The 56,685-nt window shown below is 66.1% G+C and carries 53 protein-coding genes (2 of these 53 cut by a window edge); 12 read left to right on the forward strand and 41 right to left on the reverse strand.

What is annotated here, in order from left to right:
• On the reverse strand, nt 1-448 hold the 5' end (the start) of the coding sequence (locus tag A9Z05_RS06690) for a branched-chain amino acid ABC transporter substrate-binding protein (protein ID WP_050012348.1). Its footprint begins 671 nt before the window's first position; the window shows 448 of its 1,119 coding nt (coding positions 1-448); it begins with the start codon at nt 446-448; the stop codon falls past the left edge of the window.
• 806 nt (nt 449-1,254) lie between these two features.
• Here A9Z05_RS06690 and A9Z05_RS34220 point away from each other — a divergent pair.
• Nucleotides 1,255-1,878 carry a hypothetical protein gene (locus tag A9Z05_RS34220; protein WP_084044147.1) on the forward strand — a complete coding sequence of 208 codons (624 nt, stop codon included), beginning with the start codon at nt 1,255-1,257 and terminating at the stop codon, nt 1,876-1,878.
• Nucleotides 1,879-1,936: 58 nt separating this feature from the next.
• Here A9Z05_RS34220 and A9Z05_RS06695 read toward each other — a convergent pair whose 3' ends face one another.
• The 12 genes from A9Z05_RS06695 to A9Z05_RS06730 form a co-directional block, all read right to left on the reverse strand.
• The gene (locus tag A9Z05_RS06695; RefSeq protein ID WP_069617391.1) at nt 1,937-2,158 is read right to left on the reverse strand and encodes a hypothetical protein; all 222 of its coding nucleotides are present in this window, start codon (nt 2,156-2,158) and stop codon (nt 1,937-1,939) included.
• A gap of 144 nt (nt 2,159-2,302) precedes the next feature.
• Nucleotides 2,303-2,593: a hypothetical protein gene (locus A9Z05_RS37240; protein WP_218077804.1), complete on the reverse strand. Its 291-nt coding sequence runs from the start codon at nt 2,591-2,593 to the stop codon at nt 2,303-2,305.
• Nucleotides 2,594-3,212: 619 nt separating this feature from the next.
• Entirely contained in the window at nt 3,213-3,656 is a 444-nt protein-coding gene (locus tag A9Z05_RS35965) for a hypothetical protein (protein ID WP_141723381.1), read from the reverse strand.
• 262 nt (nt 3,657-3,918) lie between these two features.
• The gene (locus A9Z05_RS35970; protein ID WP_256121872.1) at nt 3,919-4,068 is read right to left on the reverse strand and encodes a hypothetical protein; all 150 of its coding nucleotides are present in this window, start codon (nt 4,066-4,068) and stop codon (nt 3,919-3,921) included.
• An 80-nt stretch (nt 4,069-4,148) separates the two neighbouring features.
• On the reverse strand, nt 4,149-4,658 hold the full coding sequence (locus A9Z05_RS35975; protein ID WP_141723382.1) for an SMI1/KNR4 family protein: 510 nt from the start codon (nt 4,656-4,658) through the stop codon (nt 4,149-4,151).
• A complete protein-coding gene (locus A9Z05_RS06700) occupies nt 4,655-8,956 on the reverse strand; it encodes an RHS repeat-associated core domain-containing protein (RefSeq protein WP_256121873.1) in 4,302 nt (1,433 codons plus the stop codon). The genes A9Z05_RS35975 and A9Z05_RS06700 overlap by 4 nt, the downstream gene beginning before the upstream one ends.
• Entirely contained in the window at nt 8,953-9,417 is a 465-nt protein-coding gene (locus A9Z05_RS06705) for a DcrB-related protein (RefSeq protein ID WP_069617392.1), read from the reverse strand. Before A9Z05_RS06705 ends, A9Z05_RS06700 begins: the two co-directional genes overlap by 4 nt.
• 17 nt (nt 9,418-9,434) lie before the next feature.
• Nucleotides 9,435-11,573 carry a type VI secretion system Vgr family protein gene (locus A9Z05_RS06710; RefSeq protein WP_069617393.1) on the reverse strand — a complete coding sequence of 713 codons (2,139 nt, stop codon included), beginning with the start codon at nt 11,571-11,573 and terminating at the stop codon, nt 9,435-9,437.
• A gap of 133 nt (nt 11,574-11,706) precedes the next feature.
• On the reverse strand, nt 11,707-13,677 hold the full coding sequence (gene tssF, locus A9Z05_RS06715) for a type VI secretion system baseplate subunit TssF (protein ID WP_371090685.1): 1,971 nt from the start codon (nt 13,675-13,677) through the stop codon (nt 11,707-11,709).
• Between the two features lie 191 nt (nt 13,678-13,868).
• Nucleotides 13,869-14,378 carry an OmpA family protein gene (locus A9Z05_RS06720; protein WP_069617395.1) on the reverse strand — a complete coding sequence of 170 codons (510 nt, stop codon included), beginning with the start codon at nt 14,376-14,378 and terminating at the stop codon, nt 13,869-13,871.
• Between the two features lie 86 nt (nt 14,379-14,464).
• On the reverse strand, nt 14,465-15,733 hold the full coding sequence (locus A9Z05_RS06725) for a diguanylate cyclase domain-containing protein (protein ID WP_069617396.1): 1,269 nt from the start codon (nt 15,731-15,733) through the stop codon (nt 14,465-14,467).
• Nucleotides 15,730-16,437 carry a YfiR family protein gene (locus tag A9Z05_RS06730; RefSeq protein ID WP_069617397.1) on the reverse strand — a complete coding sequence of 236 codons (708 nt, stop codon included), beginning with the start codon at nt 16,435-16,437 and terminating at the stop codon, nt 15,730-15,732. The genes A9Z05_RS06725 and A9Z05_RS06730 overlap by 4 nt, the downstream gene beginning before the upstream one ends.
• Nucleotides 16,438-17,019: 582 nt before the next feature.
• Between A9Z05_RS06730 and A9Z05_RS06735 the strand changes: the two genes are divergently transcribed.
• Nucleotides 17,020-18,261: an FAD-binding oxidoreductase gene (locus A9Z05_RS06735; protein ID WP_069617398.1), complete on the forward strand. Its 1,242-nt coding sequence runs from the start codon at nt 17,020-17,022 to the stop codon at nt 18,259-18,261.
• 52 nt (nt 18,262-18,313) lie between these two features.
• Here A9Z05_RS06735 and A9Z05_RS06740 read toward each other — a convergent pair whose 3' ends face one another.
• The 10 genes from A9Z05_RS06740 to A9Z05_RS06785 all read right to left on the reverse strand — a co-directional run bounded on the left by A9Z05_RS06740 (nt 18,314) and on the right by A9Z05_RS06785 (nt 28,881).
• Nucleotides 18,314-19,459: an alpha-hydroxy acid oxidase gene (locus A9Z05_RS06740; protein ID WP_069617399.1), complete on the reverse strand. Its 1,146-nt coding sequence runs from the start codon at nt 19,457-19,459 to the stop codon at nt 18,314-18,316.
• 182 nt (nt 19,460-19,641) lie between these two features.
• Nucleotides 19,642-20,409, reverse strand: coding sequence for a FadR/GntR family transcriptional regulator (locus A9Z05_RS06745; protein WP_069617400.1), 768 nt, complete (start codon nt 20,407-20,409; stop codon nt 19,642-19,644).
• Nucleotides 20,410-20,476: 67 nt separating this feature from the next.
• Complete coding sequence (locus A9Z05_RS06750; protein ID WP_069617401.1) at nt 20,477-21,367, reverse strand: amidohydrolase; 891 nt, start codon at nt 21,365-21,367, stop codon at nt 20,477-20,479.
• Nucleotides 21,368-21,431: 64 nt separating this feature from the next.
• Nucleotides 21,432-22,373, reverse strand: coding sequence for an ABC transporter substrate-binding protein (locus A9Z05_RS06755; protein WP_050012448.1), 942 nt, complete (start codon nt 22,371-22,373; stop codon nt 21,432-21,434).
• A gap of 71 nt (nt 22,374-22,444) precedes the next feature.
• On the reverse strand, nt 22,445-23,482 hold the full coding sequence (locus tag A9Z05_RS06760; protein ID WP_069617402.1) for an ABC transporter permease: 1,038 nt from the start codon (nt 23,480-23,482) through the stop codon (nt 22,445-22,447).
• 27 nt (nt 23,483-23,509) lie between these two features.
• Entirely contained in the window at nt 23,510-25,048 is a 1,539-nt protein-coding gene (locus A9Z05_RS06765; protein ID WP_069617403.1) for a sugar ABC transporter ATP-binding protein, read from the reverse strand.
• 12 nt (nt 25,049-25,060) lie between these two features.
• Nucleotides 25,061-25,837, reverse strand: coding sequence for an SDR family oxidoreductase (locus A9Z05_RS06770; protein ID WP_069617404.1), 777 nt, complete (start codon nt 25,835-25,837; stop codon nt 25,061-25,063).
• Nucleotides 25,838-25,915: 78 nt separating this feature from the next.
• Nucleotides 25,916-27,193, reverse strand: coding sequence for an L-fuconate dehydratase (locus tag A9Z05_RS06775; protein ID WP_069617405.1), 1,278 nt, complete (start codon nt 27,191-27,193; stop codon nt 25,916-25,918).
• 23 nt (nt 27,194-27,216) lie between these two features.
• Nucleotides 27,217-28,059 (reverse strand): ureidoglycolate lyase, encoded by an 843-nt coding sequence (locus tag A9Z05_RS06780; protein ID WP_069617406.1) that lies wholly within the window; start codon nt 28,057-28,059, stop codon nt 27,217-27,219.
• A 57-nt stretch (nt 28,060-28,116) separates the two neighbouring features.
• Nucleotides 28,117-28,881, reverse strand: coding sequence for an SDR family oxidoreductase (locus tag A9Z05_RS06785; RefSeq protein WP_069617407.1), 765 nt, complete (start codon nt 28,879-28,881; stop codon nt 28,117-28,119).
• A 667-nt stretch (nt 28,882-29,548) separates the two neighbouring features.
• Between A9Z05_RS06785 and A9Z05_RS06790 the strand changes: the two genes are divergently transcribed.
• From A9Z05_RS06790 to A9Z05_RS06800, 3 genes are all read left to right on the forward strand, one after another.
• On the forward strand, nt 29,549-29,839 hold the full coding sequence (locus tag A9Z05_RS06790; RefSeq protein WP_006484717.1) for a DUF3331 domain-containing protein: 291 nt from the start codon (nt 29,549-29,551) through the stop codon (nt 29,837-29,839).
• A 169-nt stretch (nt 29,840-30,008) separates the two neighbouring features.
• Complete coding sequence (locus tag A9Z05_RS06795; protein WP_069617408.1) at nt 30,009-30,995, forward strand: oxidoreductase; 987 nt, start codon at nt 30,009-30,011, stop codon at nt 30,993-30,995.
• Nucleotides 30,996-31,209: 214 nt separating this feature from the next.
• The gene (locus A9Z05_RS06800) at nt 31,210-31,509 is read left to right on the forward strand and encodes a DUF4148 domain-containing protein (RefSeq protein WP_050012329.1); all 300 of its coding nucleotides are present in this window, start codon (nt 31,210-31,212) and stop codon (nt 31,507-31,509) included.
• A gap of 193 nt (nt 31,510-31,702) precedes the next feature.
• Here the strand turns inward: A9Z05_RS06800 and A9Z05_RS06805 are convergent, their stop codons facing one another.
• From A9Z05_RS06805 to A9Z05_RS06830, 6 genes are all read right to left on the reverse strand, one after another.
• Nucleotides 31,703-32,899 carry a TauD/TfdA family dioxygenase gene (locus A9Z05_RS06805; RefSeq protein WP_069617409.1) on the reverse strand — a complete coding sequence of 399 codons (1,197 nt, stop codon included), beginning with the start codon at nt 32,897-32,899 and terminating at the stop codon, nt 31,703-31,705.
• A 23-nt stretch (nt 32,900-32,922) separates the two neighbouring features.
• Nucleotides 32,923-33,879, reverse strand: coding sequence for an alpha/beta hydrolase (locus A9Z05_RS06810; RefSeq protein ID WP_069617410.1), 957 nt, complete (start codon nt 33,877-33,879; stop codon nt 32,923-32,925).
• A 57-nt stretch (nt 33,880-33,936) separates the two neighbouring features.
• Nucleotides 33,937-34,425 (reverse strand): thioesterase family protein, encoded by a 489-nt coding sequence (locus A9Z05_RS06815; RefSeq protein ID WP_048243371.1) that lies wholly within the window; start codon nt 34,423-34,425, stop codon nt 33,937-33,939.
• Nucleotides 34,426-34,435: 10 nt separating this feature from the next.
• On the reverse strand, nt 34,436-35,401 hold the full coding sequence (locus tag A9Z05_RS06820) for an L-carnitine dehydrogenase (protein WP_069617411.1): 966 nt from the start codon (nt 35,399-35,401) through the stop codon (nt 34,436-34,438).
• A 90-nt stretch (nt 35,402-35,491) separates the two neighbouring features.
• A complete protein-coding gene (locus A9Z05_RS06825; RefSeq protein WP_050012324.1) occupies nt 35,492-36,421 on the reverse strand; it encodes a 3-keto-5-aminohexanoate cleavage protein in 930 nt (309 codons plus the stop codon).
• A 60-nt stretch (nt 36,422-36,481) separates the two neighbouring features.
• On the reverse strand, nt 36,482-37,435 hold the full coding sequence (locus A9Z05_RS06830) for a choline ABC transporter substrate-binding protein (RefSeq protein ID WP_069617412.1): 954 nt from the start codon (nt 37,433-37,435) through the stop codon (nt 36,482-36,484).
• A 444-nt stretch (nt 37,436-37,879) separates the two neighbouring features.
• On the opposite strand from A9Z05_RS06830, the gene A9Z05_RS36835 reads away from it, so the two are divergent.
• Nucleotides 37,880-38,047 (forward strand): hypothetical protein, encoded by a 168-nt coding sequence (locus A9Z05_RS36835; RefSeq protein ID WP_176730163.1) that lies wholly within the window; start codon nt 37,880-37,882, stop codon nt 38,045-38,047.
• 62 nt (nt 38,048-38,109) lie between these two features.
• On the opposite strand, the gene A9Z05_RS06835 is transcribed toward A9Z05_RS36835, so the two are convergent.
• Nucleotides 38,110-38,991, reverse strand: a complete 882-nt coding sequence (locus A9Z05_RS06835; protein WP_069617413.1) for a LysR family transcriptional regulator — start codon at nt 38,989-38,991, stop codon at nt 38,110-38,112.
• Nucleotides 38,992-39,112: 121 nt separating this feature from the next.
• Here A9Z05_RS06835 and A9Z05_RS06840 point away from each other — a divergent pair, with 121 nt between their 5' ends.
• Nucleotides 39,113-39,556 (forward strand): DMT family transporter, encoded by a 444-nt coding sequence (locus A9Z05_RS06840; protein WP_069617414.1) that lies wholly within the window; start codon nt 39,113-39,115, stop codon nt 39,554-39,556.
• A 56-nt stretch (nt 39,557-39,612) separates the two neighbouring features.
• Here A9Z05_RS06840 and A9Z05_RS06845 read toward each other — a convergent pair whose 3' ends face one another.
• From A9Z05_RS06845 to A9Z05_RS06875, 7 genes are read right to left on the reverse strand one after another with little or no spacing between them, the layout of a single operon-like run.
• A complete protein-coding gene (locus A9Z05_RS06845; protein ID WP_069617415.1) occupies nt 39,613-41,118 on the reverse strand; it encodes an aldehyde dehydrogenase family protein in 1,506 nt (501 codons plus the stop codon).
• Between the two features lie 33 nt (nt 41,119-41,151).
• Entirely contained in the window at nt 41,152-41,688 is a 537-nt protein-coding gene (locus tag A9Z05_RS06850; RefSeq protein ID WP_069617416.1) for a cytochrome c, read from the reverse strand.
• On the reverse strand, nt 41,685-42,185 hold the full coding sequence (locus A9Z05_RS06855) for a cytochrome c (protein ID WP_069617417.1): 501 nt from the start codon (nt 42,183-42,185) through the stop codon (nt 41,685-41,687). Before A9Z05_RS06855 ends, A9Z05_RS06850 begins: the two co-directional genes overlap by 4 nt.
• Complete coding sequence (locus A9Z05_RS06860; protein ID WP_069617494.1) at nt 42,182-42,727, reverse strand: methylamine dehydrogenase light chain; 546 nt, start codon at nt 42,725-42,727, stop codon at nt 42,182-42,184. The genes A9Z05_RS06855 and A9Z05_RS06860 overlap by 4 nt, the downstream gene beginning before the upstream one ends.
• Nucleotides 42,728-42,766: 39 nt before the next feature.
• Nucleotides 42,767-43,402 (reverse strand): methylamine dehydrogenase accessory protein MauD, encoded by a 636-nt coding sequence (gene mauD / locus A9Z05_RS06865; RefSeq protein ID WP_069617418.1) that lies wholly within the window; start codon nt 43,400-43,402, stop codon nt 42,767-42,769.
• Nucleotides 43,399-43,953 carry a MauE/DoxX family redox-associated membrane protein gene (locus A9Z05_RS06870; RefSeq protein WP_069617419.1) on the reverse strand — a complete coding sequence of 185 codons (555 nt, stop codon included), beginning with the start codon at nt 43,951-43,953 and terminating at the stop codon, nt 43,399-43,401. Before A9Z05_RS06870 ends, mauD begins: the two co-directional genes overlap by 4 nt.
• Nucleotides 43,954-43,960: 7 nt before the next feature.
• Nucleotides 43,961-45,118: an amine dehydrogenase large subunit gene (locus A9Z05_RS06875; RefSeq protein ID WP_069617420.1), complete on the reverse strand. Its 1,158-nt coding sequence runs from the start codon at nt 45,116-45,118 to the stop codon at nt 43,961-43,963.
• 240 nt (nt 45,119-45,358) lie between these two features.
• Here A9Z05_RS06875 and A9Z05_RS06880 point away from each other — a divergent pair, with 240 nt between their 5' ends.
• From A9Z05_RS06880 to A9Z05_RS06900, 5 genes are all read left to right on the forward strand, one after another.
• The gene (locus A9Z05_RS06880) at nt 45,359-46,321 is read left to right on the forward strand and encodes a helix-turn-helix domain-containing protein (protein ID WP_069617421.1); all 963 of its coding nucleotides are present in this window, start codon (nt 45,359-45,361) and stop codon (nt 46,319-46,321) included.
• A gap of 76 nt (nt 46,322-46,397) precedes the next feature.
• Nucleotides 46,398-47,342 carry a GlxA family transcriptional regulator gene (locus tag A9Z05_RS06885; RefSeq protein ID WP_069617422.1) on the forward strand — a complete coding sequence of 315 codons (945 nt, stop codon included), beginning with the start codon at nt 46,398-46,400 and terminating at the stop codon, nt 47,340-47,342.
• Nucleotides 47,343-47,820: 478 nt separating this feature from the next.
• Nucleotides 47,821-49,533, forward strand: a complete 1,713-nt coding sequence (locus A9Z05_RS06890; RefSeq protein ID WP_069617423.1) for a M36 family metallopeptidase — start codon at nt 47,821-47,823, stop codon at nt 49,531-49,533.
• Between the two features lie 79 nt (nt 49,534-49,612).
• Nucleotides 49,613-50,866, forward strand: a complete 1,254-nt coding sequence (locus A9Z05_RS06895; protein WP_069617424.1) for a M20/M25/M40 family metallo-hydrolase — start codon at nt 49,613-49,615, stop codon at nt 50,864-50,866.
• 132 nt (nt 50,867-50,998) lie between these two features.
• Entirely contained in the window at nt 50,999-51,361 is a 363-nt protein-coding gene (locus A9Z05_RS06900) for a YbjQ family protein (protein ID WP_069617425.1), read from the forward strand.
• A gap of 13 nt (nt 51,362-51,374) precedes the next feature.
• Here A9Z05_RS06900 and A9Z05_RS06905 read toward each other — a convergent pair whose 3' ends face one another.
• From A9Z05_RS06905 to betC, 4 genes are all read right to left on the reverse strand, one after another.
• Nucleotides 51,375-52,850, reverse strand: a complete 1,476-nt coding sequence (locus tag A9Z05_RS06905; protein WP_371090693.1) for an MFS transporter — start codon at nt 52,848-52,850, stop codon at nt 51,375-51,377.
• Nucleotides 52,851-52,872: 22 nt separating this feature from the next.
• The gene (locus A9Z05_RS06910) at nt 52,873-54,012 is read right to left on the reverse strand and encodes a porin (RefSeq protein WP_069617427.1); all 1,140 of its coding nucleotides are present in this window, start codon (nt 54,010-54,012) and stop codon (nt 52,873-52,875) included.
• A 260-nt stretch (nt 54,013-54,272) separates the two neighbouring features.
• Nucleotides 54,273-55,238 (reverse strand): choline ABC transporter substrate-binding protein, encoded by a 966-nt coding sequence (gene choX, locus A9Z05_RS06915; RefSeq protein ID WP_069617428.1) that lies wholly within the window; start codon nt 55,236-55,238, stop codon nt 54,273-54,275.
• A 45-nt stretch (nt 55,239-55,283) separates the two neighbouring features.
• Nucleotides 55,284-56,685, reverse strand: the 3' portion of a protein-coding gene (gene betC / locus A9Z05_RS06920; protein ID WP_069617429.1) for a choline-sulfatase. Its footprint extends 134 nt past the window's final position; only the last 1,402 of its 1,536 coding nucleotides appear in the window; its start codon lies off the right edge, out of view — the gene reads right to left on this strand; its stop codon occupies nt 55,284-55,286.

Below are 56,685 nucleotides of genomic sequence, written 5' to 3' on the forward strand. Positions count from 1 at the left end.
GCTGGTCGTCGCGGCCGATCGTGCGGAAGATGAAGTGACGCTTCTTGCCTTCCGTCAGCTGCGGCGCGGTGGCCGACGGCGTGACCATCACGATGCCTTCGTTCTCGTAGATGTCGGACGCGGGAATCGTCGAACCCGAGCACACGTGGCCGATCACGTACTTGATCTTCTGGCTGACGATCTTGTTGGCGACGGCGACGGCCTGCTTCGGTTCGCACGCGTCGTCCATCAGCACGACTTCGAACTTGTTGCCGCCCGCACCGCCTGCCGCGTTGATCTGTTCGATCGCGGTCAGCGCGCCGGCCTTCACCATGTCGCCGTATTGGGCGACCGAGCCGCTCATCGGACCGGCGATGGCGATCTTCACGGTTTCCGCTTGCGCGGCGGCGGCGCCAGCGGCGAACAGCACGGCGGCGACGGAAATGGACGTAAGACGGGACAGCGTCATCTGGGAGCTCCTCGATGTTGTTTAGTCATACGGGCAAAGGCGGCATGACTTGCGCAATCGAACAGCACCCGGGGCGAGGACATGGGACACGCCCGAGACACATAGAAGACGGAACTCCAGCGGAATATTGCGTAGCGGGGCCCGGCTCTTGCAGTCCCCGAAGGGGACGTCTGGTTCGGAAAGACATCGTGATGCGTCTTGCATTGCGCAAGCGTTTCGCCTGCCCCGCTTGCCAAATCGCTCGTTCGGAGGGATGGTCCGACAGCTGTTGGCAAGGCAGCCGAAATTATATGGGCGTTTTTCAATCGTCTGTCAAAAATGCCTGTCGACTGAGGGAAAACACGTACGTTTTTGAGATGGGTGGGTGGCGATGGGGGCGCAACCTGTGGGAGGCTGGGACGGTTGATTTGGGTGCAATCGGGTTGCTCTTGGGCGCGGGGGTCGGGGTGGGTTCCTTTCTGAGCTTGGTGTTCGGCGAGAGACGGTTCTCGGTTTCGTATTTTTCAGGCTACCGAGTGCCCGGTCGCTGACTGATGATTGCGGGAGCACGCACCAGGACGGGGCGCTCGGCGAAGCGGTAAATCTTTCTGTTTATCTTCGATTTCTAAACATATTGAAAGCTTTTTGATATTTCCATGAAATAATACGAATTCGCTTCTGCAATCCAGCCAGCCTCCCCTGCAAGTCGCGTTCGCCGCGCCTCGCAGTCGCTTCAGGGCCGCTTCGACGCCCCGTCGTCGCCCAGCCGCCAGCCAGTGATCTGCCGTTTTGTTCAATGCACATCACCTGCTTCGGATCGCCCATCCATGAATTGCCCTATCCGCCTGTCTTCCGCCGCCGCGATCGCGTGCGCGCTTTCTGTTTCTGCCTCCCATGCTTCGGGACGCGATGCGCTGACCGATCGGTCGGCCGGTGCCAATGTGTTTCGCTCGGAGCGGCGTGCGGCTGCTCGGGATGATGGACGTGCGGCGCGTGTGGGCCGTCGACGGGTGCAGTTCGCTGCGCCCGACGAACGTAGCCCGTTCGATACGCCCGATACGCGGCCGTTGCGGGTGACGAGCGATGCGCTCGTGGCATCGCCGCCTTCTTTTAAACACGAACCCGATTTTGTCTCGGCTCCGAACCGCGTCGCGCTTGGCGCGGGCGGGAGCGATAGTTTGGGTCGCGCAGTGCCCGGGTATGAGCAGCGCGAGCAGAACTGGAATGAATACCTGCGCGCGAACGGCTCTCGGCCGGCCGGTAGTGGCGGCTCGTATGCGCCGCAGCGGCCGTACGATGCGCCGCGCGGTCCGCATGGGGCGCCGAATCCATTCGATCCGTCGGTACCGCAGCCGGAGACGCGGACGTTCTATGACAACGGATCGGGGACGAAGTGCACGGCTACCGGCGGCGCGGGGACGTCGCGGTCGTCTTGCGATATCGCTTGGTGATGCGCGGCTTTGGGCGGCTGCCGCTTGCGGCTGCTCTACCCTGTCCGGCGCGTTGCGCTTACAGCTGCGTAATGATCAGCCTCCCCGGCTCAATATCGATCCGCGCCCTGCGGCCCGGAACAAAACACGCATCGTTGATCAGCCACATTCCACCAATCTTCATGTACGGATAAAACGTCTCCGGCCTCGGATCCATGGTCTTCGGGGTACCCCACATCTCCTGGATCGTGACGAAACGTTCCGTCTTCAGTGGTCGTGCTTTATGATTCGGCTTAGCCATGGGCAACTCCTTGAAAGTTGGCTGTGGTTAGCGGGTCGTGAGTGTTGGTAGCACTTGCGGCCCGCGCTCGTTTACCGCGGCGTTTTTATGGTTCGGATTCCTCCTTTGTTGGTGAATCGATGGGAGCGATGCTTCGATTAAGGATCAGCGCATGTGGCACTTCCGCTCGCGCGCACTGCAGGCGACACGATCATCATCAGTTTGACATTGCACATTAAACCATCGTTTGCGCGCATTTAAGCGCACGTTAGCCATTGGGCATAGGTACGCGGCTTGGTCAGCTTTCTGGTTATTGCGCGTGTTGACACTAATCGCGAGCATGTCGACGCCTGTGCCATCTATTCGGAACACGATTGAGCCGAGCGTGACGATTTGAAACAGTTCTACGAGTTCGGACTCGACGATGTGTGCCGGGCTCGATACTTGTGTAGCCATTGCAAGGCTTTTGAGCGCGCGCGCTTATGGATGCAACTTGTGATGAACGTGCGAATCCAGCAACGTCACAACGCGCGGCCGATCATCTGTCGAAGTTGCACTTACGGTTTTCACGCAGGCCCTCAGATGGCCTACACACTCGAGGCGCTTCAGATCAGGGGTGCGGTGCGGAGTTCTCGCCGTGTAGGGTTGATTTACTCGAGGCCGCTCTGCTCGCTACGACTCAGGACCTCAGACCAATCCAAATCAGGATATATTTCGCGCAACCTCTCATGTCGATCAATTTTCGACCATACCGCATACTTCCATCTAACTTTACCGCACTTAAAAATTAATTTAAGTCTATCCTCAAATTCTCGATAAAAATTCGACGCAACATAAAAATCAACAACGTGATTGTCATCACTCAAAAAATCACCAAGGCGGTCAACCCTATCAACAATCTCGAGAAAAAAATTATCCCTTTCCCCTTCGCGATATAGCGCCCCTTTTGTCCACCACAACCAAACACGCATCAAATAGGGACCCAATCCTTCTAACTAACTCGATAAAATCTACATCTTCCAGAAGAACCACACTCAAGCACCGATCAGCCCCAGACACCAATTCACCCATAGATTTATATCGAATTCAGTTTATCTAGATAGAGATCTGATCCAGCAGAAACCCTCCCACCCCTACCTTTCAGGTCCTCAAAAAATTCGATTGCGAATCTCCTCATTTCAAAAACAAATTCAAAGCGATCCACAACCACCTTTACGGTTTCTCGAACGGTTACAGAAAAAACCACATTGGCGCCGTGCACCGCAAACTTTATTTCGATAGGCTGATCTGGAAAATAAGTCTTGAACCCCTCCCCGCGTGAAACACACACCAAACCTTCAGCCAAATACGCCCATAGTTGATCAACACAATCCCACATTGATTTATCAAGAAGAACGACCCCATCTACAGAGAGCTCAATAGCCCCTTCGATGTAATCTGGATCTTGTATTTTTCCATCGAAACTATGAAAATCTACAAGCCCATCCTCGGACTTGAGATATGTTATTACCTCTATCACCGCCTCACCTTGTTTGAAAGACTTCTTACCAAGGGGAGCAACAAACCCGCACTTTTTTTGCTATTTTTTCGCCAAATGAGCAAAATGGGATCGAACTCCCCATAGTACCGCCCCCTTACAACGCGCCTTTAACACCTTTTCACCAAAAACAGCAATAGACCAACCACTCCAGAATGAATAAACCCACAACTCATTGATCCACCCCAAGCGGAGACCGCTGCTTATCTCAGAACAATCCGAGATAACCATCTCGCGCGGCATATTACCCCTCAAGAAAATCAAATCCTAAATCGTCGTAGGTGTGTGCGAGCCAGCCGGTCGGCGTGTATTCCTCGACGACTTCTCCGCGCGCGTCGTATTTCAGGCTGACGCGATTCTTCAGCGATAGTCCGCGCGCGGCGAGCGTGTACAACTCGGCCGATGTGATCCGGCCCGCCTTGTCATACAGGCATGCAACGCTGGTGCATTACATGCGATATCGCCTCGCCCAAATTAGCGACTTCCCTTTGGCGGCTCCCAATATTTAGCCCCCTGCGAGTTCGTCAGCCTCTCCAAAAAATCCTCAAGAGAATCCGCCACTTTCGGCCAGTCGCCTCTATGATCCAAAGGTAAAGCGACGTAAACAGCACCAACGGAATCCATCAGAAGCAAATCGGAATCCCCATAAAAACGGGCGAACACAATATCACTATCCAGAAACTCTCGGCTCCTTATCTGCTTTTGCTTCGCCGTTTCTTCGACTGCCCCTTGAGGTGACAATATCTCAACACCCCATTGCCCATACTCATCATCCTTGAATAAATCTGCTCGCCCGGATATTTTCCAAAACTGCGTGAGCTCACACGCAGAATCCGGAATACCATCCATTGCCACATCACCAGCAACGCCATCAGAAAAATCGGATCTCAATAAAAACGGACACTCCTGACCAAAATGAACAGCCCTTCTCGAAACGGACCAATCCGATTTCATTTTCCCAACAAGAATACTCAATTTATTCATAATCCGTCAAAATCTCTCCAGAATGCATTGAACAATTCCTGATGGCTTTTCCGCTGAACCGGCACCAAATTCCAGAAATCATTGTTACCACCAAATTCCCTTGGTTGAATATGATGTATATCGTACTCAGCCCATCCCCCTCGGGGCGTTGAATATCCTCGGTCGTACCATTCCTTAATGAAATTTCCTCGCTCGGTCGCGCCCCACGAAACCCGATCTGCAACAGGAACTTTCCCTCCTATTCCACTGGGGAAAGGGATACTACGTCCAGTTCTCGGGTCCACTACCTCCGGATACAAATTGAGCATACCGCGAATACGACTAGCCAAACTCGAGTTTGACGGTTTGGCTCGAGGCGTTTCTCCACAGGAGAGTCCCAGCGGATCAACCCATCCAAGCGAGTTGGGTGCATACGCATAGAAGTTCACCCCTCCCATCAACCCGATCGGATCCGGGCTGATGAACCGCCCAATATCCGGATCGTAGAACCTGAAGGTGTTGTAGTGCAACCCAGTTTCACGATCCAGATACTGCCCCTGGAAACGCAGGTTCTGCGGTCGCCGTGCATGTATCGACGTCGGCGCGGCCACCGACACTTCACCCCAGGCGGCCGCCGACCGCTGCGGCGCTCGCGCAACCCACTCCTCCTGCACCGCATTGCCCCACACCTTATAGCGCGCCTGCCAAACCAGCTCGCCCCCAGCGTCAGTCAGTTCCTCCGGCAGCCCAGAAACATCGTTGTGGAAGTAATAAACCGCATCCCGTACATCCGCATCATTAGCCGCCGCCTTCCCCTGATCGATCCGAGCAAGCGGCACATAACTATTAGACTCGTACAAGTACGTCAGCGCTTCCTCGCCCTGGCGATCGTGATACGTCTCCTGCACCAACCGCATGCCGTCCCACAGGAAATCCGTACTCGCATAACTGCCGTTGAGCTTCCGAATCCGCCGGCCGAACGCGTCGTACTCGAAATGCGTTGTCGCGATGCCGAGCCGGTCCTTCGTCACGACGGTCTTGAGCTGGTTCCAATCGTCGTATTCAAGCACCAGTTCTTTAGCCGGCCCATGCCCACTCAGCTTGCGAACCAACCGCCCATACACGTCGTACTCGAAGCGCTTGTCCTCGAACACCTTGAGCCGATTGTGCTCGACGTAGCCGCCCGGGTGATCGCTCGACACCAGGTTGGCCGCCGCATCCCAGCGAAACACTTCCGACGGCAGTCCCGGCCCTGTCGCCTGTTCGATGCGCCCCGTCGGGTCATACCGATAGCTCGTCGTGCCGTAACGCTGATCGCGCTTCTGGATCACGTCACCTGCGGCATCGTATTGCCACTGCTTCGCAAGCAATTCGCCGCCCGCCGTACCTCGCTGCGCAGTTTGCCGCGCACGGCGCCCCACCGCGTCATACCCGAAGTGACTCGTCAGCTTGCCCTGCGTCCGTAGCACCTCGCGATGGAGATCGTCCCGTTCGATGTCCGCAACCGCGGCACCATCGAAACGAATCTGATGCACATGCCCCGAACCGTAATGCAGCCAATCGATCGTACGCTCGCCGGAAATCGTCGTGCTGACCCGATTGCCAAGCTCGTCGTAGGTGTGTGCGAGCCAGCCGGTCGGCGTGTATTCCTCGACGACCTCACCACGCTTGTCGTACTTCAGGCTGACGCGATTCTTCAGCGCTGGCCCGCGCGCGGCGAGCGTGTATAACTCGGCCGATGTGATCCGGCCCGCCTCGTCATACAGGTATTCGCAACGCTCGTGCGCGGCTTGCTTCGCCGTCAACCGCCCGACCGCATCGCGCTCGTATCGCGTCTCGATCTGCCCATCGCGCACGATCGTGCCTTGACCGCACACGTCGTACCCGTACGTACGCTTGTGGCCATCAAGACCGATCTGCGCGGAAACCAGATCGCGACGATCATACTGAAAGCGATACGTCTCACGGTTCTCGTTGGTCAAGCTCGCCAACCGGAACGCATCGTCATAACCGAACCGCACGATACGATCAGCCGCATCCGTGCGTGCCAGCAACAATCCACGCGGATTGAGCTCGTAACGCGTGCTGCGCTGATTCGCATCAATGACCTCAACGAGACGTCCCGCCGCGTCGTACCGAAACGTCTGACGCGCACCATCAGCCGTCCCGATCCCCGTGACCCGCCCCATCGCATCCGCTTCGTACACGGTGGCATGGCCGGCGGCATCCGTCACCCGAGCGAGCGCACCGCGTGCGTCATAGGCAAACCGCGTGACCTTGCCGGAACAATCGGTATACGACGTCAACTGCGCCCGGCCATTCCATTCGAGGAACTTATAGCCGCCACGCGCATCGCGAATCGTATGCACGAGCCCGCGCTCGTCCCGGTAATACTCGGTCGCGGAACCCACCGGATCGCGCGTCATCGTCAGGTTGCCGCGCGCGTCGTAACGATAAATCCATCGCGCGTTGGTCGGATCGATTTCCGCAACCGGCAGATCGTAGTGCCCGTTCCATTCGGTCCGCTCGACCTGGCCAAGCGCGTCGATCCGCTGCGTCTGCCGCCCGCGCTCGTCATATTCGAAGCGAGTGACATGGCCAGCCGGATCGGTCGTGCTGACCAACTGCCGCATCGCGTTCCATTCGAACTGCCATACGTTGCCCTCGGCATCCGTATGGCTCGTCGGCTGCCGATCCTCGTTCCACGTCCATTGCGTCACGCGCCCGATCTGGTCGGTGATCGTCACCGAACGCTGCGCAAGGTCCGCGTCGAACGTGTACGCTTCGCCGTCGTCGGTCCAGTGGCGCACGACACGCGCGTCGCGGCCGACGCCGTTCCACGCGTAAAAGCACTGTAGTCCGCCGGGCAGCGTATGCCGTGTCATCAGGCCGTGTTCGTAGCCGAAATGCCGCCCGGTATGGCCACTGCGATCGGTGACCGATGCGAGTTCGCCGGCGCGCGTATAGCCGTAACGAACCAGAATCTCGGGCAATTCGCCATCGACGCCGCGTGACAGTTCAATCGATGCGACGCGTCGCGGATGCTCCGGATCGTAATGCAGCGTCAGCACCCGGCCGGCGCTATCGTGAAGCCGAACCGGCCGCACCCGTTCGCCGACACTCGCACGCTCGACCTCGATCCAATTGCCGTTTCGGTCCTCGATCCGCCGAAGCTCCAGTGTTTCAGCATCCGACGCCGGTGCCCGGGCCGGGCCGAAATCGCGATACAAGCCATCGACCGTTTCGACCACATAGTGCCCGCCGGCGGTACAAATCAGGTAAATGCCTTCAGGCACGCTGAAATGACTTTCACCCGGCGGCACCGCCGGAAACTCGATGTCGCGCCCCTGTTCGTCCCAGTACGTGATCGACGTGACGACGCCGTTCTCCCGCGCCAACCGCAACTCGACACTGATCGGCACGCTCCAGCCAGCACCGAACAGGCCGTCGGCGCGATCGTCGTGGCTGCTGTAAAAACGCCGCCAGACGATTGGCAGCGGGCCCGGCAACACGAAGTCGGTATCGTCGCTGCCGTCGAGAATCTTGCCGCCGGTGATCACGTTGACGGGATGGCCGGCCGACGGCTGCATCTTGCTGCCGAGCCATGTGCCGAATATGCCGGCCGCGAAGTTCATCGCGAGACACGGCAGCTTGCCCTTGACGAAATCGCCCCAGCTTCCCTTGCCTCGACCGCAGAGCGCAAGCGCGATACCGATCGCCGCGCCGAGTCCGGCGACCCACGGCCGCGCTGCACTGATGTCGCGCACGGTCTTCGTGCCGCCGCCGAAGAAAACGTCCGGCGAGCCCTTCGAGATCGTGCCGTCACAGGTGGTCTTGTCGTCGACCCGCGCCGCGGGCAGATCGTTGATGAACACCACGTCGGACCCTTGCGCGACGAATTGCGGGCCGGGATGATCGCTGCACAGGACCGGATCCATGTCCGCGCCGTCGGCCGCGCGCGCGGCCGGCTTCCCGTTGATGAACACATCGGGCGAGCCGTTCTGGATCGTGCCTTTCTCCTCGGGCGGGGAAATGGCATTGCCGAGCCCCTTCGCGGCCTCGTCGATCTTGTCGTTGAGGCCCGAGCCCTGCATGTAGGCGGCCACGCCGACGCCGATCGCGAGCACGATCGGCGTCGCCAGCCCGCCCGTGCCGATTTCGAGCGCACCCAATGCACCGAACACGAGTCCTTCCGCTATCGTGGTCAGCGCCCATCCGATCCCCAAGCCACCCAGCAGCGACCCGCCCATGCCGAGCAGGTCGCCCGCGAGCGTCGTGTGGGTAAAGGGATCGTCCTTACGAGCGGCCGGCTGACTCATGGGCGGTCGGCATCCGAAACCAGCGTGGGCGCAACCGGGCGAAGCTGGAAGCTCTCCAGCATGCGCGCGGCCAGCGCACGTTGTTCGTCGTTGAGCGGCGCGGCATTGGTCAACGTCATCACGATGACCTGCCCGCCGGCATCGAGCCGAAACGCCGTCTGCATCTGATGAAACGTGCGGCCGTCCTGTTCATGCGTCGATTCCGTCTGCACGCCGGGGCATTCTGCCCGCCCGACCGTCACCGGGCGTCGCGACTGCACGTTCAGATTCTGCGCGGTGCGCGACGCCTGCGCCCATTCGCGCTCGACGAACGCGTCGATCGACTCCTGCTCGCGCAACCGGCCGCGGGACACGACGAGACTCAGCCCGCCCGGGCCGACGGGAAGAATCAGCATGTTGACGGTGCGATCAAGCGCCGCGTCCGGCAATTCGAAGGTGCCTTCATGGATTGCGTAGTGCATGGCTGGTTTCGTTCGAGTTATTTGTTGAGATCGATGCGCTTGCCGTTGACCATCACGCCGTCGTCGGTCATCAGGATCACGGAGCCGTTGTGCTCCAGGCGGATGCCTTCCGGCGCGAGCGAGATCGAGCTGTTCTGCACCTTCAGCAGGATGCCGCGCTCGGCCATGTAGACCTGCGTGCCGCCGCCTCCGTCCTTCGCCGGCGTCGTCACCTCGACGATAGTCGCCGTGGTGCTGCGCTTCTCGGCGATCGTCTCGGTCAGGTTGCCCTGCGGAATCTGCTTTTCTTCGCTGCCCGTCGCCACGAGGACGGTACGCATCGGCCCGAACACCTTGTGCGTCTCGTTGTTCTCGACGACGGTGTTCATGTCCTTCTGCGCATGCATGAAGAATTCCTGCATGCCGTTCGTGTCGGTCATGCGGATCTCGTTCGACCCCTGCCCCTTGTGCGTCTGGCTCTTGATCCCCATCGTCTGCCCGGCCGCGCCGTGATACGGATTACCCTGCTCGCCGTTGAACACGCGGCCGACGATCACCGGGTTATCCGGATCGCCCTGATTGAACGCCACCAGCACTTCCTGCTTGATCCGCGGGATCGCGGCCGCGCCCCAGCCGTCGCCCGCCCACGGTTGCGACACACGTACCCACATCGAATCGGAGCCGTCCTTCTTGCCGCGCCGGTCCCACGGGAAATGCACCTTCACCGCGCTGCCGTTCGTATAGATTTCCTCGCCCTTCGGCCCAACGACGATCGCCGATTGCGTGCCGTGAATCACCGGCTTCGGCGTCGCGCGCGGCGCACGGTACGGAATCTTCTTCGGCAGCAGCGCGAAGCTGTTGCGGTACGGCAGCTTCGCGCTGTGCTGCGTGTAGTCGTTCACGGCCTCGTGACGCACATGCAGGATCACGTATTCCTGGTTGTTTTCAAGCACGGGATGATTCGCGACGGTCACGGCGCCGGCCGTGGTCATGCGCCACGCGTAGCCGCCGCCGGTATAGCGATGGGCTTGCGCCTCCTCGGCCTCCATCGCGAAACGCGCATAGCGGTTGCCGTCGTCGCCATGGTCGTACAGCGACTGGTGCTCGAACCGCTCGGTCGCATCGAGCCGCGCGTGCTTGAGGTTTTGCGGGCCGGCCTCCACGAGCATCAGCGGCGAAGACGGATTCTGGTGATTGAAGTCGCGGAACGTGACCTTGCCGACGCCGAAACGCCGGCCTTCGTGCAACTGGTCGATGCCGCTATCCTCGCTCGCCTCGGTCGCGGCGAACGGCACGGTGGCGAGCCCGTCGATCGGGCGGAACAGCAGGTTTGTATCGCCGATCACGAGAAAGTGCTTGTCCTTCTCGTAACGATGCGTCCACACGAGCCCCTCCTGCTCCATCAGCCGCGCGCAGAAATTGTAGTAGCTCTCCTGGTACATCACGACGTACTCGAGCGGCTTCTGGCTCGTCCGGATGTCGAACGTGAAATCGGAAAAACCGTGTTCCTGGAAGATCTCGGTGAGGATGTCCTGCGCGGTCTTGTTCTGGAAGATCCGGCAGTCGGTCGAGCGCGTGAGGAACCAGAACCACGGCACGGCCGTCAGGTGGTATTGCGTGACGTTCCCGGGGTTGCCGGCCCGATCGAACGACGCCACGTAGCCGTCGAAGTAGCGATCGTTGTCGCCCGCGCCCGACGCCACGACGCGTTCGAGCGTCGACAGGCGCGCCTGCTGGTCGAAGCGGATCTTGACCTGCTGGCCGATCAGGTCCTCCGGGCGCAGGTCGTGGCGATGCGACAGCAGGTCGAGGTGGATTTCCGGCAAGCGGTTCACGTGCTCGTCGACGACGGCCGCGCTGACCAGCAGCACATCCGGGCCGAGCGGCGTGTCGAGCGTGACGTAGCGGTTGAGTTGGGTCAGGCGCGCGGGGTTGGCGGCGCCGTTGATCGCTTCGGCGATGGCGCCGGGTGTCTTCTCCATCAGCGAGAAGCCGGTCTGCGCGAGTTGCAGTGCGCGCTGGACGGTGTCGACGTGCCCGGCCAGCCCCGCGAGCGGCCCGAGGCTGCCGGCCACGCTCGACGCCACCGGGCCGGCGAGGCCCCCGAGCGCGCTCAACGAGCCGAGCGCACTGCCGCCCAATCCACTGGGAATACCCCCGTTCGGAGCGAAACTCATTCTTGTTCCTTGCGTGTGATCTCAGGTTCCATCGGCCGGCTCGCCGGTCCGCGGCCCCGATAATGTAGGGTAAAACCCGGGCGCTTGAAAGACGTGCGCAAACGTTTTCGTTCGAGCCCTGAAAATCGAGAAACTAAACCAGCGGCTGGGTACCCGGACGCGGCGTCCCACGCCGAAGCAGCGCGCCGGTAGCGGCCGAAAGCAGCACGACCTGCACGAAGCTCGTGACCGGCACATGTGGTGCGAAAAACCGGTCCATCACGTGCGCGAACCCGCTGAGGCTGAACCCGGCGAAACGCTGCTCGTCGACGACGAGCCGCACTTCCAGCCCGTGCACGAACGCCGATGCCGGCTTGCCGGGCAGCCAGCACCGCACGCGCGCCGTCGATAGCGACACGAGCGCATCGAAACGCCGGCCGGCGTCGACGGAATCCTCCGCCCAGCGCGCGCAAAGCCGCCTGAGCTGGGTCAGCCCGCCCTTGTCCAGCCGTGTCGCCTGCGGCACGAGGAGCGACAGCAGATCCCATAGCTCGCCGTAGCGGAAAGCGGGAGGCTGGCTCCGCGTCGGCCGGTTCAGCAGCGAAATCGTTCCCACCGGGTCGCCGCTGGGCAACGCCAGCTCGCGCTCACGCATCCCGGACAGATCGCCCTGCGTGCAGGACAGCCGGATCTCCAGCTTGCGATGGCCGGGATCGGCAGGTCGTCCGTCCTGATCGACCAGTGCCAGTTCGACGCCGCGGAGCGACTCGGCAGTGTCGGCCGGGGCTGGTGGCGGAGTCGTCTCCGCCTCCTTGGTTCGGGAATCGACAGGCTCCTTCGGCGCCCGCCGTGCCTCGTCGCGCAACACCGTCCAGAACAATCCGGGACGCATGCCCGTGCCATGCTGCAGCGACCGGAACGGTGCCAGTGTCGACGCGCCCGAGTCGGAAACATGGCGAACGGTGTCGATCGACCAGATGGCCGTGCGCGACACGCCGGCCTGCGCAAGCGCCTTCACCGCGTAATGGGCGCAACCGGCGCGCGTCTCGATCGGCTGGGCGTCGTCGGGAAACAGGTTGATGACCGGCGCACAAAACAGCCGGACGTGGTCGGCCGTTGCGGCGGCCAGGCGTTGGGCGCGATGCGAATCCGGATGCACGCCCGCGATCGCCAGATGGAGCACGACGCGACGGCTGACGCCGGCGCTTCGCTTGATCGCCCGCATGTCCAGATCGACGAAGTCGAAACGCTCCGGCACCGCGCAATACGCCATCAGCAAGTGGAGCGGCCAGAGCGCATCGTCGGGCCGCACGTCGAGCAGCGCATCGGCGGGATCGAAGCCGACAGCCGTGAAGGTCGCGTCCGGCAGACGCTTCCAGCGCGTTGCATCGCCTGCTTCGACGAAGCTCCGGCCGGCAAGAAGCAACGCGGCATCGGTGAGCGCCGCGACGATTTCCCGCGCGCCGGTGAAATGCACGCGCAATCTGTCCGGCACGATGGCGAACGTCTCATTCGGCGCGGTGAGTTCGAACGTGAAGGTCAGCAAACCGGTCGTTTCCGGGGGCAACGCGACGTCGCGCGGCGCGATCGCCGACGTCGTGTAACGCACCGCCGACACATTCAGCGGCGCGATCGCGACATCGTCCGCAATGCGAAATACTTCCTTGCCAATCGGCGCGATCAGCCGATCGCCGCGAGGAACGATGCGCGGCGCGGTCAGTTCGCTGCTGCCGTCGCCATGGAATTGCGCAATCGCGCACGATGGAAACGGGCGCAGGAAAGCGCCGTCGAGCGTATCGAGAAAACTGCCCGTGAACGCAGGCACGTCATCTTCGAGACGAATGTCGTGACACGCCGCCATCAACGCGAACGACTGCAACAGGCGTTCGACGTGCGGATCGTCCGAATGCTCGCCGGTGATCGCCAGCCGAGCGGCTATTTTGGGAAAGCGTTGAGCAAACGTCTGCATCGAATGGCGCAGCAGCGTCATCTCGCGTTCGAAGTGCGGCAACAGATCCTTGGGTTCGATGGCCATACTCGTTCCGTCCGTCGCTGCATGTGCGGATGGCGATGCAGCGTTCAATAAAAGGCGGAACGATTTTATTTGGATGACAGATTGTTTCATTCACAACGAATCGAAAGCGCGTCATTCCGGCGATGACGGACGCAGTCGATGCCCCTCCCGAATGCCGCGAACATCAAGGCTCGCCGCATGCGAACGGTCACTCGCAAATTTTCGCGCCAATGGTGGCGAACCGTTACAACAGGCGGCACAGCTCGCTTGTCAGCGCGTCCACCCACGCACAACGCGTCGCGTCACCTCGGCGAAACCACGATCGCCGCCCGCCGATTCTGCGCCCGCCCGCCTGGCGTCTTGTTATCCCCCACCGGATCGCGCTTCCCTTTCCCGACGATCGTGATCCGCTTCGCATCGAGTCCCACGTCGACCAACTCGACAGCCACGACTTCAGCCCGCCGCCTCGACAATTCGACGTCGTACTTCTCCGTCCCCTCGTTATCCGAATACCCATACACGCGCACGCCGTTGATCCCCGCCGACTGCAACGTCCGTCCGATCCGTTCGACGATCCGCCGGACATCCGGCTTGAGGTTGTACCGGTCGAAATCGAACAGGATCGGCCCGGTCGAGCCGAACTCGAACCCCTGCCCGGTCTCCTGGAACCCGGCCGACTTCAGCGCCGTGACCTGCGTCTGCGTCAGCCCGCGATGAAGCGGCGGCGTCTTGCAGCCCCCCAGCAGCATGCACAGCAGCAGCGCGCTCCCGACGCACATCCGCCCCGTGCTCACAGGAAACGAGTGGTTCATTTCGCATCCCCTTCCATCGCGCCCGCTCCGCAAGCGCTTCTTTTAACCGCCGCCGCGGCCTCGTCCGCGGCGCGAGTCGATCGACATCACACCGGCCCTGCCACGCTCTCCGCCAGTTGCCACGACCCCGGCCGCGCGCGCTTGGCGCGGTACATCGCGATATCCGCCGCGCGCAGCAGGCCGCTCGCGTCCGACGCGTGATCGGGATACAGCGCAACGCCGGCACTCATCATGGTGGCCACCACGCGGCCGTCGGACAGCTCGATCGACGGCGCCATGCCGGACAAAATCTCGTCGGCGATCCGGCACACGCTGCCTGCTTCGGGCACCGTCGCCAGCATCACCGCGAATTCGTCGCCGCCCAGGCGCGCGACGAGATCGGTCTCGCGCACCCGCGTGCGCAGCCGCGACGCGATGCCGATCAGCACCGCGTCGCCGGCGTCGTGGCCGAGACCATCGTTGATCTCCTTGAAGCGGTCGCAGTCGAGATAGAGCACCGCGACCCGCTGCCCGGTCAACGTGGCATCGCACAGCGCAAGCGCGAGGCGCGATTCGAACTGCATGCGGTTGGGCAACCCGGTGAGCGCATCGTGTGTCGCCTTGTGCTCGAGCGACGCGTTCTCGTCGCGCAGCGTGTTCTGCCAGTCTTCGAATTCGTCGAGCAACGCGTTGAAGTCGTCGCCGAGCTGGTTCAGTTCGGCGATCGCCGTCGGCTCGACGCGCCGCGCGAACGCCCGCTCGCGCCGCACCGCGTGCGCGACGCCGGCCAGCGCGCGCAGCGGCGACACGATGTTGCGCAGCAGGCGCTTCGAGCTGACGTACGCGCCGAACACGCTGACGGCGAGGCAGCCGAGAATGCCGCCGACGCCGCCGAGCAGGAAGCCGAAGAACTGGTGCCCGCGCCCGCGCACGACGACGTGGCCGACGATGATGCCGTCATGCATCACAGGCGCGGTGACCGGCCCGGGCAGCGCCACATCGGCGACGGCGCGCTCGAGCCGGGCGACCCCGTTTCCGGCCGGCAACTGCCACGTCGCGAACAGTTGGCCCCTGCTGTCGGTGACGACCACCTGCGCGACGTCCTCGTCGCCGGCGATCATCCCGATCGCCTCGTTCGCCGCGACGCGATCGCCGAACACGAGCGCCGCCTCGACCGTATAACCGAGCGAGCGCGCCAGCAGATTCAGGTTGTTGCCGGCATACGCGCGCAACGCAATCACGGCGACGACGATCAACGACACGGCGGCCATCGTCACGGCGACGAACGCGAGGCGCAGATGCGCGCGGCGCAGCACGCTTTGCAGCGTCGGGCGCGGTGGGCGCGAAGCGGGAACGGGGAGCGCGGATCGTGTCATGGCGCCACCGGCCGTCGTGCGAGATTGAGGACGTTCGGATGCACGCGCACGCCGCTGCGCGCGACCGCATCGAGATTGATGTCGAAGGTGACGCGTTCGCCTTCGACCGTGATGCAGAACATCGCGCCCGCGGTGCAGGACATATCGTGTTCGGCAACGGTCAGCACCGGGCGGCCGGACAGCACGGCCCTGACCCGTGCGCGCTCGTCGTTGCCGAGGGCGCCGAGATACACGACGTCGCACGCCATGCCGAGCGCGGGGTCGTCGAAGCGGATGCGCTGCACGTCGAGCACGGTCGAGCCGGCCTGCAGCGTGTCGGTGAGGCCACCCGCGTAGTCGGGCCTGCCCGTCACGCACAGATGCAGGCGCACGGGCGTCGTCGGCCAGCGCGTGAAGCTGATGATGCCGAGCACCACCTGACGCACGGCGGAGTCGTGTGACGAAAAGGCGGGACCCGTGGGACCGGTCGGCGTGGTGGTGGCGGCAAATTGCACCGTATCGACCGGACGCTCGGCAACCCCGGGCGCGCCGGCGAGGACGGCCGGTATCGCGCTCAGAACGCAAACGATTGCGACAAACGCATGGCGGAACGTGGCGACTCGGCCCTGCTGGCCGGACGCCTTTCGCGCGGCAATTGCCGCCGCACACGCTGGCGTCGATGCGACTGCAAGACTCGCAGCCGCCGCGCACACACTCGCATCCATGATGGAAACATCTGCCGCAGTCGTTCCCGGCCCCGCCTCCTGCCCGCCATGCGCGTGCAGGCACCGTATCACGCGCACGATTCCTTCCATCTTAGGTAAAAATTCGGTTCCCCAAGCAGTGGGAATCACCCGCGAAAACGTCGGAAAGTATGCGGATTCAGCGCGGCTGCCCGATGAGACGGACGCACGCGTCGGCCGACATCGATTCGATCTCGACGTCGGCGAATTGATCGGCTGATTGACCGTCCGCGCACGGCAAACTTCATATGTACTCGCGTGCTGCGCGATCGCGACACGCGCGGCTCCGATCGTCAGCGGCGCCCCGTATGCATGTGCGTGTGCGTGTGCGTGTGCGGACAATTCGATCGTCACGCGCCTCGGAATGCGCGTACCGGCGCAGCGTGCTGCCCACCTCGTCACGGCCAGCGGCGATCGTCGCGCACGGGCCAGCCGCCACGTATCGACCGCGTGCCCCTCTTGGCCCCCCACGCCGGCGCGAGTATGCTTGCGGTTCGAACGATTCCCAACCCGGGCGCGCACCGTACCGCGGGCAAGCGCCCCGCCAACCGTCACTCACCATCGATGGATTTCGACGTCATCGTTCTCGGCGCCGGCATCGTCGGCGTCTCCGCCGCGCTGCACCTGCAGGATCGCGGCCGCAAGGTCGCCCTCGTCGATCGCGGCGCGCCCGGCGAAGGCACGAGCTTCGGCAATGCCGGGCTGATCGAGCGCTCGTCGGTCGAACTGTACCCGTTCCCGCGCAGCCCGTTCACGCTGATGCGCTATGCGCTGAACCGCTCGACCGACCTCTACTGGCACAGCGCGTCGCTGCCCGCGTTCGCGCCGTGGCTCGCACGGTTCTGGTGGGAATCGGCGCCGCTGCGTCACGCGGCGGCGTCGCGCGACATGCTGCCGCTGATCGAGCGCTGCATCGTCGAACACGATGCGCTGATCGCGCGCGCCGGCGCCGGCGAACTGGTCCGCGCGAGTGGCTGGCTCGAAGCGTTCCGCACGCCGGCCGCATTCGAACGCGGCGTCGCGGAGGCCGGCCTCACCGCGCGCCGCCACGGGCTCGGCATCACGCCGCTCGACGCGGCCGCGCTGCGCGCGCAGGAACCGAGCCTCGCCCCGGGCTTCTGCGGTGCGCTGCACTGGCTCGACCCGAAGAGCGTCGTCGATCCGGCCGCGCTCGTCAAAGCGTATGCACACCTGTTCGTGCAGGGCGGCGGCACGCTGCTGACCGGCGACGCCGCGAGCCTGGACGCGCTGTCGCCCGGCTGGCAGGTCCAGACCGACGACGGCCCGGCGGCCGCGCCGGCCGTCGTGGTCGCGCTCGGCCCGTGGTCCGACACGGTGTTCGGCAAGTTCGGCTACACGATCCCGCTGCGCGAGAAACGCGGCTATCACATGCACTACGCGCCGTCCGCGCGCGGCGTGCCGTCGGCGCCGATCGTCGATCGCGAATACGGCTACGTGATCGCGCCGATGCGGCGCGGGCTGCGGCTGACGACCGGCGTCGAGATCGCGCGGCGCGGGCTGCCGCCAACGGGCGTGCAGCTCGAACGCGCGGAACGCGTCGCACGGCCGGTGTTCGGGTTCGGCGAGCGGCTCGACCCGCATCCGTGGCTCGGCTTCCGCCCGTGCACGCCCGACATGCGCCCGGTGATCGGCCCCGCGCCCGCGCATCGCGGGCTGTGGTTCGCGTTCGGACACAACCATCACGGGCTGACGCTCGGCCCCGTCACCGGCCGCCTGCTGGCCGAGATGATGACCGGCGAAGCGCCGTTCACCGATCCGGCGCCGTATCGCGCGGGTCGTTTCTGAGCGCGCGATACCGGCGCCGGCACGAAGGCCCGGCTGGCGCCGAAACCCGTCGTCAGCGAAAGCGAAGCTGATTTCGCCCGAGTTGCGAAACGGACGCGCAGCCCATCAGCCGCATGTCCCGTTCGACTTCCGTGCGCATCAGCTGCAGCGCACGCTCGACGCCGGGCTGCCCGGCGGCGGCGAGCGGAAACAGGTAATAGCGCCCCAGGCCAACCGCCTTCGCACCGAGCGCCAGCGCCTTGAGCACGTGCGAACCCCGTTGCACGCCGCCGTCCATCATCACGTCGATCCGGTCTCCCACCGCGTCGACCACCTCGGCAAGCTGGTCGAACGCGGCGCGCGAACCGTCGAGTTGCCGCCCGCCGTGATTCGACAGCACGATGCCGGTGCAACCGATGTCCACCGCCCGGCGCGCGTCGTCGACCGACATCACGCCTTTCAGGCAAAACTGCCCGTTCCACTCCCGCACCATCGCGGCGACGTCGTCCCACGACATCGACGGATCCAGCATGTCCGTGAAGTAGCGGCTGATCGACATCGCGCCGCCGCCCATGTCGACATGCCGGTCGAGTTGCGGCAAACGGAATCGCTCGTGGGTCAGGTAGTTGACCGCCCAGGCCGGCTTCAACGCGAATTCGGTCAGCCCCGCGAGCGTCAGCCGGAACGGAATCGAGAAGCCGGTTCGCTTGTCGCGCTCGCGATTGCCGCCGGTGATGCTGTCCACCGTCAGCATCATCACGTTCACGCCGGCCTGCCGCGAGCGGTTCATCATTTCGCGGTTGAGGCCGCGGTCCTTGTGGAAGTAGAACTGGTACACCTGCGGGCCCGGGCTGATCGCACGGGCTTCTTCGAGGCTCACGGTGCCGAGCGACGACACGCCGAACATCGTGTCGAATTTCGCGGCCGCGGCGGCGACGGCCCGCTCGCCGTCATGATGAAACAGGCGTTGCAGCGCGGTCGGCGAGCAGTAAACCGGCATGCCGAGCCTCTGCCCCATGACCGTCACCGACAGATCGACATCGCGCACGCCGCGCAGCACGTTCGGCACCAGATCGCAGCTTTCGAACGCGCTCGTGTTGCGTCGATACGTGGTTTCATCGTCGGCCGCACCGTCGATGTAATTGAAGATCGGCCCCGGCAACCGTCGTCGCGCCAGCTCGCGGAAGTCGTGGAAATTGTGGCAATCGTTCACGCGCATTCGTCACACTCCATTCGGCGCACGAGCGGCATGCCGGTGGGTCGGCGCGCGTCGCTCGCATCGCGGCGTTCGTTCGGTCCCGACGGCCGGTGTCCTCGCGCGGTACGGAGGGCGCGTCAGCAGCCGGGAAGCACCGCATCGCGTCCGCCGCTGGCGAACATGCAGAAAATCGACTCGCGCACTCAATCGAGCGCGCGGCCGAAAATGCGGATCACTTCGTCGAGATGCTCGGCCATCGCCCGGCGCGCGGCGTCGGGGTCGCGCGCGCGGATCGCATCGAGGATCGCGCGATGCTCGCGCTCCGACCGGTGCGGCATGTCGTTCGGCATGTACAGCGACTGCAGCCGCTGGAACATCGGGTCGTACTTGTGCGCGAGCAACTGCTTGATCATCAGCGCATACGCGGCGTTGTCGCTCGCTTCCGCGATGCGGATATGGAACAGCCGGTCGCCCGGGTGCGTGAGCGAGCCGCTGCGGTTGTCGTCCTGATTGCGCAGAAATGCTTCGTGAATCCCTTCGATCTGCGCATCCGAGCCATGCTTTGCGGCCAGCGACGCGGCTTCCGGCTCGATCAGCCGGCGCGCCTGCAGCAGCGCGAACGGCGGGATTTCGGTGTCGAGGTCGAGCGCGATGCCGAGCTCCGGATCGATCTCGACGATCGAGAACGGCGCGACCGTCGCGTTGGGCGCCGATGCAGGTTCGGGCGCGGCGGCCGTCTCGGGATGGCGCACCTTCACGCCGTCGCCCACGCGCACGCTGACGAGCCCGTTCACTTCGAGCGCGATCAGCGCCTCGCGCACCGACGTGCGCGACACGCCGAACCGTTCGGCGAGTTCGCGCTCGGGCGGCAGATAGCTGCCCGGCGGAAAATCGCCGGACTCGATCATCGCACTGAGCTTGTCGGCGATCTGCTGGTAGAGGCGGCGGTTCTGAATCGGCTGGATGGACATACGTTGACGCTGGTAATCGGTTTCGTTCCGGACGGCCCGAACATTGCCTGGGCCGTTCGCGCCTATTTTATATGCCGCGCTTCACATCGCCCGGCACCGCGTAGCAGCGCGCGGCCGTGCCGCCCCACAACGCGGCGCGTTCGGCCGCCGACAGCCGCGCTTCGGCCCAGCGTTCGACGAGCGACGCGACCTCGTCGTACGACGCCGCGAGCAGGCACACGGGCCAGTCCGACCCGAACATCAGCCGCTGCGGGCCGAACGCGTCGAGCGCCGCGTCGAGACACTGCTCGATATGCCGGATGTCCTGCGCGCGCAGGCCGCGCCGCCAGTCGGCTTCGGTCACGAGCCCCGACAGCTTGCACGCGACGTGCGGCAGCGCGCCGAGTTCATGCAGCGACGCGCGCCAGCGCGCGAGCGCCGTGTCGTCGCGCGCGAACTCGGCGAGCGCAGGCTTGCCGGCATGGTCGAGCACGAGCCAGTGCGCATCGTGCCGCGCGCAGAACGCTTGCACGTCCGGCAACTGGCGCTCGAACACGAGCACGTCGTAGACATAGCCGTTCGCCTGCAGCCACGCGACGCCGCGATTGAAGCCGGGATCCGCGACGAACGCGCCGACGTCGGCTTCGTCCTGCACCTGATGACGGAAACCGCGCAGCTTCGGGCTGCGCCACTCGGCGACGCGGTCGGCCAGCGCCGGCGCACCGAGATCCTCCCAGCCGACCACGGCCGCGATGCGTGCGTCGTCGCGCGCCAGATCGAGCAGGAACGCCGTCTCGTCGCGCCCGGCGCGCGCCTGCACCGCAATCGACGCGCCGAGCGCCTGCGCATGCATCTGCGGCCACAGTGCGTCGGGCAGGTAGTCGCGCGCGAGCACGCCCATCCCGGGGCCGATCCACGGATAGTCGGCCGCGCGATAACGCCAGAAGTGCTGATGCGAATCGATACGCACTGCGCCCATGATGCCCTCGTGTCCGATCACCGCGGCGGCGACGGCCCGCCTCGCCGCCGCCCGTCCGCCACGTTCAGTCGTACAACACCGCCGCGATCTTCGGATCGTCGATATTGGTCTTGTCGTACCAGTAGAACCCGGTATCGATGACCTTCGGCAGCTTCTCGCCCTTGATCGCCTTCACGGCCGCCTCGACCGTCTTGTAGCCGATGCCGATCGGGTTCTGCGTGATCGCGCCGGCCATCAGCCCGCTGCGGATCGCGTCCTTCTGCTGCTTGCCGGAATCGTAGCCGACGATCACGACCTTGCGCTTCATCTCGCGCACGCCGTTGACCACGCCGATCGCCGAACCTTCGTTGGTGCCGAACAGCCCCTTGAGCTTCGGATACGCCTGCAAGATCGACTTCGTCACTTCGGTCGACTTCAACTGATCGCCTTCGCCGTACTGCACGGTCACGACCTGCACCTTCGGGTGCGCCGACTTCATCCGGTCGAGGAAGCCGTCGCGGCGGTCGATGCCGGTGCGGCTCGTCTGGTCGTGCGCGACCACCGCCACCTGCCCTTCGTCGCCGATCAGCGCGGCGAGCTTGTCGGCGGCGAGCGCGGCGGCCGCCTTGTTGTTGGTCGCGGCCGTCGTCACCGGAATGTCGCTGTCGACGCCCGAGTCGAACGCGATCACCGGGATCTTCTCGGCCTGCGCCTTCTTCAGCAGCGGCAGCGCGGCCTTGCTGTCGAGCGCCGCGAAGCCAAGCGCGGCCGGTTTCTTCGCGATCGCGGCCGACAGCATGTCGATCTGCTTGTCGACCATCGCCTCGGTTTCCGGCCCTTCGAACGTCACCTTCACCTTGTAGTCCTTCGCGGCCTGCGTCGCGCCCGATTTCACGGCCTGCCAGAACTGATGCTGGAAGCCTTTCGAGATCAGCGGGATGTAGGTTTCCTGCGCGTGCGCGCCGGCCGTGACGCCAACGGCGAACGTCAGCCCGACGATCGCGTTCAACACCTTGCTCCTGATCACTTCGCGTCTCCTTTTTTCGTATCGGATGAAATGCCGGCCGAAACCGGCGGTGAAGCGCATGCCTGCGTGTGTCAGCGGCGACGCCGGCGCAGGATGTCCACATAGACGGCGAGGATGATGATCACGCCCGTCACGACCGTCTGCCATTCCTGCGCGACCGACATGATGCGCAGGCCGTTGGTCAGCACGCTCATGATGAACGCGCCGATGATGGTGCCGACGATGCTGCCCGCGCCGCCCGACAGCGACGTGCCGCCGATCACGACGGCCGCGATCGCGTCGAGCTCGTAGCCTTGCCCGAGCGCCGGCTGCGCGGAGTTCAGCCGCGACGCGATCAGCAGCCCGGCGATGCCGCACACCGCGCCGCTGAACGTGTAGACCGCGATCTTCCACGCATCGACGTTCACGCCGGATAGCCTGAGCGCCTCCTCGTTGCTGCCGAGCGCGAACGTGTAGCGGCCGAAGATCGTCCGGTTCAGCACGATCGACGCGCCGATCGCGACGAGGAACAGGATCAGCACCGCGTTCGGAATCGGCAGCGCGGGAATCAGGTTGCCGATCAGCGAATCCTGCGCGATCGACGTGAAGCCCGGCGTGTCGTTGAAGTAGATCGGCCGCGTGCCCGAGATCACGAGCGACAGCCCCTTGAGCAGCATCATCATGCCGAGCGTCGCGATGAACGGCGGCACCTTCATCTTCGCGATCACGAAGCCCGACACGCAGCCGGACAGCGCACCGAAGCACAACGCGGCCAGGATGCCGAGCGGCAGCGGCATCCCCCATTTCGTCAGCACGACGCCGGCCATCACCGCGCAGAACGTCATCAGCGTGCCGACGGACAGATCGATGCCGGACGTGATGATCACGTACGTGCAGGCGACGGCCAGCACGCCGTTCACGGCGGTCGCCTGCAGGATCGACACGAGGTTGTCGACGTCGAGGAAGTTCGACGACGCGAAGCTGAAGAATACGATCAGCAGCACGAGGCTCGCGAACGCGAGCAGCTTCTGCCGCGCGGCCGGGTTGAAGAAGCGCGATTTCAGGCGCGATGCGGCTGCCGGCGTGTCGCCAGTGGCCAGGGGCGGAACGGGATGCGTATCGTTGGACATGATCGTTAGGCGTCTGAATCGGGACAATCAGGACAACACGGTCGACTCGCGCTGCGTCGCGAGCTGCATGATCTTTTCCTGCGTGGCGTCGGCCGCGCGCAATTCCCCGGTCACGCGGCCTTCGCACATCACGAGAATCCGGTGGCTCATGCGCAGCACCTCGGGCAACTCCGACGAGATCATCACGATCGCCTTGCCGTCGGCGGCGAGCGCATCGAGCAGCTTGTAGATCTCGCTTTTCGCGCCGACGTCGATGCCGCGCGTCGGCTCGTCGAAGAACAGGATGTCGCAGTCGCGCAGCAGCCACTTCGCGATCACGATCTTCTGCTGGTTGCCGCCCGACAGCAGCCGCGCGGGTTGCGCGACCGACGGCGTGCGGATCGCGAGCTGACGCACGTACGACTGCGCGGCATCGCGCATCGCGCGCGCATCGAGGAACACGCCGCGGCGCACGAAGCGGCGCATGCTCGACAGCGCGATGTTGTTCTGCACGTCCATCCCGACCGCGAGCCCGAAATGCTTGCGATCCTCGGACAGATAGCCGATGCCATATTTCACCGCGTCGGCCGGCGTGCGGATCGTCACGGGCCGGCCGTGCACGCGGATCTCGCCTGCATCGACCGGGTCCGCGCCGAACACCGCGCGTGCGACCTCGGTGCGGCCCGCGCCCATCAGCCCGGCGAAGCCGAGGATCTCGCCGCGCCGCAGCGTGAAGCCGACGTCGCGGATCGCACGGCCGCGCGACAGCCCGCGCACTTCGAGCGCAATCTCGTTCGTGGACGTATCGGGCGGTGTGCGGGTTTCCGCATCGAGCTGGCGGCCGACCATCATCGAGATGATCGTGTCCATCGACGTGTCCGCCATCGGCACGGTCGCGACGTACTTGCCGTCGCGCATCACGGTCACGCGATCGGCGATCTGGCGCAGCTCGTCCATCTTGTGCGAGATGTAGACGATGCCGACGCCGTGCGCGCGCAGGTCGCGGATGATGCGAAACAGCTCGGCGATCTCCGCGTTGTTCAGCGCGGCGGTCGGCTCGTCCATGATCAGCACGCGCGAGTCGAACGACAGCGCCTTCGCGATCTCGACCATCTGCTGCTTCGCGACCGTCAGCCGGCCCACGGGCGTGCGCGGGTCGAGATCGAGCCGCATCCGCTGGAAGATCGCGGTAGCGTCCCGATTCAGCCGGTCTTCGTCGACGAACACGCCGAAGCGGCCGCGCGGCTCGCGGCCGATGAAGATGTTCTGCGCGACGCTCAGGTGATTCATCAGGTTCAGCTCCTGATGGATGATGCCGATGCCGAGCGCCTGCGCGGCACGCGGGTCGGCGATCTCCACCGGGCGGCCGTCCATCCGGATCTCGCCCGCGTCGCGCGGATAAACGCCCGCGAGAATCTTCATCAGCGTCGACTTGCCGGCGCCGTTCTCGCCCATCAGCGCATGCACTTCGCCCGCACGCAGGTCGAAACGGCAATCGTCGAGCGCCTGCACGCCGGGAAAGCGCTTGCCGATGCCGGTCAGCGCGATCAGCGGCGGCGCGGTGTTCGGGTTCAGGTCGGGTTGCATCGCGCGCGGCCCTCAGCTGATCGCACGATCGAGATGCGTATAGCCGCCGTCGACGAACAGCCACTGGCCCGTCGTGTGCGATGCGCGATCCGACAGCAGGAACACCGCCGTATCGGCGATCTCGTCCGCCGTCGTGAAGCGCTGGCCGAGCGGCACCTTGCCGGCGATTTCCGCGACTTTCGCTTCGGGATCGTCGAAACCCGCGATCCAGTTCTGGTAGAGCGGCGTCATCACCTCCGCGGGAATCACCGCATTCACGCGCACGCCGTCGTGACGCAATGCAACCGCCCATTCGCGCGTCAGCGCGAGCTGCGCGCCCTTCGACGCGCAATAGCCGCTCGTGTTGCCCTGCCCGGTGACGGCCGTCTTCGACGAGATGTTGACGATCGCGCCGCGCGTCGCCTTCAGGTGCGGCACGCAGTAATGCGCGATCACGTAGTAATGGATCAGGTTGCGTTCGAGCGACGCGACGAACGCGTCGCGCCCGGCGTCGAGCCCGATGCTGTCGTTGATGCCCGCGTTGTTGACGAGGCCGTCGATGCGGCCGAAGCGCGCGACGGTCTGCGCGACCGCGTCGCGGCACTGCGCGTCGTCCTGCAGTTCGACGTTCATGCACGCGGCGCGCGGCTGCTTGTGCGCAAGTGCACGCCAGAACGCGTCGTCGGGCGCGTGGCGCGCGAACACTACGGGAATCGCGCCTTCGCCGGCCAGCCGCATCGAGATCGCGGCGCCGATGCCCGACGCGCCGCCGGTCACGATCACGACCCTGTCTTGCAGATTCAAATCCACTTCGCGTCTCCGTCGTTCATGTTGTCGCCGCGCGCGATGCGCACGCCGTGCGTCGCGCGCCGTCGCGCGTTGCCCTACTCACCCGCGGAACCGGTACTGCTCCAGCGATTCGGGCTTCATCTCGATCGAGAAACCGGGCGCCGTCGGCGGCATGTAAGCCGCGCCGCGCACCACGCACGGTTCGACGAAATGCTCGTGCAGGTGATCGACGTACTCGGTCACGCGCCCTTCCTTCGTGCCGGAAATGCAGACATAGTCGATCATCGACAGGTGCTGCACGTATTCGCACAGCCCGACGCCGCCCGCATGCGGGCACACCGGCAGCCCGTACTTCGCGGCCATCAGCATCACCGCGAGGATCTCGTTCACGCCGCCGAGCCGGCACGCGTCGATCTGCACGACGTCGATCGCACCGCGCGCGATGAACTGCTTGAACAGCACGCGGTTCTGGCACATCTCGCCGGTCGCGACCTGCACCGGCGCGATCGCCTCGCGGATCTTGCGATGCCCTTCGACGTCGTCGGGGCTCGTCGGCTCCTCGATGAACCACGGCCGCGCGAACGCGAGCGCGCGCACCCAGTCGATCGCCTCGTCGACTTCCCACACCTGGTTCGCGTCGATCATCAGCTTGCGGTCGGGGCCGATCACCTCGCGCGCGATCGTCACGCGGCGGATGTCGTCGGCGAGGTTCGCGCCGACTTTCAGCTTCACGTAGTCGAAACCTTCGTCCACGGCCTCGCGGCACAGCCGGCGCAGCTTGTCGTCGCTGTAGCCGAGCCAGCCGGCCGACGTCGTGTAGCACGGGTAGCCGTCGCGCGCCAGCGCGGCGATCCGCGCGGCCTTGCCGGGCGCCTGCCGGCGCAGCAGGTCGAGCGCTTCGTCCGGGCTCAGGCAATCGGTGAGGTAGCGGAAGTCGATCGCCCGCACCAGTTCCTCCGGGCTCATGTCGGCGACGAGCCGCCACAGCGGCTTGCCGACCGCCTTCGCCCACAGGTCCCACACTGCATTGACGACGGCGCCCGTCGCCAGGTGGATCGCGCCCTTGTCGGGGCCGATCCAGCGCAACTGGCTGTCCGACGTGACGTGCCGCCAGAAGCGGCCCATGTCCTCGCGGATCCAGTCGAGGTCGAGGCCGACGACGAGGTGGCGCATCGCGTCGATCGCCGCGCAGCAGATTTCGTTGCCGCGCCCGATGGTGAACGTGAGCCCGTGACCGGCGAGCCCGTCGCGGTCGGTTTCGAGGATGACGTAGGCCGCCGAATAATCGGGGTCCGGATTCATCGCATCGGAACCGTCGAGCTGGCGCGAGGTCGGAAAGCGCACGTCGAGGACGCGCATCGATCGAATGATAGGCATGGCGAACCGTCCGTTGAAGGGAATCAGGCCTGCACGGTGCGCTGGCGTTGCTCGCCGAGCCCGTCGATGCCGAGCGTGATCACCTGTCCGGCGCGCAGGTAGACGGGCGGCTTCTGCCCGAGTCCGACGCCCGGCGGCGTGCCAGTCGAGATCACGTCGCCCGGCTGCAGGCTCATGAAGCGGCTCAGGTAGCTGATCAGATGCGGCACGCGGAACACCATCGTCGCGGTCGTGCCGTTCTGGTAGCGGTGGCCGTCCACCTCGAGCCACAACCGCAGCGCGTGCGGATCGGGCACTTCGTCGGCCGTCACGAGCCACGGGCCGATCGGGCCGAACGTGTCGTTGCCCTTGCCCTTGTCCCACGTGCCGCCGCGTTCGAGCTGGTATTCGCGCTCCGACACGTCGTTCACCACGCAGTAGCCGGCGACGTGCGACAGCGCATCGGCTTCGTCGATATAGCGGCCGCCCTGGCCGATCACCACGCCGAGCTCGACTTCCCAGTCGGTCTTTTCCGAGCCGCGCGGGATTTCGACGTCGTCGTTCGGGCCCGAGATCGCGCTCGTCCACTTGCCGAACACGACGGGCTCCTTCGGCACCTCCATCCCCGATTCGGCCGCGTGATCCGAGTAGTTGAGCCCGATGCAGATGAACTTGCCGACGCGGCCGACGCACGCGCCGAGCCGCGGCGTGCCTCCGACGAGCGGCAGCGACGACGGCGGGATGTCGCGCAGCCGCGCGAGGGATGCAGGGGTCAGCGCGTCGCCGGCGATATCGTCGATCACGCCGGACAGGTCGCGAATCTGGCCTTGCGCATCGAGCAGGCCCGGCTTTTCATGGTGTTTGTCGCCAAATCTCAGCAGTTTCATAGCGTTGTCTGAATGGAAACGGAATGTGAATGGGGAGGCGCGATCAGGTCGACAGGGTCAGTTCGACCAGCCGCCGTCGATCAGGTGAATCGTGCCGGTGGTAAACGACGCTTCGTCGGACGCGAGGTACAGCGCGAGCGCGGCCACTTCGTCCGCGCTGCCGATGCGGCCGATCGGCTGGCGCGCGACGAACGCCTGGCGCACCTCGTCGGCGGACACGTGGCGCGTGCGCGCCTGGTCGGCGATCCGCTGCTCCAGCGACGGCGACTCGATCGTGCCCGGGCAGATCGCGTTGCAGCGGATGCCGCGCTCGACGAAATCGGCGGCCACCGCCTTGGTCAGCCCGATCACGGCCGCCTTGGTGGTGCCGTACACGAAGCGGTTCGGCACGCCCTTCACGCTCGACGCGGCCGACGCCATGTTGACGATCGACGCGCCGCCGGCTTCGAGCATCGCGGGCAGCAGCGCGCGGATCAGCCGGTACATCGACGTGACGTTCAGGTTCAGCGAGAACGCCCATGCGTCTTCGTCGCAATCGAGGATCGAGCCGTGATGCACGTAGCCCGCGCAGTTGAACAGCACGTCGAACGCGCGTTCGCTCGCGGCGAGTGCGGCGATGTCGGTCGCGTCGGTGACGTCGAGCCGCCGGGTGGCCAGCCGGCCGCCCGCGCGCGCGGCGTCGGCTTCGAGCCGCGCCAGCGCGGCTTCGTTGATGTCGGTCGCCAGCACGTCAGCGCCTTCGCTCGCGAACCGCAGCGCGGTCGCGCGGCCGATGCCCTGCCCGGCCGCCGTCACCAGCGCGCGTTTGCCCTGCAATCTCATGAGCACCTCTCCCGAAAAGGCGGCCGACAGTCGGCCGATTGGCACAAAGGACCAAAGGTCCAACCAATCATAGAAACGGATCGCGCGTTTGTCACGAAATTGGGATTCAGTATTTACCCAGGGCTGGTCAATCCGGGCGGCGCACGAGAATTCGGCGCGCGAGCGGCGCTTAAGTGCTGCTTCGCGATCCGCTCAAAACCCAATACCGGTGGGCTTTTCAGCCGATTCTGGCGCAACGTCCGGCAAGGCGGCCGCGCCAAACTGACAAAAAAGTCATGTTCGCGTCAGGGTGCCAACGGGTGCCGCACGCCATCATGGTGTTGCCGGACCGCGCTTCCGGTACATCGCCTCCCCGCCCGCTCTGGATCCCTGCGGGCACCTCCGTCCCCCGGCGATGTATCCCGTGACTGGGCGAGCAGACACGGTGCGCGGGCCGATTTTCCGCCCCGGGCTTCCCGTCCGGGGCTTTTTGTCTTTGGTTTTCCAAGAAAATAAGCGTGGATTGTTTCTAAATCGGCAAAAGGTAATTCGAGCCGGACAGGATGTTTTTTCCGGTCACAGACGCTTACATTTAGCGCACCACTCATGGAAACCGCTACGGATTCGCCATCGGGTAGTGACATCCACTGCCACGGCCGAAACCGCACGAGCTTTAGGAAACGGCAAAATGAAGGCCTCCAAATCCCTGCCTGCGCTCGATCCCGCCGACGTCCACGTCGAAATCCTCGAACGTTCCGATACGCTGCTCGTCGTCCGCTGGGTCGAACCCGGCCGCTGTCACTACGGCGAGCAGCGCTGGCGCCGTCGCTTCGCGCAGCGCACCGGCACCTGCGCGCTGTCGCGCCAGGTCATTCACCGCGGCGACGAAGTGTTCCGCCCGGCCGAGCGCCCGGCCCCCGCGAACGCTGCCGCCATGATTTCCGCCGCCGAGGTGCTCGCGCTGGCGGGCAGCAGGTAACACGCGCCGGTCCTGCGCCGGGCTTGCGACGCCACGCCCTAAGCCACAAACCCTAGAAGCGCCGGTCTAATTCCCCCGCTTGTCTGCTCCGTCCGCCCGCACTATCGTTACACCGATCAATGTAACGATTAAGTGCCGCGGCCGACCGGCCGCGCCGATGGAGGCAGACATGCATGCATGGAGCGCGCGCCACGTCCCGGCGCAAGGCGGCAAGGTCGCGATCGTGACCGGCGCCAACAGCGGGCTCGGCTGGCATCTCGCGGAAACGCTGGCGGCGAAAGGCGCGACGGTCGTGATGGGCTGCCGCGACGCCGCACGCGGCGCGCAGGCTGCCAACGCAATCCGCCGGCTTCATCCTCATGCACGCGTCGAAGTCGATCTGCTCGACCTCGCCGATCTCGCGTCGATTGCACGCTTCGCGGCCGACGTCGGCGAACGCCACGGCCGCGTCGACATCCTCTGCAACAACGCCGGCGTGATGTTCCTGCCGCTGCGGCACACGCGCGACGGCTTCGAGATGCAGTTCGGCACCAACCACCTCGGCCATTTCGCGTTGACCGGCCATCTGCTGCCGGCGCTGCGCGCCGCGCACCGGGCGCGCGTCGTCACGATGTCGAGCGGCTTCAACCGCGGCGGCCGGATTCGCGTGGACGACCTGCGTGCCGCGCAGCGCTACAACCGTTATCTCGCCTACTGCGACAGCAAGCTCGCGAACCTCGTGTTCGCGATCGAGTTGCAGCGCCGCTTCGCGCGCGCGGCGTTCGCCGGCATCAGCGTCGCCGCGCATCCCGGCTATGCGGCGACCAACCTGCAGTTCGCGGGCCCGGCGATGGACCAGTCGCCCGCCCGCGCCGCGCTGATGCGCGCCGCGAACCGTTATCTCGCGCAGCCGGCCGACCAGGGCGCGCTGCCCGCGATTCATGCGGCCACGTCGCCCGATCTGGCCGGCGGTGCATACATCGGTCCGTCCGGCTGGTTCGAATCGCGCGGGCTGCCGGCGCCGGCGAGCGTGCCGCGCGCGGCGCGCAGCGTGGCGGCCGCGGCGCTGCTGTGGGAAGCGTCGGAGGCCGCGACGGGCGTGCGCTTCCTCAGCGCCGGCGCGCCCGCCGGACGTGCGCCGGGCCGGCCGTTCGATACGGCGGCGGAAGTGCGCTGAGTCGTGCGCCGGCGATCGCAACATTCTTCACACTTATTGCGCAGCCCGAAAAGAAAGCCCGTTGAAAGACTGATGCGCCGCCGCACTGTTACCGGCCAGGAAACAATTTATCGTCAAAATCAGCGTTTACCCTGAACACGCCGGTGACTAAGATTTGATCAATCGCTCAAGACATGGTGTCGGGAGCGAACTCAATAAAACACCGGAGGTCACCATGAAATCGCTCGTTTCCGCAGTCGTTGCCGCTGCCGCCCTGTCCGCTTCGTTCGGCGCATTCGCTCAAAGCACCGTGACGCGCGCTCAAGTGCGCAACGAACTCGTCCAGCTCGAACAAGCCGGCTACAAGCCGGGCGTGTCGAGCCCGTACTACCCGAACGACATCCAGAGCGCCGAGGCGCGCGTTCATGGCGCGGACACCAGCGGCTACGGCGCGCAACCGGCCCCGCTCGTCCACTCGGGCGCGCCGGCAGCCGCTTCGTCGAACGCACGCGACTCGATCTTCTTCGGCCAGTAAGCCGATGCGCCCTCGGCGGGCGCCGCGCGTCGCGCGATGAAGTCACGCAGTCCGGACGAGCCCCCTTCGCGGGGCTCGTCTGTTTTGTGAAACGCATACCTCCGCCGCCCGGCAGCGGGTGGCTTCGCCCGGGCGCATCGCGTCCGGGTGCTTTTTCCCGACGAGGGATGCGTGAATGCGCGGCGGGTGTCGATCAGCGCGCAGCGTCGGCCGGCGCCGCCCGCGACAACACGCGCCACCGCGACAGCAATTCGTCGCGATCGACGTAGCAGCCCTGCAAGTGCCGGCGGCCCGTCGACGGATCGAACTCGGTGCGCGCATGCAGCACGCGCCGGTTGTCGAAGGCCCACATGTCGCCGGCCCGCAGCCGGCGCTGCACGCGAAAGCGCGGCTCGCGCGCGAGCGCGAGGAACCGCCGGTACGCGCGATAGACCGCCGCGACCGAGCCGGCCGGCGCATCGAGCGGCCCGCGCAGGAAGTTCGCGACACGCACTTCCGTCACGTTGCCGCGCGCATCGCGCCCGATCACCGGCGCCGAACAGCGGTAGTCGCTGTTCGCGCTCTTGTTCCAGAACTCGAACGGCGTCGATGCGAGCTGCTCGAAATCGTCCGGATGTTCGCGCCGCAGCGCGTCCGCGAGCGCGAAGCCGTCGAGGAAGATGCTGTCGCCGCCCGTCGCGTCGTTCGCGAGGCAATGCAGGAACTGCACGCCCGGCTGCAATTCGCGCGTCGGCAGGTCGGTATGCGGCGGAAGATTCAGCGACGTATACGCATTGCTGTCCGGGCGCGGCTTCGATTCGACGTCGAACAGCACGCCGAAATTGCTTTCGCGGATCAGGCCGACTCGGCGCGCGACCTCGTCGACGCGGCCGCGCTCGGCCGGCACGCCTTCGACGAGCGTGAGCCCCGTGCGCTGCAACGCGCCGAGCCACGCGAGCAATGCGTGATCGTCCTCCATCACGTCGCGCCACGCGAACACGCCGATCGCCGTCGCATCGTCGCCGGTCCATACGTGCCGCCCGTGCGCGGCCACGCGCTCCGCGCGCGACGCGTCATCGTATGCATGCGCACGCAACCAGCCAGGCGACCACGCGCTCCGGTGTCCGTCGTTCCATTCGACATGCAGCGCGCCGTCGGTTTCGACGTGCACGGTGAGCGCGGACAGATCCTCGCGCGCATCGGCGATCTCGAACACCTGTTCGCGTGTAATCGCATGCACGCACGCGGAACACGCGCAGTTGTCGCGCAGCCAGTCGAAATGGAACGGCGATCGTCGCGCGTCGCTCCACTCGACCTCCACCACGCCATCGCCAATCGTCGCCGCCGCGATCGCCGCGTCGGCCGAAAACGTCCGCCAGTCCTCGATACGGTGTTGCGCTGCCGCCTGCATCGTTGCCTCCCGGAAAACGCCCGCTACGCGTGTGGAGCGAGCAAGAACCTGCCGACCGTCCGGTGCATGCGCGCCGCCTGCGGGCTCGTCCCGAGCGCGCGCCAGCAGCCGTGCACCAGCCCTTCTCCCATCCAGTAGCGCGCGACCCCGCCCGCCGCGCGAATCCGTTCGACGTACACGCGCGCATCGTCGCGCAGCGGATCGTGTTCCGCGCCGATCGCCAGCACCGGCGGCAAGCCGTCGAAACGCCCGGCTTCGAGCGGCACCGACGCGCGCAACAACGGGTTGCCGTGTCGCAGCACGTCGGACAAGTCACCATCCCAGTACAGCGCGCGATAGCGATGCACGTCGTCGAGCGTCAGCATCGGCGCGTGCGCTTCCGTTTCGCGCGCGGGCGACTGCGGTTCGAAACCGAGCATCGGATAAACGAGCGCGATGCCGTCCACGCTCCCTTCGCCCGCATCGCGCAGCGCGGTCGCCACCGCCGCCGCGAGCATCCCGCCCGCGCTGTCGCCCGCGAGCGTCAGCGGATGCCCGCACGGCCCGAACGGCCAGCGTGCATCGCGCGCGGCACGCGTGACTTCCACGCAATCTTCAAGCGCGGCCGGCGCACGGTGTTCGGGCGCCAGCCGATAGTCGACCGCGATCACGTCGAGGCCCGTATCGGCCGCCAGTCGCGCGGTGATCAGCGCATGGCTGTCGAGCGAGCCGACGACGAAACCGCCGCCATGAAAAAACAGCACCGTGCCGCGCGACGTGCCGGGCGCGGACGTATAGCGCCGCAGCGCGATCGCGCGGCCGTCCCGCGCGCGCCACACGGCGTCCTGCTGCACGATGCCGGCCGGCAGCGCAGCCGGCGTCCATTCGGCCGCGAAGCGGTCGTACAGGCGGCGCTGCTCGTCGGGCGAACGCGCCGCCGCATCGGCCGGATACCACGCGTCGACGGACGCGACGAACGCCGCGATTTCCGGTTCGAGCATCGTGTGCGCTCCGCGGTCGAAGATCGAAGGTAGAAGATCGTGAAACGAAGCGCGCCGCTAGCGGCGCGGCGGCAGCCCGATCACGCGGCCCGCATAAGCAGGCGCCGCGCAATCGCGCTGCAACGCATGCAGTTCGGCCACCCGCGCGGCCACGTCGTCGTCGAACGGCGCCGATTTCGCACCGTCGCGCGTATCGACGTGCAGCAGCATCTGCTCGCTCGCCGATACCGCGTCGTCATGCCCGTCGGCGAACAGTTCGAGATACAGGTGCAGCCGCTTCGCGTCGTGCGCGAGCACGCGCGCATCGACGCGCACCGGCGTGCCTTCCTTGATCTCGTGCAGGTAGTTCACGTGCGCTTCGAGCGTGTAGACCGAGCGCCCCCGTTCGCGACGCGCGGCGTCGTCGAGGCCGATGCGATCCAGCAACGCATCGGTCGCGAAGCTGAAGATCAGCAGGTAGAACGCATCGCGCAGGTGGCCGTTGTAGTCGACCCACTCCGGCCGCACCACGTCGCGGTAAATCGTCAGCGGGGTATCGCCCGTCATCGCCTGTCCTTTATTCGTCGAATCGCATCCCGTGCCGCGCCTTCACCGCGGCGATCGATTTCAGCACCTCGGTGATGCACTCGTCGCGATAGCGTTCGAGCGCCTTGATGCTGCGCGTGCCCTGCTGTTCGGTCGTGCCTTCGACGACTCGGTCGATCAGTGCGTCGGTGAGCGTCGGCGCGACCAGCTTCGTCCACGGCAGTTCGAGCGCAGGGCCGAATTGCTGCATGAAGTGTCGCATGCCCGCGTCGCCGCCGGCCAGCGTGTAGGTCAGGAACGTGCCCATGAACGACCAGCGGATCCCCGCGCCGAAGCGGATCGCATCGTCGATCTCGCCGGTCGTCGCGACGCCTTCGTTGACGAGATGCAGCGCCTCGCGCCACAACGCCTCGAGCAGACGGTCCGCGATGAAGCCCGGCACTTCCTTGCGCACGTGCAGCGGCCGCATGCCGAGCTTGCGATAGACCTCCATCGCGCCCTCGACCGCTTCCGGCGACGTGCGCGCGCCGCCGAGCACCTCGACGAGCGGCAGCAGGTAGACGGGGTTGAACGGGTGGCCCACCACGCAGCGCTCCGGATGCGTGGCCCGCGCATAGAAATCGGTCGGCAGCAGGCCCGACGTCGACGACGCGATGATCGCGTCGGGCTTCGCCGCGCGGCTGATCTGCTCGTGCAGTTCGAGCTTCAGCGCCTCGCGCTCGGGCGCGCTTTCCTGGATGAAATCGGCGTCGGCGACGCATGCCTCGATCGTCGACACGAACCGCAGCCGCGCGGGATCGGCGCCCGGCGCGAGGCCGACGCGTTCGAGCGCGGGCCACGCGTTCGCGACGTTCGCGCGCAGCCGCGCTTCGGCGCCCGGCGCCGGGTCCCACACGACCACGTCGAGACCGTGCGCGAGCGCGCGGGCAATCCATCCGCTGCCGATCACGCCGGTGCCGATCGCGGCAAACGTGTTGATGTCGGTCTTCACAGCCATGTCAACGCATCCTTCGAATCAGGGGAAATCGGTGGGCGGCCGCGCGTGCGCGCAGGCCACCCTGTCATGTCAGTCAGTCGGTGAAAAAATTCACGCGAATTCGGCGAGCGCGCGACGTTCGAGCGGACGTTCGCCGCGCGCCGGCAAGCCGAGCTTGCGGCGGCCTTCGGCCGGCGTCAGCACGCGGCCGCCGAGGCGTTCGACGATCTCGCGGGCACGCTCGACGAGCGTGCCGTTGGTCGCATGCACGCCGCGGTCGAGCCAGATGTTGTCCTCGAGGCCGACGCGCACGTGGCCGCCGAGCAGCATCGCCTGCGCGACCATCGGCATCTGCATGCGGCCGATCCCGAAGCCGGCCCAGTGCGCGCCCGGCGGCAGGTTGTCGACCATCGCCTTCATCGTGCCGGTATCGGCCGGCGCGCCCCACGGAATGCCAAGGCACAGCTGGAACAGCGGCGGATCGTCGAGCAGCCCTTCCTTGAGCAACTGCTTCGCAAACCACAGATGGCCCGTATCGAAGATCTCCAGTTCCGGCTTCACGCCGAGTTCCTGGATCCGTTTCGCGCCGGCACGCAACTGCGCGGGCGTCGACACGTAGATGTAGTCGCCGTCGCCGAAATTCAGCGTGCCGCAGTCGAGCGTGCAGATTTCGGGCAGCAGTTCCTCGACGTGCGCGAGACGCGTGAGGCCGCCGACGAGATCCGTGCCCTTGCCGAAGCGCATCGGGTCCTCGCCGGGGCCGATCTCGAGATCGCCGCCCATGCCGGCCGTCAGGTTGATGATCACGTCGACGTCGGCCGAGCGGATCCGGTCGACCACTTCGCGATACAGGTTCGGGTCGCGGCTGCCGCGCCCGGTCTGCGGATCGCGCACGTGGCAGTGGGCGACCGTCGCGCCGGCCTTCGCGGCTTCGATCGCGGCGGCCGCGATCTCCTTCGGCGTGACCGGAATCGCCGGATGCTTGCCGACCGTATCGCCCGCGCCGGTCACGGCACAGGTGATGATGACTTCGTGATTCATGCTGGATGCCTCGCTTGATTCGGGTTGTGTCGCATTGCTGATAGCGTATGGGCGCGGCCGTTACAGGCCGAGATACGCCTTCACGGCAGGCAGGCCGTCCTTGCCGTCGAACGTCTTGACGCCCGCGAGCCATGGATCGAGCACCTGCGGGTTCTTCTTCAGGTACGCCTTCGCGGCATCGGCCGGCTTGGTCTTGTTCATCACCGTCTGCATCAGCTGGTTCTCGAGCTGCGTCGAGAAGCGCAGGTTCGTCACGAGCTTGCCCGCGTTCGGGCAGCGCGCGATGAAGTCGGGCGCGGTCAGCGTGTACACGCGCGCTTCGCCGTAGTTCGGGCCGAACGCCGCGTCGCCGCCGGACAGGTAGTTCATGCTGAGCTGGATGTTCATCGGATGCGGCTCCCAGCCGAGGAACACGACCCACTTCTTCTCGCGTGCCGCGCGCTCGACCGTCACCAGCATCCCGGCTTCGCTCGATTCGACGAGCTTGAAGCCGCCGAGCCCGTACTGGTTCGTGTCGATCATCTTCTGGATCGTCGCGTTCGCGCTGCTGCCCGGCTCGATCCCGTAGATCTTGCCGTCGAGTTCCGCGCGGTGTTTCGCGATGTCGTCGAAGGTCTTCAGGCCGGCCTGGTATGCGTAGCTCGGCACCGCGAGCGTCGCCTTCGCACCGGACAGGTTCGGCGGTTCGACGACGTTGATCGACTTGCTGTCGAGGAACGGTTGCAGCTGCTTCTGCTGCACCGGCCACCAGTAGCCGAGCGACACGTCGAGCTGCTTGCTCTTGAGACCGGCGAACGAGATCGGCACCGACGCGATCGTCGTGGTCGGCTTGTAGCCGAGCGCCTCGAACACGGTCGACGCGAGCGCCGTGGTCGACGTGATGTCGGTCCAGCCGATATCCGCGAAACGCACGGTGCGGCAGGTCGCGGCCTCCGTCTCGGCCAGCGCGGCTTGCGTGAACGCGCCGGTCGCCAGCACGGCCGCGGCAAGCGCGGCGATCTTCGTCGACTTCATGGTTCGGTTCCTCCCGGTTGGTCTCGCGGCAGCCGGTGCGCGGAGTGTGCGCCGGCCTGCATCGTGGGAGTAAAAGTAACGAGCCATATTCGCCGCGAGAAGACCGGCGGCGACCTGTTCTTGCCTGTTTGCGACTATGAGTGGAAACCACTAGATTTCGTCTGAGGCTTGATGGACGGGGGTCTAGGGTTTTTCTTGGGAGCGGCGGGATTGCCCGGATGCGGCGCACACCTTTCGATTCCGCCATGGCTTTGCTGACGGATTTCCGACAGGTCGCCGGATCCGGTTGACCGGCCCTATGCTGGCAGTCGCCGGGCGATCGCGCGCGGCCCGCCTGTTGCCGTGCCGCCTCGTGTCCGGCCGTTGCGCGTCGCTGTAACGGACGCGCACGGACACGGCCGGCCGTCGCGATGTCCGTCTCCGGTCTTTCCGCCAAGGAACACCATGATGCTTGCCGCTTTCTTCGTCGTCGCCCTTGTCGTCCTCATCGTGCCCATGCAGCGCGGCGTGATGCGCGGCGCGGATGCGAAACTTCGCGCGCAATTCGATGCGGAAGGCCCGCGCGGCGACGCGTCGCGCCGGTTGATGCACGATGCGGGGTACCGCGTCTGAGTATCGACGTCGGGCGCAGGCCAGCCGAACTCGCGAGCCGGTACGGTGGCGATGCGGCGCGTTTAGCCCGCCGTCACCACTCGAACGAACGCCTGCGCGAGCACCGTCGGTTCGACCGGCAGCACCAGCGCGCACACCGATCTCGCATCCTCGTCCGAAATCGGCACGAACACGACGCCGTCGATCCCGATGCTCGCCATCCGCGCCGGCACGATCGCCACGCCCCGGCCGGCCGCGACGAGATTCAGCATCGACGTCTTCGGCGACACGATCCGCGCGGCCGCCGGCACGAAGCCGCGCTTCAGGCACAGATCGATCACGACGCGCGCGAGGCCGCCCCGCTCCCGATACACGGCCGATACGAACGGCTCGCGCCGCAACCGCGCGATCGCGACGCGCTTGCGGCCCGCGAGCGGATGATCGGCCGGCACCGCCACGCACAGGCGTTCGGCCGCCAGTTCGACGAAACGCACGCGTGCATCGCGCCGCAGCACCGGCAACCGGACGATCCCGACATCGGCCTGACCGTTCGCGATGTCCGTCACCTGATCCTCGGACGATGCGCGGTCGAGATCGATGCGCGCGCCCGGACAATCGCGCATGAAGCGGTCGAGATCCGGCATCAGGCTGCCGACGGGCACGGTACTGGAATGCAGCAGCCGCAGCACGCCGGCCTCCCCGCGCGACAACTGCGCACCTTCGTCGGCGGCCGCCGTCAGCGTGGCCGGGATCGACGCCACGCGTTCGCGGTAGAGCGCGCCGGCCGGCGTGAGCCGCACGCCTCTCGGCTCGCGGTCGAACAGCACGAACCCGAGTTCGTCCTCGAGCTGGCCGATCTGCCGGCTGAGCGCCGACTGCGCGACGTGGAGCGCACCCGCGGCCGGTGTGAAGCCGCCGAGGTCCGCCACGGTCAGGAAATACTGGATTTGTCGGAGTGATGGCATACCGAAACGAGATGGATGAGCGCCAGATTCGATATTTGCGTTATACCGGCGCGCTCCGCAGAATGAAAGCCTTCCGTGCCCGCATCACCGTTGCGGCCACGCTTTCGGAGCGTTCATCTTCGTGACTACCGTCCTGTCTTATTTGCTGGTCGTGGCGGCCGGCATCAGCGTTGCGTTGCAGCAGGTGCTCAACGCGAACCTGCGCGCGCAGATCGGTTCGCCGTGGTGGGCCGGGTCGGTCAGCTACGTCGTCGGCCTCGCCGCGATGCTGGCGGTCGCGCTGCTGTCGCCTCACCCGCGCGTGAGCGGCACGTTGTCCGGTGCGGGGTCGTGGTTCAGCTGGACGGGCGGATTCTTCGGCGCGGTATTCGTCGGCGTCGCGATCCTGATGGTGCCGCGATTGGGCGCGGCGACGACGCTCGCGCTGATCGTCGTCGGGCAGATGACCGGCGCGCTCGTGTTCGACCACTTCGGGGTGCTCGGCATCCCGCAGCATTCGGCGAGCGCGATCCGCATTGCCGGCGCGGCGTGCCTCATCGTCGGGGTCGTGCTGATCCGCGCGTGACGGCGGCGCGCGCGTGCGGGCCGGCGTATCGGCAACGCACGCACGTGCCGCGACGCTCACGCGTAGTTCATCATCACCGACTTGCTCTCCGTGTACTGGTCGATCACCGCGCGGCCGAGTTCGCGGCCGAAGCCCGACTGCTTCATCCCGCCGAACGGCAATGCGTTGTCGAGCAGCGAATGGCAGTTGACCCACACGGTGCCCGCGGCAATACGCGGGATCAGCTTGTGGATCGCCGCAAGATCGTTCGACCAGATGCTCGCGCCGAGGCCGTACGGCGTATCGTTCGCGAGCCGCACGGCCGTATCGACGTCGTCGAACGGCATCGCGACGAGCACCGGCCCGAAGATTTCCTCGCGCACCACGCGCATCGCCTGCGTCGTATCGACCAGCACCGTCGGTTCGACGAAGAAGCCGGGGCCATCGAGCGCGCGGCCGCCCGCCGCCGCACGCGCGCCCTCGCCGAACCCCGAGTCGATGTAACCGCACACGCGCTCGAGCTGCTTCGCCGACACGAGCGGGCCGATCTGCGTCGCCGGGTCCATCCCGGGGCCGATCTTCAGGCTCGCGGCAAGCTTCGCGACGCGCTCGATCACGCCGTCGAACACCTTCGAGTGGATGTACGCGCGCGAACCGGCCGTGCACACCTGCCCCTGGTTGAAGAAAATCGCGTTCGCGACGCCCTGCGCGGCCTTGTCGAGATCGACGTCGGGCAGCACGATCACTGGCGACTTGCCGCCGAGTTCCAGCGACATCCGCGTCATGTTGTCGAGCGCCGCGTGGCCGATCGTCTTGCCCGTCTGCGTCGACCCGGTGAACGCGATCTTGTCGATGCGCGGATCGCGCGACAACGCCGCGCCGGCCGTGTGACCGTAGCCGGTGACGATATTGACGACGCCGTCCGGGAACCCGGCCGCCTGGATCAGCTCGCCGAGCCGCAATACGCTCAGCGGCGTGTCTTCGGCAGGCTTCAGCACGACGGTGCAACCGGTCGCGAGCGCCGGCGCGATTTTCCACGCGGCCATGAGCAACGGAAAATTCCACGGAATGATCGCGCCGACCACGCCGACGGGTTCCTTGCGCGTATACGCGAAAATTTCGCTGCCCGGCAGGTACGGCATGCCGGCGTCGATCACGCTGCCTTCGATCTTCGTCGCCCAGCCGGCCATGTAGCGGAAACACTGCGCGGCCATCGCGACGTCGAGCGCCTGCGCGACAATCACCGGCTTGCCGTTGTCGAGCGATTCGATCTCGGCAAGCTCGCGCGCGTTGGCTTCGATCAGGTCGGCGAGCGCGAGCATCAGGCGCTCGCGCTCGGTGGTCTTCGCGTTGCGCCACGGACCCGCATCGAATGCATGGCGCGCGGCGGCAACCGCCTGCTGCACGTCGCGCTCGTCCGCTTCGGGCACGCGCGCGATCACGGTGCCGTCGGCCGGGTTCACGACATCGAGTTGGCGGCCCGACGCGGCGTCGCTCCACTCGGCGCCGATCAGCATCTTCTTCGGCTTCGCGAGAAACGCACGCGTTGCGTCGAGCAGCGCAAAGGTTTCGTTCGTCTCCATGTTCACGTTTCCTTGATTCGTTGAGTGAGTCGGTCAGTAGCGCTCCGTGACGCCGTCGATCCCGCGCGCCTGCAACGCGCGGACGAGACCGGCGCGCACGGTCGCGACGTCGGACAGCGCGGGGCGGCGGTGCGCGGCGACTTCGGCGGCCGTATACGGCTTGAAGTCGCGCGGCAACGCATCGCGGTTCATCGTCGTGAGCACCCAGTTCAGCACGTCAGCCAGCTCCCGATCCGACAGCGCCGAGTTCGACGCGCCGGGCACGCGCATCACGTACTCGCGTCCGGCTGGCAGATGCGTGAAATAGCCGAGCGAATTCGCGAGCGGTGGCACCTTGCCGGGAATGCCGCCGCCCGTCGCCGTATGGCAGCCCATGCAGTTGAGCACCCAGTGCTGCCGAGCGAGCGCGGTGTCGGCCGCGCCGTCGGCCTGTGCTGGCGTGGACGCGACGAACGCGCAGACCGCAGCGCCCGACAGCAGCAGCCAGCACGACACCCGATGCGCCACGCCGTCGAACCGCGACGGCGGCGCGCACCGCGTGCCCTGCAAGGACGCGCGGATGCCGTTCACAGGCCGAGCCCCTTGATCACCCCCGCGCGCTGCGCATGCACGGCCGTGCCGTCCATCTGCTTCGCGCGCGCCGCCCGGATATCGGCCGCGGTGAACGGCTTCGCGTCGCCGTGCTGCGCGTTGAGGTCGAACACGACGTAGTTGAGCACGTGTGCGATGTCGTCGTCGCTCGCGCTCGCGAACGACGGCATCTTGAAGTTGTAGCGCTTGTCGTGCACCTGGATCTCGCCGAACATCCCGTGCAGCAGCGTCGCGATCAGTTGCGCCCGCCCGGCTTCCGCCGTCGCGTACTTGCCCGGATACTCGGTCAGCGGCGGCGCAAGGCCGTCCTGCCCTTTTCCGCCCGCCTGGTGACACACCGCGCACTGTGCATCGAACAGGCCTTTTCCGGCCGGGTCATGCACGGTTTCCTGTGCGCGGGCCGCGCCGGGCAACGCGCAGGCCGCAACGGCCGCCATGCATGCAACGATGATCTTTCCTGCCTGCTTCACTTTCATTGCTTGGCCGCTCCGAGCAGAACCGAAACCGAACAGTGGTAATTCGAATTACCGTTCGCCATGCACCAGTTGATGTCGTTGTTCAGCGACAGCTTGTACAGCGGCTTCTCGCGTTCGTTGCGATTGCAGAAGCACTTGCCGCACGAAGTCTTGCCGCAGCAGTCGTTGTACGACACGATGTAGTCCGAACCGTCATGCGGATTGCGGCAGGTGCCGATCCACGTGATCGGCGACGGCGTCGTTCCCGGCGGGCAACTGCTCGACGTGCCGCCGCAGCAGCTGCAGAGCCAGCCGTCGATCGCGCAGTATTTCCAGTAGTCGCAGCTCGTCGGGTCGTCGCTCGCGCCCGCCGCGGCGGCGCCGGATGGGGCCGACGCCCCCGATGCCGCATCGGCCGCATACGCGGTGCGATCGACGGGCAGCAGCGGCAGCAGCGCCGACCCCACCAGCACCTTGCCGAGCTTCGCCATCGCGCTGCGCCGCGAACTGTGCTGCGCGACGCCGCGCGCCGACCGCTCGAACCATGAATCAAACACGCCCATGTCGTCGTTCTCCAATGACGTTGAAAAAGGTCCGGCCGGTCATGCGTGCCGCGCGTGCGCGTCGTGCGCGCCGTGGCCGTGATCGCCGTGCACGAACTGCTGCAGCGACGCGACGCCGCGCTCCTTCGCCTCGAACAGGCTCTCGAGATGCTCGCGCGTGTTGACGAGCCCCTTCGCGCGCACGGCGCCCGTTTCGTCGAGCAGCACCGCATACGGCAGCTTGCCGATCTGGTACGCGAGGCCGAGCTCCTGCGACAGCACGTACGGGAAACGCCCGAGGTCGTGCTTCTGCGCGAAGCGCGCGTGTTCGCCAAGCTCGCCGTCGCTCGCGAGCACGATGTTCACCGGCGTCGCCTCGCTGGCCTGCAGCGACGGCAGCAGCGGCAACAGCTTCTTGCAGACCGGGCACGTCGGCGACAGGAAGAACAGCAGCGTGGCCTTGCCCGCTGCATCGATGCCGCCGACCTTGACCTGCGCGCCGCGAATGTCGGTCAGTTCGAACGTCGGCGCGATCGCGCCGACCGCCGGCCCCTTGTCGATCATCAGCGCGCCAGCCGGCATGATGCGTTCGTACAGGATGCCGATCTGGCGCACCAGCGCGAGACAGATCGCGCCGAGCGCGAGGACGGCCACCCACAACAGGGCGGTGGAAACGGTAAGAGCGGTTTGCATCATGAATTCCTCAGATGAGAAAGGCGCGGGACGTTGGCGAGCAGCACGTCGACGGTGAGCAACGCGCAGACGATCAGCAGCACGGAGAAGGACAGCGTCAGGTAGTCGAACCACACGACGGCGCGCGTACCCGGTTCGACGAATGCGGTTGCAGCGAGCACGACGAGCAGCAGCACACGGCCGACGTGCAGCCAGCCGATGCCGTGCGGCGCGTCCGCACGGGCGGCGGTGAAGCCGGAACAGCCGCAGTCGATGTCGGTGTGGCCGCGCAGCAGGTTGATCGCGAGGCCGGCCGCGAACGCCAGGAGCAGCGCGATCAGCCCCGTCGCGCCGGCCGTGCGCGTGTCCGGAAACAGCAACGCCACGGCGGCGACGACTTCCGCGAGCGGAATCGCGAACGCGACGGGCGCGGTCAGCGCGTCGGGCAGCAGCCGATAGCCGGCGAGCGCCTGGCGGAACGCGGCGGGACGGCGCATCTTCGCGAAGGCGCCGAGCAGCACGACGGCGGCCGCGCCAGCCTGCGCGCTGGTGGCGAGTACGGGATCGACGGTCATCGCGGCCTCACGGGTTGACGAGCAGCGACGACGTATTGCCGATCTGCTTCTCGACGTGCCGCAGCGTGCCGGTGCGCGCATCCATCACGACGAGGTCGGAGGTCGCCGTCAGCCCGTAGAACAGCGGCTTGTCGTCTTCGCTGACCTGAATCGACACGAGCGGCTCGACCTTCTGTTGCGCGAGATCCCAGCGCGCGACGCGCTGCTTCGTCTTCAGGTCGTAGACCCACACCTGCGTGCCGGGATCCTTGTGCGAACCGTCGGCGCCCTTGTGCATCAGCACGTAGTAACGGTGCTGCTTCGCGTGCACGGCCGTCTGCTGCAGGCCGCCCGGACGCCAGCCTTCGGCGCACTCGGCGTCCGTCAGCAGCGGCCACGCCTTGCCGAACGCCGGCTTGTCGCCGCTGAAATCGGCGCTGCGCACGTTGCCGCCGTACGTGGTGAACAGATAGCCGCCGTTGTACCGCGATGCGTTCACGAACGCCGGATCCTTGTCGACGTCGATGAACGCGTCCGACATCGTGCGCTTCGTTTCCTTGCCGTTCGCATCGAGCGTGACGGTCAAGGCCTTGCCGCTTTCGCACAGCGCGGTGAAACGGTCGTTGCCCGACGGGTACGCGAGCACGCACGCGGCCATGTCGATCTCCGACAGCACCTGCTTCGAGACGGCGTCGATCACCGTCACCGATGCGGCCGGCGTGATGTTCGCGACGTACAGCCGCTTGCCGTCGGCACTGAACGCGGTGTTGTACGGCGACGGCACGTGCTGGCCGTGCTTCGCCGGAATCATGATCTCGCCCGCGTGATCGAGCGTCGTGTTGTCGATCATCTCGACGACGTCGGTGCGCGTGCCGTGCGAGCCGCGCGAGAAATAGGTCGTCGCGACGAAGCTCGTCTTGCGGTCGGGCGAGATCGCAAAGCCGGGGGCGAAGCCGCCGTCGATCTGGCCGAGCAGCTTGTTCGCATCCGCGTCGTACACGTAGATGCGCCCGTCGGTCATCGACGGCATCGAGATGTCGACGATATAGACCTCGTGCGGATGCCACGGCGGCATCTTCTGCACGACCAGCTCTTCGGGTTTTTCCGTCGCGCTCGCGCTGCCGGCCCATGCCGCCGCCAACGCCAGCGTCGCCGCGAGCGCCGCGGTTCGTCGCCTTGTCCTCATGCCGCCTCCAGTGGGGATTCACGTTATGTGGGGCGACTGTAGTTCGACAATAAATCCCGTCAGCACCCGGACCGGCAACGCGTACGTGCCGATTCGGGATATTGGAAATGCGTGTGAAAGCCTCGTCGCGCCGCCCCTTCCGACCCTCTGAAACCCGCGCCCGGAATAGCGCCGCCCCGTATTGCGCCGACTTCCCGGTCGGTTTAATCTTGCGCGGTCCGAACGATCGCCGGAGGCGCCGTGCTCGTGTTACATCAGAGGTTCGACGACGCAGACCGGCATGCGGAGGCGCTGCGCGGCTGGAATCAGCGTTACGACCAGATCGGGTCCGGCTCGTATCGCAGCGCGGTCAAACACGCGGTGTTCGACGGCGCGCAGCTGTTCCAGGAAGCGGCGAACGTGCGCATCGTCCAGCGCGGATGTTTGCCGCACGGCCATACGGTGTTCGGCATGCCGCTCACCGGCTCGGGCACCTTCGCGTTCGGCGATGCGCGCCTCGAGCGCGGCACGATCGTGATGGCGCGCGGCGGCACACCGTTCGAACTCCATTCGCCCGACGACATGTCGCTGATCGGCGTGGTCGTCGAACCCGAATTGATGCAGCAGATCGAAGATGCGGCCGACGTGCGGCTGGACGCCCGCGCGCTGCGGCGCGGCGTCGTCGAGGTGCCGGTCGCCGCGCGCGACCGCGCGAGCATGCAGCTCGCGACGCTGCTCGAACGCGTGCTGTCGGCGCCCGATGCCTTCGACGCGCCACCCGCGCAGCACGCGCTGCGCGCCGACGTCGGCAACGTGCTGGTCGATCTCCTCACGTACCGGATGCCCGAGCCGTCGAACCGGCTCACGCATGCCTGCCACGCCGACATCGTGCGCCGCGTGCACGACTACGTGATCGAGCATCCGGAAGCGCCCGTCGACATCCTGAGCCTGTGCACGCAACTACGCGTGAGCCGCCGCACGATGCAGAACAGCTTTCAGTCGGTCGTGCAGACGAGCCCGCTCAACTACACGCGCTCGCTGCGCCTCGCGCAGGTGCGACGCCTGCTGCTCGACACGCGGCAATCCGACCTGCCGATCAGCGAAGCGGCCGCGCGCTGGGGCTTCATGCATCTCGGGCATTTCGCGAACGCGTACAAGGCTCAATTCGGCGAATTGCCGTCGACGACGGCGCGACGGACGGTGCATCGTGCAAAAACGCGCTGAGCGCCGGAAAAACCCGCGATAATCCCGGCTTGAACGTTCGGCGCGCGTGCCGCGCCTGCCTCCACCCCACGCCCCGATGCCCGAGGATTTCCACTTCCTGCTGCTGCCCGGCTTCTCCGCGCTCGGCTTCATGTCCGCGGTCGAGCCGCTGCGCGTCGCGAACCGCTTTCGCACCGAGCTGTATCGCTGGCACGTGATCAGCGCGGACGGCGCGCCCGTGGCCGCGAGCAACGGCATTCCGGTCGCCGCCGAAGCCGCGTGCGCGGACGTCCCGCAGATCGATACGGTGTTCGTCGTCGCCGGCTTCGATCCGCTCGTGTGCTACACGCGCACGCTCGGCGACTGGCTGCGCCGCCAGCACCGGCACGGCGCCACGCTCGGCGGCATCGACACGGGCAGCTTCGTGCTCGCGGAGGCCGGGCTGTTCGACGCATCGCAATCGCTCACGCTGCACTGGGAAGCGCTGGCCGCGTTCCGCGAGCGCTATCCCGGCCTGAACGCGACACAGGAACTGTTCGAGATCGACGACCGGCGCATCACGTGCGCGGGTGGCACCGCGTCGATCGACATGATGCTCGACCTGATCGGCCGCCGGCACGGTGCCGATCTCGCGGCCGCGATTTCCGAGCAGTTCGTCGTCAGCCGCATCCGGCAGCGCTCGGACAGCCAGCGGCTCGAGATCGCCGCGCGCTACGGCGTGCACAACCGCAAGCTGATCCAGGTGATCGGCACGATGCAGCGGCACATGGAGAACCCGCTCGGCTCCGACGCGCTCGCGCAGGAGGTGTCGATCACGCGGCGCCAGCTCGAACGGCTGTTCAGCGCGACGCTGAACGACACGCCGACGCGCTTCTACCTGAACCTGCGCCTCGATCGCGCGCGCGAACTGCTGCAGCAGACCGACATGAGCATCACGTCGGTGTGCGTCGCATGCGGCTTCGAATCGCCGTCCCATTTCTCGCGCACCTATCGCGCCCGATTCGGGATGAGCCCGCGCAGCGACCGGCGCGCGACGCGCTGATCGTCCCGGTTTTTGATCACAATCGGGCGCGGTATTGCGCGTTCCGGCAGCGTTTCCTTCCGTTCGCTGAACAATGTCGACGACTGGTCGACGAACCGAAGCGGTCGTCGAAAATAATCTGGAATGTCGTTGAAAATATTCTGTAACATACCAAAAAAAGTTAGATAGGCAGCCTAACGACACGCATGCCGCATCTCGCGCGCGTCGCGCCACGCAGGCTGCCTGCCGATATCACGATCGATCCGAGGGGTATGACATGACGATGCTCGATTCGCCGTCGCCGCACCTGCCTGCCGTTCGCTTCTCCTCCGCCTCGCCTGCCCGCTTCTTTTCGACCTGACAGTTAGGTTTCCTTAGTCAGTCGAGCCCCCCAGCACCGCTTCGCCGCACCGGTTCCATCGAACCGGCGCGCGGGCCGTGTCGTGCCTGCTCGCCACGAGCGCGCGGGCGTGTCCAACCGTTGAGATGAGGATCACGTATGCAGACATCACGCAAAGCATTGCCGCTCGCCCTGGGTCTCGTGCTCGGTTTCGGCATCGTCGGCGGCACCCAGGCCGATACGAAAGTGTCGAATCCGCAGGCCGCGAGCCTGCGCGAAAGCCTGACGCGCGGCGTCGCGCCGCCGGCCGCGAAGGCCGACACGGCCGCCGGGCAATTCCGTGCGGACGGCGTCGCCGTCACGCTGTACAACCCGGCCTATCGCGCCAAAAAGGCCGCCGCGACGCCCGCCGCGACCGCGCGCGACTTCGTCGCGTCGCAGGCGGCGCAGCTCGGGCTCGACGCGGCCGCGCTCGCGAGCCTCGTCGTCACGTCGGAGCGCAACGACGCCGACTTCACCGTCGTGCGCCTGCAGCAGCAGGCCGCCGGGCTGCCCGTGTACGGCAGCGACATCGCGGTGACCGTCGCGAAGGACGGCCGCATCCTGTACGTCGCGAGCAACACGATCAACGGCGTGGTCGCGACGACGCGCAAGTCGCAGGCCGTCGACCAGCAGCAGGCGCTCGAACGCGCTCGTGCGTATCTCGGCGTGAGCGGCTTCACGCATCTCGACGCGCAGCTCGTCGCATTCGTCGACAAGGCCGGCACGCACACCGCGTGGAAGGTGCGCGGCCGCCCGCAGGATGGCCCGAAAGGCGACTGGGAACTGCTGATCGACTCGGGCAGCGGCGAAGTGCTGCGCGCGGAGGACAAGGCGTTCTACGCGACCGACGGCACCGGCTTCGTGTTCCGTCCCGATCCGCTGTCGCCGACGAAAAGCAGCTACGGCAGCACCGGCTACAAGGACAGCAACGACGCCGATTCGACACAGCTCACGGCGGCGCGCGTACGCGTGACGCTGAAGGATCTCGCGCAGTCGGGCACGCGCTACACGCTGACGGGCCCGTACGCGGCGTGCATCGACTTCGATGCGCCGCTCGACAAGGCCTGCCCGTCGCAGTCCACGCCCGCGTTCGAATTCACGCGCGGCAACCTGTATTTCGAGGCCGTGAACGTGTATTACCACATCGACACGTTCCTGCGGTACGTGAACCAGACGCTCGGCATCAAGGCGTTGCCGTACCAGTACACGGGCGGCGTGCAGTACGACCCGCACGGCGAATCGGGCGACGACAACTCGTCGTATTCGTCGAGCAGCGGCCGGCTGACGTTCGGGCAGGGCGGCGTCGACGACGCGGAAGACGCGGACGTCGTGATCCACGAACTCGGCCACGGCATCCACGACTGGGTCACCAACGGCGGCCTGTCGCAACAGGAAGGCTTGTCGGAAGGCACCGGCGACTATCTCGCCGCCGCGTACAGCCGCGACTTCAACCAGTGGAGCCCGTCGGATGCGCAGTATCACTGGGTCTACAACTGGGACGGTCACAACGAGTTCTGGGGCGGCCGCGTGACCAACTGGAACGTCGGCCGCACCTATGCGCAGGCGCGCGGCGCGGAGATCCACACGGCCGGCCAGTACTGGGCGTCGTGCAACCTCGTCGCGCGCGATGCGATCGGCGCGCAGGCGATGGACAAGGCGTTCCTGAAAGGGCTGTCGATGACCAACAGCTCGACCAACCAGAAGGCTGCCGCGCAGGCCGTGCTGACGGCCGCATCCGCGCTCGGCTACAGCAGCGCGCAGCTCACCGCGATCGGCAACGCGTACAACAAGAGCTGCACGTACGGCGTGACCGTTCCGCAGAAGTCGTAATCCCGCAGCAGGCGGGAGCGCATCGCACGACCTGCGGCGCGCTCCCTTCATCGACATCGCCATCCTCACGAGATCGAACATGCCTACTCTGAAACCGACCCGTCTGAGCGCCGCGCTGGGCGGCATGCTGCTGACCGCCGCCGCGCACGCGACACCCGTCTGGATCACGCTCGGCGACACCGCGTTCCGCCAGCTTCAACGCATCGATGCGACCGCAACCTCGCAGTACAGCACGAGCGTCGATGCCGGCAAGGCGGCCGACGGCGCCGCGCGCCGCGAAACCGTTCACGTCGTCGAGATCGACGATGCGCGGCTCGGCGAGCTGGCCCGCGCCGTTCATCGCACGCGCGGCCACGGGCCCGGCTACGTCGTGCACGATTCGTTCGACGACGCGCGACAGGCGCTGCAACCGTTGCCGGCGACGCTCGCAAAACAGGCCGCCGCCTCCGCGTACACGGTATCGAACGTGCCGCAGATCGGCACGTGGGTCCAGCAACTGCAAGCCAGCAACATCGTCGGCACGATCACGTCGCTGTCCGGCTTCACGAACCGCTACTACACGACGTCGCACGGCGTCGCCGCGTCCGACTGGCTCGCACTGCAGTGGAAGCAGCTGGCAGGCTCACGCACCGACATCACCGTCGAACAGTTCTCGCACACGGGCTTTCCGCAGAAATCGGTGATCCTGACGATTCGCGGCAGCGATCCGGCCGCGGGCACGGTCGTGCTCGGCGGCCACCTCGATTCGACCGTCGGCCGCACGACGGAAAACACGCGCTCGCCCGGCGCCGACGACGATGCGTCGGGCATCGCCAGCCTGACCGAGGCGCTGCGCGTACTGCTGGCGAACAACTACCGGCCGAAACGGACCATCAAGTTCGTCGGGTATGCGGCCGAGGAAGCCGGCCTGCTCGGCTCGAAGGCGATCGCGAAGCAGTTCCGCACGCAGAATGCGAACGTGGTCGGCGTGCTGCAGCTCGACATGACGAACTACAAGGGCGATCCGAAGGATATCTACCTGATCACCGACTACACGAACGCGGCGCAGAACACCTATGTGAAGAATCTGGCGTCGACCTATCTGCCTGAGCTCGCGATCGGCACGTCGCAGTGCGGCTATGCGTGCTCGGATCACGCGTCGTGGAATGCGCAGGGGTATCCGGCATCGTTCCCGTTCGAGGCCGACCAGAACGACAGCCCGTACATCCACACGGTGAACGACACGCTGGAGAACTCGGATCGACAGGCGAACCATGCGCTGAAGTTCGGCAAGCTGGCACTGGCCTATGCGGTCGATCTCGGCGGCATTGCCGGCGCGACGGTCAAGCGCTGAGCGTGCTTCGTCGAGCGGCTTTCGCGTTCGGCAACGAGACGGGCGTCCACTCGCGTGGGTGCGCCCGTTCGAATGCCTTTCGTCCGTCCGGCTAGAATCGCCGTTCGATCACTCACCACACGCTTGCCCACCATGACCGAACCCACCCGCTCCATCGACGATCTGTCGCCCGCCCGCGTCACGACCGCCTTCGACCTGCCCGGCCATACGACCGTTCGCTCGCTCGGCGTCGCGCAGGGCATCGTCGTACGCTCGCGCTCGATCGTCGGCTCGTTCGGCGCGTCGCTGCAGACGATCTTCGGCGGCAACATCACGCTCTATACGTCGCTGTGCGAGAAGGCGCGCGAGCAGGCGTTCGACAAGATGCTCGCCGAGGCGCGCACGCTCGGCGCGAACGCGATCGTCGCGATGCGCTACGACTCCACCGAGATCGGCGCCGGCGTGACCGAAGTCATCTGCTACGGCACGGCCGTGCGCGTGACACAGGATGCATGACGTGTGACGCGCGTCACCCGTCGCGTTCGAGCGACTTCATGTTCGTGAGCTGCGGAAACAGCCGCATCCATGCGAGCGCGACGGCGATCGTCGCCGCGCCGCCGACGACGATCGCGGCCGGCGCGCCCCACCACGCGGCCGTCACGCCCGATTCGAATTCGCCGAGCTGGTTCGACGTGCCGATGAACAGCGAGTTGACCGCGCTCACGCGACCGAGCATGTCGTCGGGCGTGCGCAGTTGCACGAGCGACAGGCGCACGACGACGCTGATCACGTCCGACGCGCCGAGCGCAGCCAGCGCCACGAGCGACAACGCGAAATGCCGCGACAACCCGAACACGATCGTCGCGATGCCGAACGCGATCACGCCGCCGAACATCGCGCGGCCCGGCCGCCCCTTCAACGGGAAACGCGTGAGCCACAGCGTGCCCGCGAGTGCGCCGACCGCCGGCGCCGCGCGCAACGCGCCGAGGCCCCATGGGCCGACCTGCAGGATGTCGCGCGCGTAGATCGGCAGCAGCGCGGTCGCGCCACCGAACAGCACCGCGAACAGATCGAGCGACAGCGCGCCGAGAATCGCCGGTTCGCGCCGGATGAACGCGATGCCCGAAAACACCGAGCGCAGCGTCACCGGCTCGCGAGCGGGCGGTGCGCTGCGCAGCGGGATCGTGCCGCTCAGCATCGCCGCGATCGCGAATGCCGCGATGCTCGTGCCGAACGCGACGGGCGCGCCGACACCATAGAGCAACCCGCCGAACGCGGGCCCGAGGATCTGCGCGGCCTGGTTCGCGGACGTCGACAGTGCGGTCGCACGCGGCAGGTCGGTGCGCGGTACGACCGCCGGCAACAACGACGACACCGACGGCGACTCGAACGCGCGCGCCGTGCCGACGACCGCCGCGAGCGCATACACGGCCGGCGCGGCCAGCCACCCTTGGGCCGCGCCGAGCAGGAACACGCCGGCGGCCAGTGCCTCGACGCTCTGGCAGATCGTCGCGATGCGCCGGCGGTCGTAGCGGTCGGCCACCTGCCCGACGACGAGCGTCAGCGCGAACATCGGCACGAACTGCGCGAGGCCGACGAGACCGAGCGCGAACGCGCTGTGCGTGAGCGCGTACACATACCAGCCGATCGCGACCGACAGGATCTGGAAAGCCAGCGACGACATCACGCGCGTGCCCCAGAAACGCTGGAACGGCGCGTGGCGGAACAGGTTGGCGGGTAGCGGGGGTAAAGGACTGGAATCGGGCACGGGGGTGGTCATCGGGATCTCGGCGGCTGGCGCTGCGCACCGCGACCGTTCGGGAAACGACGACACACGCGAGTGCGTGCGCGCGGCAACGGTGCGGACGCGGCCAAACCGCGATGATATGCCAACCGCGGAAAACCGGCCGGCCGCCGGCCACGCGCCCCGTCGAGCCGGCGCATCGCACAAAAAAAAGCGCGAACCGCGGTTCGCGCCAAAGAGAGACCTCGCTGAAGACGTCACTACATCGACTGCACCTGCTCGCTCAGAACGAATGCCGCATCCCGATCCGAACGTCGGCCTGCGTCTGCGTCGTCGAAGGCGTAAAGCTGTAGCCGATCACCGCATCGACGCCCTGCGACGCGCGCAGGTAATCGCCGGAGATGTAGATGTCGGTGCGCTTCGACAGCAGGTAGTGCAGGCCCGCCGTGCCCTGGTTCCAGTGGTGGCCTTCGAAGCGCGTGTGCTGGTAGCCCGCGATGAAGCTCAGCGCCGGCGTGAACTGGTACAGGCCGCCGCCTTCGTACACCTGCATGTGCGACGACTGGCCGAAGCCCTTGATCGTCGTGTACGAGTAGTTGGCGTCGAGCGTCAGCTTGCCGATCGTGTAGCTCGTGCCGATGCCGAACGTGCCCTGGCTGTCGACACCCATCGGCGTGTTCGCGAACAGGTCGGTACGCGCGCCGGTCGCCGGATCGACGGTAACGGTCTGCTGGCCGAGGAACGTGTGCGTGCCGATCATCGCGTACGGGTCGAACGCGTAGATGCCGTTCGGGTTGTTCAGGCGCGTGTAGGCGGTGCCGATCGAGAAATCGCCCTTCGTGAAGCTCGCGCCCGCGCTCCATGCACTGTTGCGATGGAAGTTGCCCGCGACGTTGCCGAACGAGTACATCGCGCCGAACTTGAAGCCGCTCATGTCGTTCGACAGGAACTTCACCGAGTTCGGCAGGCGGTCACCGTTGAAGCGGTCGAAGTCGCCCTGGTGGATCGCATAACCGCTGCCCCACGCCGAGATGTTGTAGATCGATACGAGTTCGTTCGTGATGTCGAGCTGGTTACCGAACGACAGCGTGCCCCAGTCGTTCTGCAGGCCGACATACGCCTGCCGGCCGAATTCGGCGCCGCCGAAGCCGAGTTGCCCGTTGCCGAGACGGAAACCGCTCTCGAGCACGAACACGGCCTTCAGGCCGCCGCCGAGGTCTTCCGTGCCCTTGAGGCCGAAGCGGTTTCCGTAGGCGACGCCGTCGTCGAACTTGACCACGTGCGAGCCGCCCGTGTTGTTCACGTAGGTGATACCGGCGTCGAGAATCCCGTACAGCGTCACGCTGCTCTGCGCATGGCCGATGGCGGGAATACAGGCCGCGCATGCAAGCGCGGCAGCTACGGCAACTTTCGTGTGCTTCATTGTCGACCACCCTCCCTGAACCGTTCGATGGATAGAATCTCGTCCCGGCGCGTGCCGCGGTGCGCCGGTGGATTCGAATTCAGACCGCCCCGCTGGCTCCGGTATTTCGTTTTCCGCAATAACGCAGCCATTGGCGAAAAATACAAACCCATATTTCCGGTCACCCGTCTGAAGGCGACACTAAATGGTCACGATGCGACGGGTCGGGAAAACACCGAGACGGGCGGCACGGCAAAGACCGGCCGCCCGGCGGGAGGCAATCAGCGACCGTCGAGGGCCGCGCGCACGGCCGGCAGGCCCGGTGCGCCGGTGGCCGTCGTCACGCCGTCGAGCCAGCCGGCGACCAGCGCGGGCTCGGCCTTCAGCGCATGCTGCGCCGCGAGCGCGGGCGACGTCTTGTGGTCGAGCATGTCGGCGATCATCCGGTTCTCGACGTCGACGGAGAACGTCATCTGCCGGAACAGCCGCGCGAGATTCGTGCACTGGCCGGCGAACCCGGCACGCGTGACCGTGTTGACCGTCGCACCGCCGTAGTTCGGGCCGAAGTATGCATCGCCGCCCGACAGATACGTCAGATGAAACTTCGTGTTCATCAGATGCGGCTCCCACGCGAGAAACACGATCCAGCGCTTGTCGCGCACCGCGCGCTCGACCTGCGTAAGCATGCCCGTCTCGCTCGATTCGACGAGCGACCAGTTCGCGGACCCCAGCGCATGGTCGGACAGCATCCGCTTGATGTTCTGGTTCGCGGGCGCGCCGGGCTCGATCCCGTAGATCTTGCCGCCGAAGCGGTCCGCGAAGCGCGCCAGATCGGCGAACGTATGCACGCCGGCCGCGGCCACATAGTCGGGCACCGCGAGCGTGAACTTCGCGCCGCTCAGGTTCGCGTGCAGCACGTCGATCGATTTCTCGTCGACGAACGGCTTCACGAGCGGCGCCTGCGCGGGCATCCAGTTGCCGAGGAACACGTCGACCTGCCCTTTCTTCAAGCCCTGGTACGTGATCGGCACCGACAGGTTCGCCACGTCCTGCCGGTAGCCGAGCGCCTTCAGCACGACGCCCGCCATCGCGTTCGTCGCGTCGATGTCGGTCCAGCCGGGCGCCGCCATCTTCACGTCGCCGCACGTCTGCGGATCGGCGGCAGACGCAGGCTGCGTCGCCACCACGCACGCGGCGGCCAACGCCGCGCCGATCCTTCGGATTGCTGCATTGCCTTGCCGTTTCATGGTTCGTTTCCTCCGTCGTTCTTCAATGACCGCGATGCGGAACGTTCAGCGCCCGACGCGCGGAAAACGCGCCATCGCTTCGAGCGTATCGAGTTCGATGTGATTGCGCATGTAGCGCTGGCTCGCGTCGGTGAACGGCTGCCAGTCCCACGCGTGAATGCGGCCCTGCGTCGTCGCCGCGTAATGGAAGCGCCGGCGCCGCTGGCTCGCGCGCACCTGCCGGTCCAGCTCGGGCAGGTTCCAGCGCTGCGCGGCCTGCGCGCGGAATGCGGCGAGCACGTCGGCGGCTTCCGGCTGCCCGGCCAGGTTCGTCAGCTCGCGCGGGTCGTCCGACAGGTGGTAAAGCTGGTCGGGATCGGCCGGGCAATGCACGTATTTCCAGTCGCCGCGCCGGATCATCACGATCGGCGCGAGCGCGCCTTCCGCGAGGTATTCGCCGAGCGCGACATCGTGCGCGGGCGCGCCGTGCAGGTGCGGCACGAGGCTCGCGCCGTCGACCGGGTCCGGCCAGCCGCCGGCCGGCGCCACGCCGGCCAGTTCGACGAGCGTCGGCAGCAGGTCGACGTGCGACACGGGCCCGCGCACGCGCGCGGCGCCGAAGCGGCCCGGTGCATGCACTATCAGCGGCACGCGGCAGCCGCCCTCGAAGAACGTCATCTTGTACCAGAGCCCGCGCTCGCCGAGCATGTCGCCGTGGTCGGACGTGACGATCACGATCGTATCGTCGGCGAACCCGCATTGCTCGAGCGCGGCCAGCACGCTGCCGAACTGCGTGTCCACGTACGACGTCGCGCCGTAATACGCGCGGCGCGCGGCGCGGATCTGCGCGTCGGTCGGCGGTGTGCGGTCGTTCTCGCAGACGAAACGCAGCCGCTGCGAATGCGGATCGCTTTCGGCCGCATCGAGCCGCACGGCCGGCATGTCGATCTCGTCATCGTCGTAGCGATCCCAGTATTCGCGCGTGATCGCATACGGGTCGTGCGGATGCGTCAGCGACACGACCATGCAGAACGGCCGCGCATCGTGTCCGGCCGCGCGTTCGCGTGCGACGTCGTACAGCTTCTGCTTCGCGGCGAACGTCACTTCGTCGTCGAAGTCGAGCTGGTTCGTGCGCACGCACGGGCCCGCATCGAGCACGGAGCTCATGTTGTGATACCAGCTCGGCCGCTCCATCGGGCTGTCCCAGTCGGGCACCCAGCCGAAATCGGCCGGATAGATGTCGGTCGTGAGGCGCTCCTCGAAGCCGTGCAACTGATCGGGCCCGCAGAAATGCATCTTGCCGGACAGCATCGTCCGGTAGCCGCCCGCGCGCAGGTAATGCGCGAACGTCAGCGTTTGCGCCGGCAATTCGGCGGCGTTATCGTAGGCGCCGATGCCCGACGGCAGCTTGCCTGTCAGCAGCGAGAAGCGCGACGGCGCGCACAGCGGGCTCGCGCAGTACGCGGCG

Origin of the sequence: Burkholderia sp. A2 (assembly GCF_001729305.1) — a bacterium.
GTDB lineage: Bacteria > Pseudomonadota > Gammaproteobacteria > Burkholderiales > Burkholderiaceae > Burkholderia > Burkholderia sola.

Bases quoted from the DNA above. Each gene is read 5' to 3' on its own strand.
- choX (WP_069617428.1), bottom strand. From the start codon at position 55,238: ATGAAACGGCAAGGCAATGCAGCAATCCGAAGGATCGGCGCGGCGTTG.
- A9Z05_RS06875 (WP_069617420.1), bottom strand. From the start codon at position 45,118: ATGAGGACAAGGCGACGAACCGCGGCGCTCGCGGCGACGCTGGCGTTG.
- A9Z05_RS06725 (WP_069617396.1), bottom strand. From the start codon at position 15,733: ATGACACGATCCGCGCTCCCCGTTCCCGCTTCGCGCCCACCGCGCCCG.
- A9Z05_RS06835 (WP_069617413.1), bottom strand. From the start codon at position 38,991: ATGCCATCACTCCGACAAATCCAGTATTTCCTGACCGTGGCGGACCTC.
- A9Z05_RS06900 (WP_069617425.1), top strand. From the start codon at position 50,999: ATGACCGAACCCACCCGCTCCATCGACGATCTGTCGCCCGCCCGCGTC.
- A9Z05_RS06720 (WP_069617395.1), bottom strand. From the start codon at position 14,378: ATGAACCACTCGTTTCCTGTGAGCACGGGGCGGATGTGCGTCGGGAGC.
- tssF (WP_371090685.1), bottom strand. From the start codon at position 13,677: ATGAAACAATCTGTCATCCAAATAAAATCGTTCCGCCTTTTATTGAAC.
- A9Z05_RS06895 (WP_069617424.1), top strand. From the start codon at position 49,613: ATGCCTACTCTGAAACCGACCCGTCTGAGCGCCGCGCTGGGCGGCATG.
- A9Z05_RS06695 (WP_069617391.1), bottom strand. From the start codon at position 2,158: ATGGCTAAGCCGAATCATAAAGCACGACCACTGAAGACGGAACGTTTC.
- A9Z05_RS06750 (WP_069617401.1), bottom strand. From the start codon at position 21,367: ATGGGCGCAGTGCGTATCGATTCGCATCAGCACTTCTGGCGTTATCGC.
- A9Z05_RS06860 (WP_069617494.1), bottom strand. From the start codon at position 42,727: ATGGGCGTGTTTGATTCATGGTTCGAGCGGTCGGCGCGCGGCGTCGCG.
- A9Z05_RS06780 (WP_069617406.1), bottom strand. From the start codon at position 28,059: ATGAAACTGCTGAGATTTGGCGACAAACACCATGAAAAGCCGGGCCTG.
- A9Z05_RS06890 (WP_069617423.1), top strand. From the start codon at position 47,821: ATGCAGACATCACGCAAAGCATTGCCGCTCGCCCTGGGTCTCGTGCTC.
- A9Z05_RS06740 (WP_069617399.1), bottom strand. From the start codon at position 19,459: ATGCGCGTGAACGATTGCCACAATTTCCACGACTTCCGCGAGCTGGCG.
- A9Z05_RS06765 (WP_069617403.1), bottom strand. From the start codon at position 25,048: ATGCAACCCGACCTGAACCCGAACACCGCGCCGCCGCTGATCGCGCTG.
- A9Z05_RS06710 (WP_069617393.1), bottom strand. From the start codon at position 11,573: ATGAGTTTCGCTCCGAACGGGGGTATTCCCAGTGGATTGGGCGGCAGT.
- A9Z05_RS06700 (WP_256121873.1), bottom strand. From the start codon at position 8,956: ATGAGTCAGCCGGCCGCTCGTAAGGACGATCCCTTTACCCACACGACG.
- A9Z05_RS06805 (WP_069617409.1), bottom strand. From the start codon at position 32,899: ATGCAGGCGGCAGCGCAACACCGTATCGAGGACTGGCGGACGTTTTCG.
- A9Z05_RS34220 (WP_084044147.1), top strand. From the start codon at position 1,255: ATGAATTGCCCTATCCGCCTGTCTTCCGCCGCCGCGATCGCGTGCGCG.
- A9Z05_RS06885 (WP_069617422.1), top strand. From the start codon at position 46,398: ATGCCCGAGGATTTCCACTTCCTGCTGCTGCCCGGCTTCTCCGCGCTC.
- A9Z05_RS37240 (WP_218077804.1), bottom strand. From the start codon at position 2,593: ATGGCTACACAAGTATCGAGCCCGGCACACATCGTCGAGTCCGAACTC.
- A9Z05_RS35975 (WP_141723382.1), bottom strand. From the start codon at position 4,658: ATGAATAAATTGAGTATTCTTGTTGGGAAAATGAAATCGGATTGGTCC.
- mauD (WP_069617418.1), bottom strand. From the start codon at position 43,402: ATGATGCAAACCGCTCTTACCGTTTCCACCGCCCTGTTGTGGGTGGCC.
- A9Z05_RS06795 (WP_069617408.1), top strand. From the start codon at position 30,009: ATGCATGCATGGAGCGCGCGCCACGTCCCGGCGCAAGGCGGCAAGGTC.
- A9Z05_RS06790 (WP_006484717.1), top strand. From the start codon at position 29,549: ATGAAGGCCTCCAAATCCCTGCCTGCGCTCGATCCCGCCGACGTCCAC.
- A9Z05_RS06830 (WP_069617412.1), bottom strand. From the start codon at position 37,435: ATGAAGTCGACGAAGATCGCCGCGCTTGCCGCGGCCGTGCTGGCGACC.
- A9Z05_RS06785 (WP_069617407.1), bottom strand. From the start codon at position 28,881: ATGAGATTGCAGGGCAAACGCGCGCTGGTGACGGCGGCCGGGCAGGGC.
- A9Z05_RS06745 (WP_069617400.1), bottom strand. From the start codon at position 20,409: ATGTCCATCCAGCCGATTCAGAACCGCCGCCTCTACCAGCAGATCGCC.
- A9Z05_RS06825 (WP_050012324.1), bottom strand. From the start codon at position 36,421: ATGAATCACGAAGTCATCATCACCTGTGCCGTGACCGGCGCGGGCGAT.
- A9Z05_RS06775 (WP_069617405.1), bottom strand. From the start codon at position 27,193: ATGCCTATCATTCGATCGATGCGCGTCCTCGACGTGCGCTTTCCGACC.
- A9Z05_RS06820 (WP_069617411.1), bottom strand. From the start codon at position 35,401: ATGGCTGTGAAGACCGACATCAACACGTTTGCCGCGATCGGCACCGGC.
- A9Z05_RS06800 (WP_050012329.1), top strand. From the start codon at position 31,210: ATGAAATCGCTCGTTTCCGCAGTCGTTGCCGCTGCCGCCCTGTCCGCT.
- A9Z05_RS06705 (WP_069617392.1), bottom strand. From the start codon at position 9,417: ATGCACTACGCAATCCATGAAGGCACCTTCGAATTGCCGGACGCGGCG.
- A9Z05_RS06845 (WP_069617415.1), bottom strand. From the start codon at position 41,118: ATGGAGACGAACGAAACCTTTGCGCTGCTCGACGCAACGCGTGCGTTT.
- A9Z05_RS06730 (WP_069617397.1), bottom strand. From the start codon at position 16,437: ATGGATGCGAGTGTGTGCGCGGCGGCTGCGAGTCTTGCAGTCGCATCG.
- A9Z05_RS06815 (WP_048243371.1), bottom strand. From the start codon at position 34,425: ATGACGGGCGATACCCCGCTGACGATTTACCGCGACGTGGTGCGGCCG.
- A9Z05_RS06810 (WP_069617410.1), bottom strand. From the start codon at position 33,879: ATGCTCGAACCGGAAATCGCGGCGTTCGTCGCGTCCGTCGACGCGTGG.
- A9Z05_RS06760 (WP_069617402.1), bottom strand. From the start codon at position 23,482: ATGTCCAACGATACGCATCCCGTTCCGCCCCTGGCCACTGGCGACACG.
- A9Z05_RS06870 (WP_069617419.1), bottom strand. From the start codon at position 43,953: ATGACCGTCGATCCCGTACTCGCCACCAGCGCGCAGGCTGGCGCGGCC.
- A9Z05_RS36835 (WP_176730163.1), top strand. From the start codon at position 37,880: ATGATGCTTGCCGCTTTCTTCGTCGTCGCCCTTGTCGTCCTCATCGTG.
- A9Z05_RS06735 (WP_069617398.1), top strand. From the start codon at position 17,020: ATGGATTTCGACGTCATCGTTCTCGGCGCCGGCATCGTCGGCGTCTCC.
- A9Z05_RS06910 (WP_069617427.1), bottom strand. From the start codon at position 54,012: ATGAAGCACACGAAAGTTGCCGTAGCTGCCGCGCTTGCATGCGCGGCC.
- A9Z05_RS06855 (WP_069617417.1), bottom strand. From the start codon at position 42,185: ATGAAAGTGAAGCAGGCAGGAAAGATCATCGTTGCATGCATGGCGGCC.